This window comes from Burkholderia metallica, from assembly GCF_001718555.1.
Taxonomy (GTDB): Bacteria; Pseudomonadota; Gammaproteobacteria; order Burkholderiales; family Burkholderiaceae; genus Burkholderia; species Burkholderia metallica.
In genome coordinates this window covers 1883701-1940408 of sequence record NZ_CP013403.1, presented here as the reverse complement: position 1 = coordinate 1940408, position 56708 = coordinate 1883701, and the positions used below count along the sequence as shown (strand labels likewise).

The following is a 56708-nucleotide window of genomic DNA, read 5'->3' as shown; positions in this document are numbered from 1 at the left end:
AGATACGGTTATCGGGCACGAGTAACGTCATTGGAATGACGCCGGGGATGGTAGTGAGAATTACCAATGAGGTGGTGCCGGAGGCGCCGCACGGGATGGTGATCACGAAGCTCGTCACGACCGGTAGCCGCAGCCAGTCGGTGGTCAACACCTTCGAAGCGATTCCTGCGCATCAGACCTATCGGCCGGAATATGTTCCCGAAGCGCACTGGCGGTGGATCACCGGCATGCTGATCGGCGTGGTCGAGTCCGGCGACGACGAGCCGTACGCGTGGATGGACGAGTATGGTCGCTATCGCGTCAGGCTCCTGTTCACCCGGCACAGCGGAAAACGAGGCACGAACAGCATGCCGTTGCGCTTGTTGCGTACGTCCGCGTCGTATCGCGGTGGCTTGCACGTCCCTTTGCTGCCGCGGTCCGAAGTACGCGTCGTCGCGACTCAAGGAAATTGCGATCGCCTGCTTATCGCCGGGGCGCTGCATGACTATGCGCATCGGGACCTCGTGCATGGCAAGGAGGGCTGGTACAGCCGAGCCGTGTTCCGCTCCCCGCTGCTTGGCAACAAGCTTCGCTTCGAGGATCTGAAAGACCGCGAAGGCATCCGTCTGGCGACGGTGTTCGGGCAGTCGTCGCTCAACATGGGTTGCCTTGTCGACAGTGAGAAGAACAAGCGCGGCGAGGGCTTCGAACTGACCACGCAGGACTGGGGCACCGTGCGTGCGCCGAAGGGGCTGTTCGTCTCGGCAGATGCAGCGGGCGGGGCCGGGAAGCCGCACCTCGATATGCCCGCCGCTGTCGCGCAACTCAAGGCCGCATTGCAGCGTGTAACGGAACTTGCGGCTGCGGCGACGCAGGTCAAGGCCGATCCTGCGGACCGCGCGATGCAGGCGGCGCTGATGGACAGTCTGAATCAGCTTCGCGACGCGGGGCTGCTTGCTAGTGCCCCCGGTGGCATGGCATTCGTGACGCCGAAATCGGTGCAGCACTCGGCGGGCGAGAACGTGATCGTCACCGCGGGGCAGGATCTGGACGTGAGTGTCGTCAGGCGGTTGCGCATGGTGGCGGGGGACCTGATCTCGCTGTGCGCGCTCAAGCTCGGTATCAAGATTTTTTCGAAAGGGAAGATCGAGTTGCAGGCACAACGCGCTTCGATGGATCTCTTCTCCGACGAGCAATTGCACGTGTCGAGCGCCAGCGCGAATGTGCTCGTGAGCGCCAAGACCAGGGCGATGGTGGCCAGTGGCGGTGCGTCGATGACCATCGAGAACGGCAATGTCGTATTCAACTGTCAGGGTGAGTTTCGTATCAGGGCCGCCTCGTTCACGTTCGAAGGGCCGCGCAATACGTCCATCAGCTTGCCGCAACTGCCGGTGAGCGACTACTCGCCCAGCGCGAGATACAGCCACACACGGTAACGATCATGATTATCAGCCCGCCATTTCTGCCCAAGGCCGGTCTCGCGGCCCCGACCGGGACGAACCCCGATCCGATGATGGACGCTGTAGACAAGCTCGAATGTGATCACGGCGTCTATCCGATCGCCCACGATCGGCGCTGGCATTGTGGCGTGCATCTTCAACCCGATACGAAGGGCAAGGTGCACGCGATTGCCGACGGGGAAGTCGTTGCTTATCGCGTCTGCCAGCATGCCGTTGACAGCGGCAAGAGCCATACGGGATTTGTGTTGCTCAAGCATACGACCGAGACGGGGGAAGGCCGTACGCTGACCTTCTATTCGCTTTATATGCATCTGTTGCCGCTGGTGGAATATGTGAAGCACAGTGCGGACAAAGAGGCGCTGCCGGAATTCCTGCGCATGCCGACTGGCCCGGTAAGCAAGGGGCAGGTGACGCCGGCGCTCCCGGGGGAGGGCAAGAAGGTCCGTCGCAAGGAGGTACTGGGGTGGCGCGGCCAATATGAGGATATGCCGCATTTGCACTTCGAAATCTTCATGTTGCCGGAAGATTTCGACGCGTATTTCGGGAGCACGCAACTGGGTAACAGCGCACCCACTCCGCTCAATGGTACGGACTGGTGGGGGCACGCATATTTTGTCATTCCGGCAGGCAGCAACTTTCGCCGTTTGCCTGAGAAGGCCGATGCTCGAAACAAGTTGCACGGGATTGAATTCAGGCCGGGTCAAGAGGGGGCGAGCTCGTTGCCGTTGCTTGTCGAAACTTACTTCAGTCTCGGCTCGAAATACACCACGGTATGGAGCGTTGCGCAAGACGGTACGTGCACGTTGCTCACGCCGCAACCCGTCGAGGAAAAGGACTACGAATACGACCTGTACAAGCGTGCGACGGCGCTTTATTCATCATGTCCAAGCGACGGCTACGAACTGCTGCGTTTCGGCCGCATCCTGTCTCCGTCTCAAACATTGGCGGCCGACGCGCGCGCTACGTGGATGCGGGTCAATTGGGCAGCAGACAAGGCTGGCTACATCGATATTAATGATCCACGTATCCAAAAGTTTTCCGATGCGGACTTTCTGCCATTTATGGGCTGGAAAAAAATCATTGAGGGCAATACGCCGTTCGACAGTGACGGAATGTGCGATGTGGATGCGCTGAAGGAAATACTGAACGATGCCGCCCCACATGAGGTAGCAGCGGTGACAGGCGAAACGCCGGAAATTCACAGGGCGAGAGTGCTGTCGGCCTACGTAAAGAGCGACACCCAGGTGCGGCAGCGGTTGCGCGGGCTTGTCTGCTACGCACCAAGCGAATGGGACAGTGCAAACAACGAGGAGCGCTATGCGCGGTTGCTTGACGAGGGCGGTTTCTATTACGGAAATGATAAGGGATACAACGATTTCATGAAGTATCTGAAGGAAGTTCAGTTTTGGGACAAAACGGGGCTTCCGGCGGGGCAGAAGCTTTGGTTTTTTCATCCGCTAGAGTTTATTCGACACTTCAGGAAATGTGGATGGATTGATAAGAATGAATTCAAAAATATTTATGCGGATAGTCGCTACGCTCGAAATCAGCGACCAACGCCGAGTCAATTGCGTGATATTTACTTGGGATCGTTAAATAAAGCGGTGAGAAAATATGGATTGACATCACCAACCCGCCTGGCGCATTTTCTTGGTCAAGGTGCCATTGAGAGCGAATGCTTGGCATCTATGCAGGAAACAAGCATGCTCGGCGAAATTAAGAGTGGTAGTTTCTACGGAAAAGTTATCAATCCGATGTCAAAAATATCGGAGTCGACATTGGGGCATTGGTACGGTCAGAGTTCCGGTGAGGACGACGCTTGGTACCGATCGGAAAAATATAACAGCCATGGTGCGCGCATCACAAGCTCGTACGACTGGCGGAATGGTAATTGTGATCGTGATGACTCGCAGAAGTTCCGAGGGCGAGGCTTCAAGCAATTGACCGGGCGAAGCAATTATGCAAATTACTGGGTATTTAGGGGGTGGATTTCGCGCTCCTCCTTCACTGAATCGTGGTGGACCGATCCGGAATTTCGCGCGCGTAATCGCGGTGGTATGAAGAAGATTCCTGCGGTAATCGACGCTCCGCATGATGTTGCTCTCCCTGATAATAGTATGGACAGCGGCGGTTTTTACATGAGATTCGAGCGACCGGAAGTGGCCAGGAATATCGATCGCGATTCCCTGGGCGTGGCCATTTCAGAAGTCGAACGAAAAAATGAGCGGGTAATATCTCGTGATGTTACGTATGCCATTAACGGTGGTTATACAGAGTGGGAGCGGCGTCTGGCATTCACGCGCGTTGTTAAGGATGCGATTTTTTAATGGTGCGGTAATGTGCGAATTCCGACGTAGTTTGTCTGTCTTGATATGTTTTTTTGTTGCAGGGAATGTATATGCAGATGATGCCTATGAGGTAGTCGGGTATTCACTAAAAATAGGTGATTCAAAAATATGCTCACTTGACATTCAGCCGCGCTACGCGATTGAGAGTTTTGATAAATCGGCAGTCATGCTTTCCGAGGTGACTTACGTTGATAAGCGTCAGTTGGATCATTGTCGAGTCGGAGAGATGGTTCGCGTTCTTTCGATTCCGTCAGGTGTTGGTGTGCTATCGGATATAAACGTGTCGAAAGGAATTTATGTCGCACTTGATTTTGTGAGTGTGCGGCCATTTTTATATTTGGCTACTGTTTCTCGTGTTGGTACTTCGAAAAATCTTGTTTCCGTTAAAGGTGCATATGTTGTTGGTAGGAAAATCGGTGAACTGAGGAAGGAGGCTTTTAACAGTAGTGGAGATGCAGGGGGCTCGATCATTTCTCCTGATGGACGCTATGTGGCACCAACTGGCGCAATGGATTGCTCACAAACATCCTACCCAGGGGTATGGGACATAAAAAATAATCGACGTGTTGTCGCGGAGGATGTTGCATGTGCAGAACTATTTAAAAAATAAAGGCAGTCTGCTGCTTCTGTAGCTTCACGTTGCGAGCCTGGCGCCAAATATAGTTGCTGCGTTGTTGATGATTATTGAGAGCGCCGGAGTCCATGCGGCTGGAAAGGGTGGAACCTGATATCGCTTAGTCGGAGGATCCGAGAAATACGTGATAAGCACGCCAGCAAGGATGGCATATCTCCAAAAAAGTCGTTGATGCATCAGCTATTTCATGGGAAAGCATGTTGAGGCGTCGAGAAAAATTAATAATTGATATTTTGATGTTATTTAATATCGATCAGGGTGAAAATTTTGAATTTTCATGGATATCAGAGGATGTTATTGGATTGAACTTTCAAGGGTCAGTTGTTATGGATAGTCAACGTGCTTTTGCGTTCAGTATCTCACTAGTGTTGCTTTTTCTGCTTTATGTACCAGGATCTTATGCGGCCGATGTTCCGGTTTTCATTCGGGATGCAATAAATGCGCGAACCGATGAAAATCATAAATTGCAGTTGCCAATCATCGATGCTGGTCCTGTGATGCAAGGAGTTTACATCTACTTCGTTGCGAACAAATCTAATGTGCCGGGCTACGATGAAAGCAATCGGCCCTACATGCTTGATGCTCATTTGATATTTCTTGATGAAAATCACATTTGGCATGATGTGTTATTTGATCGTTATGTGAAGGATGACGGGATCCCGGAAATTTCAGCTGTATTTTTCGTGAATGCGGATCGTGATCAGGAAAATAAGGCAGTTGTTGTTTTGGTGCGGACACCTCTTAATCATTACGATTATGGTGGGGAATATTACGATGGCTATGTCTACAGGTTGACCGGTGATCGTCGAGCGGGAGTCGTCTTTGCTGGTCTGCAAAGTGACGCCAGTGCGCCATTCTCAGATCAATGTGAGTGTAGTTTTCGTGATGGACGATCAACGCATGCACGTTATAAGGATGCTGAATCTATTCGAAAGGTGCTTGAGAGGAAATATTCGCCTTCCGCGCTGCGAAGTAAGTGATTATTGTGAGTAAGGTTGATCTGCGCAAATTTCGCTGATGATCACGATTATTGACATCGATTTTTGACCATATCCGGTTTCATGGTCGACACTGGATGGCTGCTGATTGGCGAAAACAAGGATTCAATAATGTCTGGTGCGATCTCAATGATGAGGTGGTGCCGAATGTTGACTGCAAGCCCGTAATGTGAGGGATCATGAGGCGAATCACTTTACTTGGATTGTATGTTTTTAGTTTTATAGCCTTTGTGGGTTCGGCGAGCGGCAAGGAGACAGAACGATTGCTGAGGGAAGATTGTCATTTGTCGTTCGTGATTCCCCATGGTTTTGCATATGTCGATGTAGGTCACGTCATCACATTCGGGAAAGATGAGTGCTACATACCGTTCTTATATACGGGGAAGCTGCGGATTAAGCGAACTAATCCTATGCCACGTACGCCGCGACGACTGGCGCGCTTTGACAGATTTTGCCCTGACTGTCGAGGCAATTTCGGTGGCGGATAGTCTCGCGCAAGTTGAGTCGGCGTACGGGGCGGCTCAAAACGGCCTATTTAGGATGGGTTCGAAGGAGCATATTCAGCTATCAGGGGGTGAGCTCTATATCATAAGCTACACGGAAATAAACCCAGCCGGATCAATTGCGGGATATCAAAATCAACAGCAGGTTTTCGTTGCCGGTAATGGTGCTCGTTCAATTGTTTTTCGTTTGTACTATGGCGATCGAACGTTGAAGGTTGGGAGGGAGAGAGGGCGGGCTCTCAAGTATTTATTCTCGGAATTCAGATTTTTTTGATCGCTTTCATAAGATGTGAGTGGCTCGATGGTATGGATTTTTGGTGAATTGTGGTGGGCTGATTGATGTGGATAAATTGAAAATGGATTTATATTGTGATTAATTTTATCGGCGTGTGGCGATTTGCGAATCTGGCTACCGTTCCCAGTGATGTTGATTCGTAAATATCGTGTCAGTGAGTGACTTGGGTGTGACGGGCAGACGGTGAGTTACGGAGGCGTATTTTTTTGGGTGGTGTCCGGTCCAATATCGAAGCCACCTTATCAAGATGGAAATGCAAGTTTGGCAACTGACTTTGAGTCGATTATGAAATCTCCCATCCGAAAAGGCGACAAACTCGAACACGGCGGCGAAGTCACCAGTGGCTCACCATGGACGACATTCATGGGCATGCCGCTTGCCCGCAAGGGTGACGAGGCCACGTGCACTCTGCATGGCCCAACCATTATCGACGAAGGCGCTGACAAGTTTCCCGATCGCGACAACAAACCATTCGCGCTGGACGGCCATCGCTGCGCATGCGGTTGTCGGCTGATCGCATCGCTACCGAACGTCCACTTCGAATAATGCCCGTCGACCTCTCTCAGGCGGGGCCCCCGAGCGCATATCCGAGCCGCCCGCGCTTCTGGCCGTGGTGGTTCTGCATCTGGCTGATCTGCGCGGTGTTCGGAGCGTCGATCGCCCTGCTGACCTGGCCAAAGGGTGAGCGGGCGGCCGGCCCGTGGTTCTGGTTCTGCGTCATCGGTATCCCGAACGGTTTTTTCGGCTTTCTGTTCGCGATCGATCGCGCTCGCTACGAGGCTATGTGGTATCGCGCATACCACCGCAACCTTCATCGCGACCGATGGCTGGCGGGGCGCATCCGTGTCGCGCAGCAGCCGCTTCGGGTGCTGGGTGTCGGCTATTGCTTGCCCTTGAACGACCAGAAGCTTGCACAGGCGATCGATGTGGGGGTGCGTTTGCCGCGACAGCAGCAGCCCCGTGTGGGCGCGGGTGTCGTTGAGCATTGCCGCTTTGACGACCCGTTGGAAATGTCCGACGAAGCCGACGAAGCCGACGAGATCGACGTGGCCGACCCGACAGAGGAAAGCGATGCCGTAGCGGATACGCCTCCAAAGCGCCCCGTTACCCAGCTGGCACTCAGGATCGCCGAAGCGCTCGAACCGCTTTCCACGAGCCTCCACGCGCTTACGCATTACGAAACCACCCACTGGCCGAAAGTGCGCGTTCTGGCCGAGCCCGGCGAAGAAGCGTTTCGCGAGCAGGAGGTGCGCGACGCGCTGCAATGGGTTGGTCTGCCGCCTCTCACCGTGCGGTCCACACCCGCTTCGCACGGATTGCTGTTGGCGGATGCGTGGCTGGATACCCGCGACGCATGCCCGCTGCTCGTGATCGCAACGGCGTGGCACGAAGAACGGCCTCCAGCCGGCAGCACGGAGGGATGTGTCGCGACGCTGCTCGATACCGGCTTTTACGCACTACCCGAAGGCGTGCCCGTAATGGCGACGCTGCACCGACCTGTCGAAGGCAACGCCGACGAAGTCGAATACGGTTTCGCGAATGCGGTGATCTGGGGCAGGTCGGACGTCGCTGCCGTGACGCGTGCCTGGGTCACGCGTGCCGTCAAGCGTTGCAATCGGGGGCTGCGTATCGCGAACCTGGAGGCGCTTGCGAACAGCGACGCCCAATGTGACCTCGCCTACATCGTGGGCGATTTTGGTAGTGCGAGCGGCTGGCTGTCAGTCGCAGCCGCTATCGAATGTGGTGCTTCGGATGCGCCACAACTGATCATCGATGGCGTGCAGTCCGCCGTCATTCATGTGCTTCCCGGTCCGAGCGGGAAGGATGCCTCGTTGCCTGGACACGCTCAGCATGACCGACCCGAAACTGACCTTGCGATCGCTTGACACGGCCACCGCGGTGGCGTCTGCGCCGTCCGGACGCCTTGCACTTTGGGGTGTGGTTGTCGCGGCGCTGATCGCCGCGGCGTTCGCGATTGGCCTCGTCTGGGGGCGTGGCGACCTGTTCGGTCTCGCGCCCGGTGCGGCGCGTATGCAAGTGGTGATCGTCATCCTCATCGCGCTGATTGTTTTCGTCGCCATACATCTCAGCTTGTTTTTCATCGGTGCATACACGATTGCCGGGCAGACGTTTCGCAAGGATATCGGTGATGCGACGAAGGCGCAGAAGGCATCGAAATACGACACCCGTCTGAAACGCGTGGCCGAGGAACTACGCGCGTCGCAGGGCCGGTTCTGGCGATACCGTTCACCGTGGCTGATGGTGAGCGGCGCGGATACGTTGATCGAACAGGTCGCGCCGGGCCTGAAGCGCGCGGGCGCGATGCCCGTCGGCAACGCGATTCTCGTGCACGCGGCACCGGACGGCGTCGAGGCCGGGGCGTGGCGCCGACAAATCCGTAAGCTGCGACGCAGGCGGCCGGTCGACGGCATCGTGCAAGTTACGCATGGGGACGAGCGCGATACCGAACTGCCGCGCGCACTCGCCGCGCTTGTGACCGACATCGGCTACGCCGCGCCCGTCACGTTCCTGCACGCGGTGCCCACGCAGGGCGATCGACCCGAAACGTTCGAGGCGATCGGTGCATTTCCGGGGCTGGCGTACAAGAGTGAGCAGCCGGCGTCGGCATTACGCGATCAGCTTGCCGAGATCGAGTGCGGGACGGCGGATGCGGGCGTTCGCCTGTGTACAGCGCCCACGCGTATCGCCTGTCTGGCCGAAATTTCGCAATACATCGGGAAGCGGCACGACGATATCGTCGCCGGCTGGCAAGCGCTCCTTGCTTCACCCTGGCTGCGCACACCGCTGGCGGGCGTGATGTTCGCACCCGTATTTGCGACAACGGCAGCAATGCCGATGCCGGTGCCGGTCGCCGCCGACGGAAGTGCTGCAGTTCCGAACCTCCCGATCGAGTTCCCGCCGCAACCGGCCGCTCTGCTGCCAGCATGGCACGCTATCGCCGATCGGAAGCACATTGGCCGGCGGGTGGGGCTCTACTGGCCGAACGCGCTGGCGATGTGCTTGATCGTTGCGGCCATGGTGTGGTGCGCATGGATGTCCGCGTCGTTCATCGGCAACCAGCGGCTCATGCGCGACGCGCGGGCAGCAGCGAGCGCGGCGGTCGATGCGCGGCCGCAGACGGCCGCCGCGTGGCGCGCGCAACTCGCGCTACAACAGTTGATGGAGACGCTCGAATACCGGCAGCAGCATGGCGTACCGTGGTACCTGCGGGCGGGGTTGTCGCGCAACGACGCTATCCTCGACGGTCTCTGGCAACCGTACCGGGTCGCGGCGACCCGCAACCTGCAGACGCCTGTCGTGCAAACGATCGGCAAGTTGCTGCAGGCCGCGGATCAGACGCGCGCCGACAGCCTTCAATCGCAGGACACGCGGGGCAGTACCTACAACGCGCTCAAAACCTACCTGATGCTAGGCGATCCGTCGCGGGCCGATCCGGCGTTTCTGAAGCGCTTGCTCGTAGCCCTCTGGCCGCGCCCGGTGGAGATGCCGCTGGGTGAGCGTGACGATACCGGCCGACGGCTCTCAGGGTTTTACGCCGATCACCTGAAAGCGCATCCCGAATGGCGAACAGCGACGGACGAAAGTGTCGTGACAGCGACGCGCAACATGCTGGTCACGCAGATTGGACTCGCGTCGGCAGACGACACGGTGTACCAACGCATCCTCGACGACGTCAGGAACAAATACGCCGATGCGTCGCTCGAAACGCTCCTGAATGGCGCCGATGCGCGTGGGATGTTCATCGCGTCGCATACGGTGCCGGGGATTTATACGCGCGCTGCGTGGGATGGCATGATTGCCGCGGCGATCGACAAGGCTTCCGGCGAGCGCCAGCTCGGCGGCGATTGGGTGCTGACGGGCAAGCAGCCGCAGCAGACGATCGGCAACGCGGTCGCGCACGGTGCGATCCGGACCAGGACGATCGCGGACGAGAAACGCGCGGGTGACGAGTTGAAGCAGCGATTGACGGCACGCTATTTTGGCGAGTACACGGCCGCATGGCAGCGCATGCTCAACAGTCTGCAGTGGCAACCGATGTCCAATCTCAGTGGCGCGGTAGAACAGCTTTCCCGTCTGGCGGATGCGCAGACTTCGCCATTGATCGCGTTGATGCAATCCGTTCAGTATCAGGCGCAGGCGGGGCGCCCGTCGCAGGCACTGGCCGATACGCTGGTGAGAAAGGCACAAAATCTGATCGGGACGGACGAGGACGCGTCAATCGTCGTTCACCCGCTCGACAAGCCGTTTGGTCCACTGCTGGTGCTGATGGGCGACACGAACGCGTCGCCTGCCGCTGCAAATGAGAAGGGCGCGTCACCGGCCAGCATCGCGCTGAACGGCGTGAGCCTGTCGCGTTACCTGACGGCGGTCACGACGATGCGGCTGAAGCTGCAACAGATCTCGAACAGTCCTGACGCATCGGCAATGGCGCGCACGCTCGCACAGGCAGTGTTCCAGGGAAAATTGTCGGAATTGTCGCAGGCGCGCGATGACGCGGCACTCACGGCTGCGAGCCTGGGTACGGCGTGGGCGGGGTTTGGCAATGCGATGTTTGCGCAGCCGCTCGACGCGGCATGGCAGACGATCCTGCAACCGGCCGCAGCGAGCCTGAATGACGCATGGCGAGTCAGTGTTGCAGCGCCGTTCAACGCGGCGATGAGTGGCCGCTATCCGTTCTTCGACACGCAGGCCGATGCGTCCTTCGCGGAACTTGGACGCTATGTGCGACCCGATACAGGCTTGATCTCGCGTTTTGTCACGACACAGCTTGCCGGTGTAATGAAACCCGAGGGCGACCATTGGGTGCCTGACGAGCTGGCACCGCAGGCGCTGCAGTTCGACCCGGCATTCCTGAGTGCCGTCAGGCAGTTGTCGGCGGTTGGCGCGCAACTTTACCTGCAAGGCGATGCGAGGACGAAATTCGAAGTGATGGCGCTGCCGACGCCGCAAGTGACGCGCTCGGAACTGTCGGTCGACGGCAAGCAGATCGTCTATTTCAATCAGCAGGCGCGCTGGACGCCGTTGGCGTGGCCCGGCAATGGCTTGAACGGTCATGCGGGGCTCACGTGGCAGACGCTCGACGCGGGCTTGCGCCAGGCATTCGATGAGACGGGAGACTGGGCGTTCCTGCGGCTGATGAGCAAGGCCGACATCAAGCAGCTCGACAGTACGCGCTATCGGCTCACGTGGAATGCCGGGAACGATATGTCGCTGTCGTACGTGTTGCGTACGCAGATCGGTGCCGGGCCGGTCGACCTGCTGAAACTACGCGGGTTCCGCATGCCGGATCGAATTTTCATTGTCCGCAAGGCGGCCGTCGCTTCGAAGATGTCGCCCTTGCCTCCGCTGCCACCGGAGCTCCAGCCATGAGTGAAGACAAACACGAACCGACGATGCCTGAAAAGGGCGGTTTCGATGCGGACGACGATCCATACCTGCGTTACTTCGACGCGGAGATGCGTTACCTGCGCGAAGCGGGGAAGGAATTTGCGAAATCCCGGCCACAAGTCGCCCGCCGTTTGGGAATGTCGATGCCCGGCGCGCGCCACGACAGTGTCGAGCAGACCTATGAGGGTTTCGCGCTCCTCGCGAGCCGGCTGCGCATGAAGCTCGACGACGCGTTGCCGGAAATCACCGACCCACTGGTCGATCATCTGTGGCCACATGCAGGTCGCACGATTCCGTCGCTGGCCATCCTCGAGTGCATGCCGCGCGCAGGCGAGGCGCGGATTCTCGATACGTTGCCGTCTGGGTTGCAGGTACGATCGACACCGGTCGGACCGGACGGGACGGTCTGTGTTTATCGAACCACGCAGGCGATACGTCTGCTGCCGCTCAGCGTGCGCGAGGCGGGCACGCACATGCGCGAAGACGGTCGTACGGTGATCCGACTCGCATTTGACCTTCTGCATCGCGAGCAGCGGTTGCGGGACGATCTGTCGCGTATCCGGCTATACCTGCATGGAGACCGACCGACTGCATCGGCGCTGTACGGCGCTTTCACGCGCCAGATTGAGTCGATCGGCGTGCGCATGCCGCGCATACTCGACGGCCAATTGCAACCACGGCCGGAAATGACTGTCGAGGCGGCCGGCTTTGGCGCGCCGGCGCGACTTTGGCCGATCGATCTCGATGCGCGCGACGCCGATCTCGACCGTGAGCAGACGATGCTCGAGTATTTCGCGTTTCCCGAGAAGTTTCACTTCGTCGACTTGTGCGGTTTCGACACGGCAAGTGTGCCGCCGGGCGAAACGCGCGTTGAATTCGAAATCGTGATCCGGGATCGGATACCGGGTGACGTGACGTTCTGCGCGGACAACATCCGGCTATTTTGTACGCCGGTGATCAATCTGTTCGAACTGGACGCGCAGGCAATCCGACCGAACGTACACGAGCGCCACTATCCGGTGTGTGCCCCGGCGTCGGCGGGCGAGCGCGTCGAGCCCTACGATGTACTGTCGGTCGTGGCCAACGATCCGCGCACCGCCAGACAATACACCTACCAGTCGATCAAGGAATTCAGGCACCGAGGCGGGATGATGCGATACGAGTCGCCTGATCGGCACTACCACGCGTCGGTTCGGCAGGGCGTGACGGGCCGGCGCGAGATGGTCGTGACGTTAGGCGGGCATCTCTGGGACGAACCCGGCAGCTTGCCGGATGCGTACGTAACGGTTCGGGTGTTGGCAAACAACGGGCGCTTGCCGCGCATGGCGCTGCGTGAATCGATGATCGCCACGCCTGCTTCGAATTTCAACGGTGTCGAACGCGTGCGCAATCTGACGGCCCCGACGATGCCGCTGTATCCCCCGCGCGGCGGCGACTATCACTGGCGGGTGATTTCTCACTTCAACGGTGCGGGCGCAACCGAGCTGAACATGATGGACGCGAACGTGCTGCGCGGCGCACTGTCGTTGTACGACTGGACGCGACAGGACGATAACCGGCGACGTATCGAGGCAATTCATTACGTTTGGCTCGACGAGGAAACGGAACTGGCAGGTGCGCGTGTCGACCGCATCGTGAATGTGAACGTGGGTATCGAGCCCGCGGGCTTCGCCGGACCGGGTGACGTCGCGTTGTTCGGGGACGTACTCAGCCGCTTCGTAGGCCGCTACGCAAGTGTCCATTTTGCGGTGCGACTCGTTCTGTATGAAGGCGTGGGCGGTCCGATCCGGCGCTATCCCCGCACGATCAAAACGGGAGGCTGGTTGTGACGCTGCGAGCAAATCGGATGATGCGAAGTGTCCGACGGGCGAGTGCTGTTGCGATGACGGCAGCATCGTTGTCCGGCTGTGGCACGTGGCAAGCGGTGAAGGCGACGACCACCGACATGACGCGAGCGATTTTCGTCGCGAAGATCAAGCAGATGAATCTCGTTATTGAAAGTCGCTCCGCACTTAACGAGAACGAGCAAGGGCAGTCGCTGCCGGTTGTGATGCGCGTCTACCAGTTAAAGGATGCGAAGGTTTTCGAGAAGGCAGCTTACGTCCAGTTGCTCGACGACGACAAAGCGTTATTGAGTGCCGATCTGCTCGGCCGGCAGGAGGCGACGCTTGCGCCCGACGCGACGGTGAGGCTGTCTGCGCCAATGGCGGATGACGCACAAATCGTTGGGATCGCCGGGTTCTTTCGAAATCAGGACGGTGCCGAGTGGCAACTGACAATTCCGAAGTCGCAGTGGAAAAAGACGGATCCAGTCAAGCTGGTCGTGACGGGCAACCGGATGGAGCTGGTGCCCTGAACGAGATATTGCGAAGACTGCTGGAGCAACGCATCAAGTTGTTGATTCAGTCGGCATGTTCCACGGCGTCGAGCGCTGAAGTTCATACCTGAATGGAGATGAGCCGTCATCTGGGCAAATCGCGCTGACGCGTGTCTGGCCCGATTCCGCCCGAAATGAGATCCCCGATCTTTTCCATCCGCTGCCACACCAGCTTCGGTAACTGATTCGTCACGCCGATCACGAGCGCTTCGTAGAGCGCGGGCACGTTGAGCTGCAATATCGCGAACGGCTGCCCCTTGATCCGCAGCACGATCCCGGCAAACTCGCCGATCGGCGAGTGTCACTCTTCCATGATCAGCCACCCGCACGTACCGAGCCGGTACGCAGCCTGCGCAAACCGGAAGCAGAAGCCTAAGTACGCACGAACGACGCGGCTCGCGAGACGGATCGCATCACCACGCCCTGAAGCGGTCTCCCGGTCCGAATGCCGGGCCTTCACGCCGCTTCAGCAGGGCGGGCCGCGTCGATGTACGCGGCCAGCACCATCGCGGCGGCGTTGCCCGGCGTCGAACCGAGCAATTGCGGTGCATAGACGCTGTCGCCGATCTCGATCGGCTGCCCAGACAGCGCGCACACGCCGCGCTTGCGCGTGGTGAACAGCCGCCACTTCTGATACCCGTAGTGCCCGGTGCATGCGTCGCGCCACGAAATCATCACGGTGTCGGCCGTGGGCCGTTCGAGTACGCTGATGGTCGGCTTGCTCGTCGCGTCCCACGACGGCAGCCGGTCGCGCGTGATGCTGCGCCGCCGCGGCATGCTCCAGGAGACGGACGGCATGTCGAAGCTGCCGATCGCGGCGACGGTGACGAGCCAGGGCGCTATACGATTGTTCATGTCAGTTTTCCTCGAAACGTTACGCGACACCGCGACGCGCGGCATCACGACAGGCGGATGCGCGGCTGCACGCAGCCGTTGATCCGTTCGGCGATCCACAGCAGGGTCGCCTTGGAGAAGCCGTGCAGCGCCTGCTGGTGCCGCCGGTAGAGCATCAGGTGGCTGAACTGCGCGAAACGCCCCTGGATGAAGCCGCCGCGAAAGAACCCGAACTGCCCGAGCGTGCCGAACGCGTCGTAGTCGCTGATCGACACGAGCGCGCCGAAATCGTGGAACGCGAACGGCGGAATCGGCTGGCCGTCGAGCCACGCGGGCAGGTGCTTCGCGAGATGCTCGGCCTGCTGCGTCGCGACCTGCGCGGTAGGCGGCAGCGGCCGTTCGTGGCCGTCGGGCAGCAGGCTCGCGCAATCGCCGATCGCGAACACGTGCTCGTCGCCGGTTGCCTGCAGCGTCGGCCCGACGACGATCTGGTTCGCGCGATTCGTGTCGAGCCCGTCGAGCGCCTGCATGAAATCGGGCGCCTTCACGCCGGCCGCCCAGACCATCAGGTCCGCTTCCGCGAATGAACCGTCGCCATAGTGAAAGCCGTTCGCGTCGGCCGATGTGACGCGGGTCGACGTCAGCACGTGAAAGCCGATCTGTTCGAGCCGGCGCTGCGCGGAAGCGGAAATCCGCGGCGGAAACGCGGCGAGGATGCGCGGGCCGCTTTCGAGCAGCGTGAGCTGCAGCCGTTCGCGCACCGTCTCGTCGCCATACGCCTGCGCCACTTCCAGCAGGCGGCTCAGCTCCGCCGCGAGTTCGACGCCGGTCGCGCCCGCGCCGACGATCGCGACGCGGAACGGCTCGTCGCGCGCGATGCTGCGAAACACGCGCATCCGCAACGCTTCGTTGAAGGTCTCGGCCTGCTGCTGGCTGTCGATGAAATAGCAGTGCTCGCGCACGCCCGGCACGCCGAAATCGTTGGCCTGGCTGCCGAGCGCCAGGATCAGCACGTCGTATTCGAGTTCGCGGGCTTCGAGCACGAGTTTGCCGTCCTGCGAGCGGATTTCGCCGAGCTGCACGCGGCGGCGGGCGCGATCGAGCCCTTTCAGTTCGCCGGGCTGGTACGTGTAGCCGTGATCGCGTGCATGGGCGAGGAAGATCACCTGCTGCTGCTGCACGTCGCGCGTGCCGGCCGCGATCGTGTGCAGCATCGGCTTCCAGATGTGGGTCGGACTGCGGTCGACGACGGTGACCTGTGCGCGCCCGGACCGGCCGAGACGCTCACCCAGGCGGGTCGCGAGCTGCAATCCGGCGATCCCGCCGCCGACGATGACGATGCGTGTAGGGGTTGTCATGGATAAATCATCACGTGATGAATAAGGTATGATCCTAGCGCTTCCCGGCTTCGCGTGTCAACGGAGCAGGGCAGGTCCCCCGGTTTCGGCGGCGTGCAAGCGGGGCCGGTACACGGGCATTCGAATCATTTAAGGAGAGCAGGGAAACGTGGCTGAAGTCACTGAGCGCGCGACGGTCAAGCGTATGCGCGGGCGGCCGCTGGCCGGGGCGTCCGTCGGTCCGGACGTGATATTGCGGGCTGCGCGCAAAATGTTTGCGAAACGTGGCTACGACGCGACGAGCGTGCGCGAAATCGCGCGGGAGCTGGGCATCGACGCGGCGCTGATCGCGCACCATTTCGGCACGAAAGAAACGTTGTGGCTGGCCGTCGTCGAGCAGATCGCCGAGCTGGCCGAGCCGATGTTCGACGCGCTGCGTGCGTTGCGCACGTCGTCGCTGCCGCATCGCGATCGCGTACGCCGCGCGATCGAGCTGTGTGTCGCCCACGAGTTCGACGAGCCCGACCTGGGCATGTTCTTCTCGACGGCGGCGACCGAAGTGGGCGGGCGGCTCGACCGGCTGCAGGAGCGGCTCGTGCGTCCGTATTACGACATGATGTTCCCGCTGCTGTCGGAGGCGGTCGACGCCGGCGCGATCCGCCCGGTCGAACCGACGGTGCTGTTCTTCATGATCGCGAGCGCGATCGGTACGACGGTGTCGTACAGCCACACGATGCTGGCGTACACGTCGCTGCCCACGCGGCAGGACGCATTCCGGCAGGCCGTGGCGGACATCGCGTTCAACATTGTCGGCGGCTGAGCGCCGCGCGCGCTCACGCCGCGGGTGTCAGCCCCAGTTCGCGCACCGCGCTTCGCGCGGTCTCGCGCAGCGCATCGACGAGCGGCGACGGCGTCCGGTACGCGATCGCGAGCACGTACGCGAGCGGGCTGCCCGCATCCTTCAGTTCGCAGAACGTAATACCTTGCGGCTGCATCGGCACGAACAGGCGCGGCATCAGCGCGACGCCGATGCCGCCCGCGACGAGCCCGGCCGTCGTCTGCATCTGGCGCGGCTGCTGGACCACGCGCGGCGCGAAGCCGGCCTGCGCGCACGCGGTCACGATCAGCGCATGCATGCCGGGCCCGTGGTGCGCGGCGAACATGACCCACGGTTCGTCCGCCAGTTCGGCGAGAGCGATGCGCTTGCGGTGGGCGAGCCGGTGACCGTCGGGCAGCGCGGCGACCATCCGGTCGCGCAGCAGCGGCTCGACGCGCACGTCGCCCGCATCGGCAACCGGCAGCACGACGAGACCGACGTCCGTGCGGTCCTGGCGCAGCGCGAGCACCTGCTCGGCGGTCGTGCCTTCCTCGAGCTGGAAATCGACGTCCGGATGGCGTTCCTGGAATGCGCGGAGGATCAGCGGCAGCAGCGCGTTGACCGTGCTGTCGACGAAGCGCAGCCGCAGCGTGCCGCCGAGGCCGGCGCCCGCGCGACGGGCCACGGCCACCGCGCGCTCGGCCTGTTCGAGCGCGCGCCGCGCTTCGAGCAGGAACGCGTCGCCGGCCGGTGTGAGTACCGAGCCGCGATTGTCGCGCTCGAGCAGCGCGACGCCCAGTTCGTCCTCGAGCTTGCGGATCGCCGCGCTGAGCGGCGGCTGCGCCATGTGCAGCCGCTCGGCCGCGCGCCGGAAGCTGAGCGTCTCGGCGACCGCGATGAATTGCCTGAACTGGCGCAGATCGATCATGCGATACCTTCCACGTATCAGTAGGTCATCGAATTCGTATTTTACCTATCACCGTGCGTTGCTCAGAATGGTCCTGTCATCAATGATCGAGATTCGGGAGGGCAGGTCATGGCGGGAAACGAGCAACCACGGACGGCGATCGTCACGGGCGGGTCGAGCGGGATCGGTTTTGCGATCGCGCGCCGGCTGGTGGAGGACGGCTATCGCGTCGCGATCGTCGGGCGCGACGCGGCGCGGCTGCAAGCGGCCGTCGCGCGTCTGGGCGCTGCGGCGATCGGGCACGCGGCCGACCTGAGCGTGCGGCGCGATGCGCAAGCGGCGGTCGCCGCGATCGTCGCGCGATGGCCCAGCATCGACGTGCTGGTCAACAATGCGGGGCTGACCGGCCGCGTCGGCGCGGATACGGAGGCGGGCGAGGCCGAGGCCGTGTGGGACGCGGTCATCGACGCGAACCTGAAAAGCCTGTTCGTGACGACGATGGCCGTGCTGCCGCATCTGGCCGGGCGCGCCGCGCGGATCGTCAACATCGGCTCGATCGCGGCGCGCGCCGGCAGCCTGCTGCCGGGCGGCCTCGCGTACGCGGCGGCGAAGGCCGGCGTCGAAGGGTTCACGGTCGCGCTCGCGCGCGAACTCGGGCCGCGCGGCGTAACGGTCAATACGGTTGCGCCCGGCTACATCGCCGAGACGCGCTTCTTCGGGGAAGGCGGCGTCGCGCCGGCCATCGCGGCGACGATCCGCGAGCAAACGCCGGCCGGCCGCGCCGGCCATCCGGACGACATCGCGGACGCGGTCGCGTGGCTCGCCGGCCCGCGTGCGTCGTTCGTCACCGGCGCGACGATCGCGGTGAACGGCGGCTGGCGCGTTGGATGACGTCAGCCACACGGCCGGCCGCGGCGTTGCGCGCCACGCCCGGCCCGCCGGTCATTCGACGTCCGTGGGCGGCTTGTCGCCGAGCCAGCGCCGCGCGCCGGGCCCGTTGCGGCCCGCGCGGTCTTCCGGGTTCGTCAGCTTGCAGCGCTTCAGCGACAGACAGCCGCAGCCGATGCATTCGTCGAGATTGATGTAGAGCCGCTGCAGTTCCTCGATCCGGCTCGCGACGCGCTGCTTCCAGCCGCGCGACAGCCGCTGCCAGTCCTTGTTGGTCGGCGCGGTGTCTTCGGGGAGGCTGACGAGCTGCTCGGCGATCTCGTCGAGCGAATAGCCGATCTTCTGCGCGAACACGATGAACGCGATCAGCCGCAGCACCGCGCGCGAATAGTGGCGGTGGCTCGAACCGTTGCGGTGCGACTTGATGAGCCCGCGCGTCTCGTAGAACCGCAGCGTCGACGCCGGCACGCCGCTGCGCGCGGCCACTTCGCGGATCGACAGCAGCGGCCATTGCGGCACGTCCTGGATACCCATGATGCTCCTCCGGGAAAGCTTGACTTGAAGTTAACTTCAACTTTTATGCTACGCGGCAGTTTAACCCTCGCGAGGCATCATGCTCTCCTTATCCCTACGCAGGACGTCGCCTTTGGGTGCGGCCTGTGCACTGCTGCTGGCGTTGTCGGGCTGTCACGACGGCAAAGGCGCATCGTCGGCTCAATCCCCTCCCGAAGTCGGCGTCGCCACCGTCGCGCCGCGCACGATCCGCGTCGCGGACGAATTCAACGGCCGCGTCGAAGCCGTCGATGCAGTCGAACTGCGACCGCGCGTGAGCGGTTATCTGCAGCGCGTCGCGTACAAGGAGGGCGACCTGGTCGCGCAGGGCACGCTGTTGTTCGAAATCGATCCGCGCCCGTACCGGATCGCGCTCGATCGCGCGAATGCGCAGTTGCAGCGGGCCCGCGCGGCCGCGAGCCTCGCGAACGTGCAGCTCAAGCGCGTGCAGACGCTGATCGATGCGCATGCGACGTCGCAGGAGGAGCTCGACAACGCACGCGCCACCGCCGAGCAGGCGCGCGCGGACCTGCAGGCGGCCGATGCGGCCGTCGCCGACGCGAAGCTCAATCTCGGTTTCACCGAAGTGCGCGCGCCGATCTCGGGCCGGGTCGGCCGCGCGGTCGCCACCGTCGGCAACCTGGCGCGCGCGGACGACACGCTGCTGACGACCGTCGTGTCGCAGGACCCCGTCTACGTGTACTTCGACTGCGACGAACAGAGCTACCTGCGCTACAACGCGCGGCGCGCCGATCCGAAGCATCGTGCGATCGGCGCCGATCCGGTGCGCGTGGGCCTCGCGAACGAAACCGGCTTCCCGCACGCGGGCACCGTCGATTTCCTCGACAACCGGCTCGACCCGCAAACGGGCACGATCCGCGCGCGCGTGCGGCTGCCGAATGCGGACCATACGTTTACGCCGGGGCTGTATGCGCGCGTGCAACTCGTCAGCGGCCGCGACCAGGATGCGCTGCTCGTCGACGACAAGGCCGTGCTCACCGACCAGGACCGCAAGTACGTGTACGTGATCGGGCCCGGCGACAAGGCGCTGCGCCGCGACGTGACGATCGGCCGCGGGCTGGACGGCGAGCGGATCATCGAGAAGGGGATTCAGGCGGGCGACCGCGTGGTCGTCGACGGCGTGCAGCGGATCTACTATCCGGGCGCGCAGGTGAAGCCGAAGGCACTGCCCGCGCACGCCGACGCCGGGGCCGGCAACGACGCGGGCACCGCGGCTGGCAACGCTTCGGGCGCCGCACGGGGCAGCGCCCCGCAGGCCGTGGCCGACGCCGGCGCGCCGGCCGCGCAGTAACGGGAGACAGGCGATGGATTTCTCCCGATTCTTCATCGACCGGCCGATCTTCGCGGTCGTGCTGTCGATCGTCATCTTCGCGATCGGCCTGATCTCGATTCCGATGCTGCCGGCCGGCGAATATCCGGAAGTCGTGCCGCCGAGCGTCGTCGTTCGGGCGACGTATCCGGGCGCGAACCCGAAGGAAATCGCCGAATCGGTCGCCGAACCGCTGGAAGAGGCGATCAACGGCGTCGAAGGCATCATGTACATGAAGTCGGTCGCGGGTTCCGACGGCAGCCTGCAGGTCGTCGTCACGTTCCTGCAGGGCGTCGATCCCGACACGGCCGCCGTGCGCGTGCAGAACCGCGTGAGCCAGGCGCTGTCGCGTCTGCCCGACGAGGTGCGCCAGTACGGCGTGACCACGCAGAAGCAGTCGCCGACGCCGCTGATGTACGTGAGCCTGTACTCGCCCGACAACAGTCGCGATTCGCTGTACCTGCGCAACTATCTGACGCTGCACGTGAAGGACGAGCTGTCGCGGCTCGCCGGTATCGGCGACGTCGGCGTGTACGGCTCCGGCGACTATGCGATGCGGCTGTGGCTCGACCCGAACCGGCTCGCGTCGCGCGGGCTGACCGCGAGCGACGTGATCGCCGCGGTGCGCGAGCAGAACGTGCAGGTGTCGGCCGGCCAGCTCGGCGCGGAACCGTCGCCGAAGAAAAACGACTTCCTGCTGTCGATCAACGTGCGCGGCCGGCTGCGCACGGTGCAGGAGTTCGGCGACATCGTGCTGCGCAACGGCGACGACGGCCAGGTCGTGAAGCTGTCCGACGTCGCGCGCATCGAGCTCGGCGCGGGCGACTACACGCTGCGCTCGTATTTCAACGACAGGCAGTCGGCCGTGGTCGGCATCTTCCTGTCGCCCGGCGCGAACGCGCTCGAAGTCGCGAAGGCCGTGTATGCGAAGTTCGACGAACTGTCGAAGCGCTTTCCGCCCGGCGTCGCGTACCGGCCCGTGTGGGACCCGACGGTGTTCGTGCGCGAATCGATCCGCTCGGTGCAGCACACGCTGATCGAAGCCGTCGTGCTGGTCGTGCTCGTCGTGATCCTGTTCCTGCAGACCTGGCGCGCGTCGATCATCCCGCTCGTCGCGGTGCCCGTCTCGGTGGTCGGCACGTTCGCGTGGCTCTATCTGCTCGGCTATTCGATCAACACGCTGACGTTGTTCGGGCTCGTGCTCGCGATCGGGATCGTCGTCGACGATGCGATCGTGGTCGTCGAGAACGTCGAGCGCAACATCGCGCAGGGCCTGAGCCCGCGCGACGCCGCGCACCAGGCGATGCGCGAGGTGTCGGGGCCGATCGTCGCGATCGCGCTCGTGCTGTGCGCGGTGTTCGTGCCGATGGCCTTCATGTCCGGCGTCACCGGCCAGTTCTACCGGCAGTTCGCGGTGACGATCGCGATTTCGACGGTGATCTCCGCGATCAACTCGCTGACGCTGTCGCCCGCGCTCGCCGCGAAGCTGCTGCGCCCGCACGACGCGCCGAAGGACGCGCTCACGCGCGGGCTCGACCGCGCGTTCGGCTGGCTGTTCCGTCCGTTCAACCGCTTCTTCGAGCGCAGTTCCGACCGCTATCACGGCGTCGTCTCGCGCACGCTGAAGCGGCGCGGCGTGGTGTTCGCGGTCTACGCGGCGCTGCTCGGGGCGACCGTGTTGCTGCTCAACGCGGTGCCGGGCGGCTTCATCCCCGTGCAGGACAAGCTGTACCTGTTCGCGGGCGCGAAGCTGCCGGAAGGCGCGTCGCTCGCGCGCACGAGCGAGGTGACCGAGCAGATGACGAAGATCGCGCTCGGCACCGACGGGGTGGAGATGGTGCCGGCGTTCGCGGGGCTGAACGCGCTGCAGGGCGTGAACACGCCGAACATCACGAACTCGTACGTGATCCTGAAGCCGTTCGACCAGCGTCACCGCAGCGCCGCGCAGATCAACGCGGACCTGAACGCGCGTTTCGCGGCGATCGGCGGCGGCATCACCTATGCGCTGATGCCGCCGCCGATCCAGGGCCTCGGCAACGGCTCCGGCTACGCGCTGTATCTGGAGGATCGCGGCGGGCTCGGCTACGGCGCATTGCAGAACGCGCTCACAGCGTTCCAGGCGGCGGTCGCGAAGACGCCCGGGATGAGCTATCCCGTCAGCTCGTACCAGGCGAACATTCCGCAGCTCGAGGTGAAGGTCGACCGGTTGAAGGCGAAGGCGCAGGGCGTCGCGCTGACCGATCTGTTCAATACGCTGCAGGTATATCTCGGCTCGATGTACGTGAACGACTTCAATGCGTTCGGCCGCGTGTACCGCGTGATGGCGCAGGCCGATGCCGGCCACCGTCAGACGGCTGCCGACATCGCGAACCTGCGCACGCGCAACGCGAAGGGCGAGATGGTGCCGATCGGTTCGATGGTGACCGTGACGCCCGCGTACGGGCCCGACCCGGTGGTTCGCTACAACGGCTATCCGGCCGCGAGCCTGATCGGTGACGCCGATCCGAAGGTGATGTCGTCGTCGCAGGCGATCGAGAAGCTGCAGCAGATCGCGAAGGCGGTGCTGCCGCCGGGCATCACGCTCGAATGGACCGACCTCAGCTACCAGCAGGTCACGCAGAGCAACGCGGCGATCGTCGTGTTCCCGCTCGCGGTGATGCTCGTGTTCCTCGTGCTCGCATCGCTGTACGAGAGCTGGACGTTGCCGCTCGCGGTGATCCTGATCGTGCCCGTGTGCATCTGCGCCGCGCTGTTCGGCGTGTGGCTGTCGGGCGGCGACAACAACGTGTTCGTGCAGGTCGGTCTCGTCGTGCTGATGGGCCTGGCGTGCAAGAACGCGATCCTGATCGTCGAGTTCGCGCGCGAACTCGAAATCCAGGGCAAGGGCGTGATCGAAGCCGCGCTCGAAGCGTGCAGGCTGCGCCTGCGGCCGATCGTGATGACGTCGGTCGCGTTCATCGCGGGCTCGGTGCCGTTGCTGATCGGCGGCGGCGCGGGCAGCGAAGTGCGCGCGGCCACCGGCATCACCGTGTTCGCGGGGATGCTCGGCGTCACGCTGTTCGGGCTGTTCCTGACGCCCGTGTTCTACGTGGCGATCCGCAAGCTCGCGGGCGGCACGCCGGCCGTGTGGGGCGAACACCACGGCACCCTCGAAGGAGAAAGCCGATGAGCGCCGCTTTCCGTCTTGCCGCGCTCGCGACGTCGGTGACGCTCGCCGCGTGCGCGGTCGGCCCCGATTTCAACCGGCCCGACACGGCCACGGCCGCGCGGTTCGCGCGCGATGCGCATCCGTCGGCGGCGCGCGATGCGTCGCCGTCCGCTACGACGCCGCAGACGCCGCCCGACGCGTCTGCCACTGCCGATGCCGCGTTCTGGCGCGGCTTCGGCGATCCGGTGCTGACGCAGCTGATCGACACGGCGCTCGCGGCGAACCAGGACCTGCAGGTCGCGGTGTCGCGCTACGACGCAGCGAATGCGCTGCTGTCGCAGGCGACGTTCGACCGCTATCCGACGATCACCGCGAGCGGGCAGATCGGCCATCAGCTGATGAGCAAGGACCAGGCGTTCGGCGCGCCGCGCAGCCAGCGCGATACGCCGACGTCGAGCGTCGGGATCAATGCGGCGTGGGAGCTCGACCTGTTCGGCCGGGTGCGCCGTTCGATCGAGTCGCAGCGTGCGGAGACGGCCGCCAGCGCGGCGGACGTGCGCGCGATGCGCGTCGCGATCGCCGCCGAGGTGGCGAGCACGTACGTCGATCTGCGCGGCTCGCAGGAGCGGCTGCGGATCGCACGCGAGAACGCCGACAACCAGAGGCAGACGCTCGCGCTGATCAACGCGCGGGTCGGCGCGGGGCGCGGCTCCGAACTCGATGCGGCGCGCTCGCGCGCGCAGTACGAAGCGACGACGTCGCGGATCGCCGTGTACGAAGCGGCGATCGGTGTCGACGAGCACCGGCTCGCGGTGCTGACCGGGCAGACGCCCGATGCGCTGATCGGCCGCTTCGATCTGCCGAACGCGGCCGCGGCGACGGGCGCGCCGGTGCCGCTGCCCGCGCTTTCCGCCGACATCGATCCCGGCACGCCAGGCGACCTGCTGCGACGCCGGCCCGACGTCGCGGCCGCCGAGGCGCGGCTGCACGCCGCGACCGCGCGCGTCGGCGTCGCGACGGCCGACCTGTTCCCGCGCTTCACGCTGTCGGGGCTGCTCGGCAGCGCGACGAGCAGCTACGGGTTCTTCCGCTCCGGCAGCGACACGAATCTGATCGCGCTCGGCGTCGACTGGTCGTTCCTCGACGTCGGCCGAGTGCGTGCGCGGATCGCCGCGAGCGACGCGCAGGCGGCCGGCCAGCTCGCGCAGTACCGGCAAACGGTGCTCGGGGCGCTGGAGGAAACGGAGAACGCGCTGCTGCGCGCGGCCCGCACGCGTGACGAGACCGGCCATCTCGTGCGCGCCGCGACCGACAGCGCGCGTGCCGCGCAACTGGCGCAGGCGCGGTTTGCGGCGGGCGCGATCGACTACTACGAAGTGCTCGACGCGCAACGCACGCTGCTGCAGGCGCAGGATGCGGCGGCCGACGGGCGGATGCGCAGCGCGGCGTCGACGGTCGCGCTGTACAAGGCGCTGGCGGGCGGCTGGCCGTCGGGTACGGGGCAGGGCCCGCAGCAACAGGGTCCGATCGCGCAGTCGGGACGGTAGCGCGGGGCGACGGTCGTGGCGCCGCATCGTGCGGCGCAATGCCCGCCGATCCGCAGGCTGTGGGTTGCAAATGCAATCGCATGGAAGCAATTTCCATCGAGGTAGAATTTGATTGCATCTGCAATTCAACGAGAGGAACGACCTGACATGAGCGCACCCGAACCCGATCTGTGGTTCTCGTTCGTCCGCGCGCACCGGACGATGGTTCGCGAGATCGAGCGCCGCCTCGCGGCGGCCGGCCTGCCGGCCTATGCGTGGTACGACGCGTTGTGGGGGCTCGAAAGCGGGCCCGACGGCACGCGCCGGATGCACGAACTGGCCGACGTGCTCGCGATCGAGCGCTACAACCTCACGCGGCTCGTCGACCGGCTCGAACAGGAGGGGCTCGTCACGCGCGCCCGTTCGGCGGACGATGGCCGCGCCGCGTATGCGAGCATCACCGACAAGGGGCGCACGCTGCGCAAGAAGATGTGGAAGGTGTACCAGTCGACGGTCGCGGAGCTCTTCCTCGATCAGTTCACCGGCAAGGAGCAGGCGGCGATGGCCGCCGCGCTCGACCGTGCGGCCGCCGCGGCGCGCGACGCCGCAGCCGACGCCAGATAGCGGATAGCGGATAGCGGCGGCCGGCAAGCGACCGTCAGCCGCTTGCATCACGGCGAATCGCCTGCGCGGCCCGGTCGGCCGGCATCCGACCGTCGTCGGTCAGTACGCGCAGCGCGATCGCGGCGATCCGGCCTGTCCCGGCGCGCGCATGCCGGAGCCCGGGTCGGCAGGTCCGTCGAGCGGCGACACCGCGCGGCCGCGCGACGCGAGCCGCGGCATGATCGGCCTTTCGAGGCAGGCCGCCGAGGCGCGGCGGGTGTCGAGCGTCCGCATGGGCGGACCGGGTCGCCCAGTCTGCATGTCCCTTCTTCGAGTGCTGGCATGTCGCGGGGTGTGACGGTTCCGATATAGGATTGCAATTGCAACGATTGCAGTTGCAACTTCAATCCGAAGACAAGGACCGACATGATCCCCACGTACCCCTTCACGTTCTATACGGCCGACACGCCGAACGGGCACAAGATCGCCATTTATCTGGAAGAGGCCGGGCTCGCGCACGAGCGCGTGCACGTGAACCTGTCCGCCGGCGAGCAGCGCAGCCCGGCGTATCTCGCGATCAACCCGAACGGCAAGATTCCGGCCATCGTCGATCACGACGCCGGGCTGACCGTATTCGAATCCGGCGCGATCCTCGGCTATCTCGCCGAAAAGACGGGCTTTCTGCAGCCCGACACGCTCGCCGAGCGCACGGCGGTGCAGCAATGGCTGCATTTCCAGATCGGCGGGATCGGGCCGATGCTCGGCCAGCTCTGGTGGTTCCTGCATGCATCGAAGACGGTCAATGCGGAGGCGATCGAGCGCTACCGGAACGAGGCACGGCGTCTCTATGGGGTGGTGAACGGCCGGTTGGCGGAGTCGCCGTTTCTCGCGTCGTCGCGGTACTCGATCGCCGACATCGCCGCGTTTCCGTGGCTGCGCACGGCGACCGAGCTCGATCTCGACCTCGCCGGCTACCCGCACGTCGCGCGCTGGCTCGCCGCCATCGAGGAGCGGCCTGCCGTCCAGCGGGGCCTGATCGCATGCCGTGCGCCGGCGGCGCAGCGCGCGGGCTGAACTCGCATCGCCCGCGCCGCACGGACGGCGCGGGCGCCGGCCGTCCGCCTGCCGGGAAACATCGTTCTCCTTCGTCGTAAACGTCTCGAATGCGTGATATTTGCGCCGCGCGATCCGGTTTAGAGTGGCCGCGAATCGATGACGATGTGTCGTATGGCCGCAGCCCCAGGCCGTACAGATGCACAGAAAAGCTGGAGACAAAATGAGTGAAGGCAGGATTACGCAGGTCGAGTCGTTCGGTTTCGAGCGCATTCCCGATGCATCGCGCTATGCGCGGCCGATCGATCTGTTCCGGTTGCTGTTCGGTGGCTGCAATACGTTTTCCACATCGGTGCTCGGCAGCTTTCCCGTGCTGGTCGGGCTGTCGTTCAAGGCCGGTGTCTGCGCGATCGTGCTCGGCGTGCTCGCCGGCACCTGCATCCTCGCGCCGATGAGCCTGTTCGGCCCGCGCAACGGCACGAGCGACCCCGTGTCGTCCGGCGCGCATTTCGGCATCCACGGCCGGATCGTCGGCTCGTTCCTCGCGCTGCTCACGTCGATCGCGTTCTTTTCGCTCGCGGTATGGAGCTCGGGCGATGCGCTTGTCGGCGGCGCGCACGACATGGTCGGCGTGCCGGTCAACGGGCTCACGCTCGGCGCGGCGTACATGGTGTTCGCGGTGCTCGTGCTGATCGTCTGCATCTACGGCTTTCGCTTCATGCTGTGGGTCAACAAGATCGCCGTGTGGGCCGCGAGCCTGCTGTTCGTCGCGGGCCTGTTCGCATTCGCCGGGCTGTTCGACATGCACTACGCCGGCACGGTGCAGCCGGGCAGCGCGGGCTTCTGGGCGGCGTTCGTCGGCGCGGTGCTGGTGGCGCTGAGCAACCCGGTGTCGTTCGCGTCGACGCTCGGCGACTGGGCCCGCTACATCCCGCAGCACACGCCGAAGCATCGCGTGATGGGCGCCGTGTTCGCCGCGCAGCTCGCGACCTTCGTGCCGTTCTTCTTCGGTCTCGCGACCGCGACGATCATCGCGACGAAGGCGCCCGCATTCATCGCGTCGAACGACTACGTGGGCGGCCTGCTCGCGATCTCGCCGCGCTGGTTCCTGTTGCCGATGTGCCTGATCGCGATCATCGGCGGGATGTCGACCGGCACCACCGCGCTATACGGCACCGGCCTCGACGTGTCGAGCATGTTCCCGCGCCTGCTGAACCGCGTGCGGGCGACGCTGCTGATCGGCACGATCGCGATCGCGTTCATCTTCGTCGGCCGCTTCTGGTTCAACCTCGTCGAAAGCGTCGCGACGTTCTCGACGCTGATCGATACGTTCAGCTGCCCGTGGATGGCGATCATGGTGATCGGCTACGTGACGCGGCGCGGCTACTATCTCGCCGACGACCTGCAGGTGTTCAACCGCGGCCTGCGCGGCGGCCACTACTGGTTCACACACGGCTGGAACGTGCGCGCGATGGGGGCGTGGCTGCCGGCCGCGTTCGTCGGGCTCGCGTTCGTGAACCTGCCGGGCCAGTTCGTCGGGCCGCTCGGCAATCTCGCGGGCGGGCTCGACCTGAGCGTGCCGGTATCGCTGGTGGGCGGCGGGCTGCTGTATTTCGTGCTGCTGACGCTGTATCCGGAACCGGACGGCGTGTACGGCCCGCACGGGCGGCGCTTCGTGCGCGGCGGCGGGCGGACGGCGCGCGGTGTCGGCGCTCCGGCGATCCAGCCGAAGGGGTAAGCGCGGCGCGTAGCGTGTCGCTGTGCGAATGACGATGCCGCCGCGCGGGAGAACTGTCGGCGGCATCGTCGTTTCCGGGCGGGTGATTGCGTGAATTGCACGCATTGCGTGAAGGGCGTGAAGGGCGAGACGGTACGTTTCTCGCGCCGCGTCGCACACGAAAACAAAAGCAAAAAAGAAAACGCCCGCCGGATCGGCGGGCGCGCGTCGGCGTGCAGCGGTGTCAGTGGAACGAACTGCCGGCGAGCATCCCGCCGTCGACGATGAATTCCGACCCGGTGCAATACGCGGATTCGTCGGACGCGAGGAACAGCACGAGGCTGGCCACTTCCTCGGGTTTGCCGATGCGCGCGATCGGCAGGCCGCTGTAGATCGACGACGGATCGAAATCCGCGAACTCGGGCGGGCGCGCCATCACGGTATCGATGCCGCCGGGGTGCACCGAGTTCACGCGAATCCCGTAGCGGCCGAATTCGAGCGCGGCGGCTTTCGTCATCCCGCGCACCGCGAACTTGCTCGACACGTACGCGCTGCCGCCCGCGACGCCTTCCATCCCCGCCGTCGACGACACGTTGACGATCGAGCCGCCGCCCGCCGCCTTCAGCGCGCCGAGCGCCGACTTCATGCCGAGCCAGCAGCCGACCTGGTTCACGTCGATCACCTTGCGATAGTCGTCGAGCGAACACGCTTCGATCGGCACCAGCTTCAGGATCGCCGCGTTGTTCACGAGGATGTCGAGCCGGCCGAAATGCGCGAGCGTCGCGTCGACGGCGGCCTGCCAGTCGGCCTCGCTCGTCACGTCGAGATGCTGGAAGCGCGCGGCGTCGCCGAGGTCGGCCGCGACGCGGCGGCCGGCGTCGTCGAGCACGTCGGCGATCACTACGCGTGCGCCTTCGGCGACGAACCGGCGCGCTTCCGCTTCGCCCTGGCCGCGGGCGCCGCCCGTGATCAGCGCTACCTTGCCTTCAAGTCGTTTCATGCTGCCTGCTCCTGTGAGTGAGGGGAAACGCGGGGCCGCTCACGCGGAAGCCCCCGCCGCGTCGATGATGCGAAGCGGGTCGGCGCCGTCCCATGCACGGGCTTCGGCGATGCCGTGCGCGATCATGTCGCGCATGCCGGCGCCTTCGATCACTTCGACACGCACGCCGGGATCGTCGGCGTCGTCGAGATACGCGACGCGGGTGGCCGCGTTGCGTGCGTCGAACACGACCCGCAGCCCGCGGGACGTGAGCCGCGCGAGCGCGGCATCGAGATCGTCGACGACCCACGCGACGTGATGCAGCCCGACGAGCGGCTGACCGTGCGCATCGCGATAGGGCGAAGGCATGTCGTTCGTCACGTGGATCAGTTCGATCTGCAGATCGCCGCGATACGCGAGCCCGACGTCCATCGTGACCGTCACCGGGTTGCCGAGATGATGGCCGTCGACGCGCACGTTGCGGAAGACGGTCCACGGGCCGACGTCGTGGCGTTCGCGCCAGCGCGCGATGCTGCGGTCGAGATCGGCGACCACGTAGCCGATCTGGTCGATGGGGCCGAGGACAGGGTCGTTCATGACGTCTCCGTGGCGCACGCGCATCTGCGTGCCGCGCGATGAATGACGGCCATGATCGCAACAAAGCGCGGGCGGCGTGCCATCCAAACGGACGAGTGCGTGCGCTTCGTTCCAGCGATGCAGGTGTGGAAAGCGGGAAGGAGAGGGCCCCGCCGGGCGGTCCGCGCGCTACCGCGCGTTCGGCCCCTTGACCGTCAGCCGGCACACGGCACGCAAGTGCGAGCAGGTTCGGGTCGCGCTCGCGTCCGCGCCGGCGGGCAATCGGCGCGGGCGGCGGCCAGGGTATCGGCCGCGCCGATAGTCAGCATCGCGGGCGGCGGCCTACCGCGGCGGCCAGCCGGTCGTTACGCTCGGGCGATCATCCACTCTGTCCGGAAGGTCGCCATGTCCCGGCTCGACTACACGTTGCTCGGCCCCTGCCTGCTCGCGATCGCGATCGACGCGATGGGTTTCGGGCTCGCCTATCCGATGATGTCCGCGATCTTCAGCGATCCGCACGCGGGCATCCTGCCGGCCGATGCCGGTGCGCACGCGCGCAATTTCTACCTCGGTCTCGGCTACGGAATCTATCCGTTCGCTGTTCGACTACGGCACACCGTTCGTGCTGGTCGCCGCGCTGTCGTTGATCTGCGCGTGCTGGACCTGGGTGTCGTACCGCGACTCGGCCGCGCCGCGCGGCGGCACGCGCATCGATCTGCTGCTGCCGCTGCGGATCATCGGCGAGGCCGCGCGCCAGCGCAACGTCGCGTTCCTGTCGGTCGTGTTCTTTCTGATGCAGGTCGGCTACGGGCTCTACCTGCAGACCATCATGCTGTTGCTGCAGACGAAATTCGGCTATACGAGCGCGCGGCTCGGGCTGTTCAGCGGCGTGATCGGCGTTTGCTTCGTGTTCGGGCTGCTGGTCGTCGTGCGGCTGATGCTGCGCGTGTGGCGTGTGATCGATATCGCGAAGACGGGCCTGCTCGTCGCCGGGCTGGGCCAGATCCTGTCCGCGCTGTTTCCGCACGAGCCGGTGCTGTGGGCGCTCGCGACCGTCGTCGGTTGCTTCGACATGGTGGCGTACACGACGATGTATACGGCTTTTTCCGATGCCGTCAGCGAGGACCGGCAGGGCTGGGCGCTCGGCGTCGCGGGTTCGGTGATGGCCGTTGCGTGGGTCGTCACGGGCGCGCTGACGAACCTGCTGCCCGCGCTCGGCGAGACCGGCCTGCTGATGATCGGCGGCGCGGCGTTCCTGCTCGGCTTCGTGATGATGACGGCATACGGCCGCACGCGGCCGGGTGCGCCGGCGGCTGCGCTGTCCTAGGCGGTCGCACGCGTTGGCCCGATCCTGTCGGACGTTGTCCCGCGCACCGCCGTCGCGTCGCGCCGCGCTGTCGGACACGTTCGGCGACGTGCTGACGACCGCGCAGGGGCCGGCGCTGCCCGTCGCCTGACGGCCGCGCGGTGCGTGCGTCAGTCGGCCCACCCCGGCGCGGCGTAGACGACTTCGCCGCGAAAGCACGTCTCGATCGCGCGGGTCTGCGCGAACGTCTCGACCGGGTGCGCGAACGGATTGCGGTCGAGGATCGCGAAGCTCGCGTCCTTGCCCGCTTCGAGCGAACCCGTGCAGTCGTCGAAGCGCAGCGCATACGCGGTGTTCACCGTATAGGCTTCGAGCATCGTGAGCAGGTCGAGGCGTTCGTGCGGATTCCACGGCGGGCTGTCGGGCTGGTCGATCAGCAGGTGCGTGACGCCCGTCTGGATGATCTGCATCGGGTCCATCGTGCTGACCGACCAGTCGGAGCCGGCTGCGAGCATCGCGCCCGCGTTGCGCAGGCTGCGGAACGGGTAGTTGCGCGCGGTGCGCTCGGCGCCGAGCAGGTCTCGATAGAGCTGTTGCTGCTCCTCGCGAGCGGCCGTCCACAGCGTCTGCACGCTGGCGATCGCGCCCAGCCGGTTGAAGCGGCTCATGTCGGCCGGATCGACGAGCTGCAGGTGCGCGAGCTGCGCGCGCCGGTCGCGCATGCCGTTGCGGATCTGCACGTATTCGAGCGCGTCGAGCGTCATGCGCACCGCGCGGTCGGCGAGCGTGTGGAAATGCAGGTCGAAGCCGGCCGTATCGGCGAGCAGGCAGATCTCGTTCAGCGCGTCCTGGCTCCACAGCGCGAGGCCGCAATCGTCGGTGCCCGCGTACGGCTCGAGCAGCGCGGCGGTTTTCGATTCGGGTACGCCGTCGACGAAGATCTTCACCGTATGCAGGCGCAGGTTGTCGCAAGCGTACTCGCGACGCCACCGGGCGAAGCGCTCGATCTGTTCGCGCGGATCGCGGCGCGGATTCGCATAGAGGCCCGCGCTCATGTACACCTTCAGCGTGCCCGAGCGCTGCGCGTCGGCATAAGCCTTGAGTTCGGCTTCCTCGACACGTGCGTCGAACCAGCCGGTGATGCCGTAGCCGTGCGCCATCCTGTGCGCCTTCGCGAGCGACTTCGGGTAGCCGGCCGGGCTCAGTTGCGGAATGAGCGGGCAGACGCGGTAGAACGCTGCTTCGTGCACGACGCCGTCGGGTGCGCCGGACGCATCGCGTCCGTACACGCCGCCGGCCGGGTCGGGCGTGTCGGCGCGGATGCCGGCCGCTTCGAGCCCCTTCGTGTTGAGGCAGCCGCTGTGCACGTCGAAACCGACCACGAGCAGCGGCCGGTCGGGGACGATCCGGTCGAGCAGTTCGCGGGTCGGATACGCGCCGAACGCGGCCAGGTTCGCGCCGCCGAGATAGACCCACGGTTCGTTCGGCGTCGCGTCGGCGCACGCGCGGATGCGCTGCAGGATCGCATCGGGATCGTTGATGCCGGACAGGTCGAAGTCGCCGAGGATCTGGTGGCCTTCGAGCGGGTGCACGTGGCCGTCGATGAGGCCCGGCAGCATCAGCCTGCCGGCCAGGTCGACGATGCGCGTCGCGGGGCCGGCCAGCGGACGGATCTCGTCGTCGCGGCCGACGGCGGCGATCTTGCCGTCCCGGGTGGCGAGCGCCTGGGCGAAGCGGCGCTGCGCGTCGCCGGTGTAAAGCAGGCCGTTCAGATAGATGGTGTCGGCGTGTTGCATGTGTCTCCTCCGGATGGGGCGGTACGACGGGCGCACGTGTCCGGCGGGCGGCCCGTGTGGGTCGTCCGGTCGTGTGAACCCGGTTGGTTGGAACGGGGTGAGGGGCGGCTAGGTGCCGGTGCTGCGCGGCAGCCGCGACGATGCGCGATGGCGAAGGCCGGCTGCGGCCGGAGCGTCATGCCGATCGCGCCGCCGGGGCTGACCTGGCGGATCGATGGTCGACGCGCGCGCGGCCGTGCGGGCCGGCGTCCATGCGGTATTCGGCATTCCGTGTCTCCTGGCGTCCGACGCTTTCCTGTCGTCGGGTGAGTCAGATACTAGGAGTGGGGCGGCCGGCTGTCTGTCATCGTTTTGAGGACAACGCGCGACAAAGGCAGTGGGGGCGTACGGCGAGGTGGGGGCGCCGCCTAGTGACCGTGATCTTGCGGCGCTTCGTCTTCGGTCACGCACCACGCGAACAGCCCGGCCCGGTTCGCCACGCCGAGTTTTGCGAGCGCACGCCCGAGATAGGTGCGCACGCTGCTCGGCTTGAGCGCGAGCGTGTCGGCGATCTGCGGGATGGGCCGACCTTGCAGTACCGCGCGGCACACGAGCCGTTCGCGCTGCGACAGCGCCGCGCCGCTGGCCGACAAGCGCTGTTCGAACCGTTGCAGCAGCGCGCCGTCGTCCGAGCGCGGCGTCAGGCGCGCGAGCCGCGCATGCTGGATCAGCAGCGGCAGCACGAAATCGCCGAGCTGCCGCAGCAGCGCCAGCTCGGCCAGCGTATAGGACGGCTGGCCGCGCCGGCGGAACAGCGAAAACGCGTAGACGTAGTCGCGCTCGCTGCCGAGCAGCGTACAGTCTTCGCCGAGGTCGCCGAGCGCGAACTGGCGGCCGTATTCGGTCGCCGTGTCGACTTCTTCATTGCACGAGAACACGAGCTGCGAATCGGTGGCGCGTTCGATATGCGGGAGCAGCGTGTCGGTGCGCCACTCGCCCTGCGTATACAGATCGAGCGCGTGGCGCGTGCCGTCGGGATCGTCGCCGCCCGCGAAGAACAGCACGTCGACGCTGTCGACCGATTGCGACGGCGCATCGCGGCGGTAGCGCGTCGCGACGCTGTAATGGGACTGCGGATCGACGGTTTCGCGCAGCCACGCCCAAAGCCGGGCGGGAAACTGCGGACTGCCGAGGCTGGCGACCAGGTCGCCGGCGTTGCTGAGGGAAATATGGGCGGGGCTCATCGTTGACACCGTCTTCGCGAACGGCCGCCCGTGCCGGCCGTGCTTCGCGTGCGACGGTGCGCCGGCGGCGAGGCGCTCGGCGGTGCGGTCATGCGGGACGGAGGCCGGCGCGGCGGCGAAGCCCGATTGTAGGGGACTTCGCCGCCGCGGGGCATTCGCACTTGCCCGGCAGGCGGCCGATCGTTCGTCGACGGGCGGCGCGTATCGTCGCGCACCGCATGGCGGCCTCGCGCGTCAGAACATCGTGTTTGCGTTCGCGGACGTTTCGGGCACCGGCTGGATCACGTCCCAGTGTTCGACGATCTTGCCGTTCTTCACGCGGAAGATGTCGACGACGGCTTCGCCGCGGTCGCCGGGGCGCTCGGTTGCATGCACGTGCAGATAGACGAGATCGCCGTCGGTTGCGCTGCGCACGATGCGCGCGCGCGATGCCGGGTTCTTCTGGAACGCGCCGACGAAATACGACACGAATGGCTGCTTGCCGTCCGGCACCTGCGGATTGTGCTGTTTGTAGTCGTCCGCGACGACGGCGGCGGCCTCGAGCGCTTCGTGCTTGTTGAAGAAGCGGTCGTAGAACGTCAGCACGAGCTGGCGGTTGGCTTCCTCGGCGGCCAGGTCGCGCGTGGTCGGGCCGGCGGCCAGCGCGGCCGTCGACGCGGCCAGCAGGACGAGCGCGGCAACGGCGCTAACGGGAGAGCGGAGCGATGACATGCAGCGGGTTCCTTGTCTGACGAAGCGTGGGTGGGCGCGCGATGCGCGATGGCGGATCGCGCCGTGAGTGTCGTCACGATACGGACAGCGCGAGGCCGCGCGGTGTCGTCATGCTTCGTTGAACTGGCGAATCCGCGCGGCTGTCGGGTCGAGCGAATGGTACAGTTGCCGCGAACCCGTCACAAGAAGTCAGCGCGGTGTGAACAGGTCACACCGCGCTGACCGTGCATTGCCGTTGAAAGAGAATCCAGTCATGCCGTTCCCGTCCGCAGATGAACCCGTCGAACTCGATCAGCCGTGCCCGATCCGCGATGTGCTCGACCGCATCGGCGACCAGTGGAGCCTGCTGGTGCTCGAAGCGCTGGCAGGCGGAACGATGCGCTTCAACGAACTCGGCCGCGCGATCGGCGACGTATCGAATCAGATGCTGTCGCGTACGCTGAAGCGGCTCGAACAGGACGGCTTCGTCAGTCGTGCGCTGTTCGCCGAAGTGCCGCCGCGCGTCGAATATGCGCTGACCGACCTCGGACGTTCGTTCCTGACGCCGATGCACGCGATGATCCGGTGGGCCGACGAACATCATCGCGCGATCTGCGCGGCGCGACGTCGTGCCCGGGCGCTGGAGAGCGATGGGCGCTAGGCAGCGCGCAGGCGTGCTGTGCTGTCGATGGGTGTCGTGTTGCCGCGCGAATGCGATGCGATGCGACGGGACGGGGGGGCAACTGCATGAGCATCGTTATCGCATGAATGCGTTGTCCGAATGATTGCGCGCGTGTGAGCGCGGTAGCCGATGCTCACGTTCCGTTCGTCCCGAATGTGACGACGTATTGTGGCGCGAAGCTCAAGGGGCACGCGCCGGGGTGACCGAATTGCGGTCTTCCACCGCAACGTGCGCGTCAGGTGCGGGATGATCCGGACGTGACGGGAAGGCATGCGGTTTATCGGCGAGCATGCCGACGGTTGATGTTGCGTGACCAATGCCTCCGAAGGAGTACGAGCGCGGGCATCGGAGCGGGGGGAGACAGGATTCGCGGGAGCGCCCGCCGGGCATCGCGATCCCGGGGCCGAACGGCGCGGGTTCGCCCGCGCCGCCCGGTTCCGGGCCTGCCATCGGCCGGGTGGCGGGTGCCTGCCTATCGCCACGTACCGTCGACGTAGATCCACACCCGTCCCTGGCGTCGCCAGTAGCCGGGCACCCACCGGCGCCCCGGGCGCCGCGCGACCCAGCGACCGGGCACCCATATATAGCGGCCACCCTGCCAGCGCCAGTAGCCGTCCGTCCATATATAGCCGTGCGGCCGGGGCGGCGGCGGACGGCGGTCGTGCCGGGCGGCCGGCGGCCCGAAGCCCGGACGGTCCGCATAGGGTGGTCGGCCGGGCGGGCGGTTCGGGCCGGGCGGCCGATACCCGGGCGGCGCGGGCTGGGCCGAGGCGGCCCGCAGCCAGCCGGTGCCGGCGAGGGCGACGGTCAGTCCGATGGCGCGCAACAACGAGCGTCGATTCATGGCGTGTCCTGTTCTGTATGCGAGGCTGCCTTACATTAGCCTGCCGGTTCGCCAGTCGGGTTACGCGAGCGGTTAAGGCTGTTACCGCGTGTCACGGCAGGCGAGCGGGCCGCCGAGGGGCGGAGACCGGCCTCCCTGTTTCAGCGACCGGCGGCGATGCATGGCTCGCGGCGCGCGGGTCGCATGCTGTTTATCGGCCGTCGGACGCGGTTTAGCCGCTCGGCGCCCGAATTTGGGACTAAACTAGGTAAAAGTTGCCGACTCTTGGGGTGCCGATTCGAATCCGTTTGTTGTTTCTATGCAACCGTCAAGACGATGACATGAAAGAATGGTGCGATGAGAGGGTCCAAAAAGACCCCGTCAAGAAGTCAAAAACAAACGTTAAAACAAATACTTATAACACTTCCCCATTTTCATTATTTCTAGTTCTGGAAAAGCTTATTTCTTTATTTGCGGATCGCTCCCCTAGGGTACACCCCTAAACTCACGGTTCCCAAACGGGCAACTATCCGGGCGCCGCCAGCAGGACCGATGGCGCTCCCAGGCGGTTGCAGACCGTTTATGAACAAGGTCGCGAGACCTGCCTCTTTTTATAGAAGGGAGCTCCACGAATGAACAAGACTCTGATCGTTGCAGCAGCTGCAGCATCGTTCGCTACCGTCGCTCACGCGCAAAGCAGCGTCACGCTGTACGGCGTGCTGGACGCAGGCATCACCTACACGAGCAACGTCCAACCGGCACTGGGCCAAGCTGGCAAGTCGCGCTGGGCGATGGGTTCGGGCATTGACCAGAGCCGTTTCGGCCTGCGTGGCTCGGAAGACCTGGGTGGCGGCCTGAAGGCAATCTTCACGTTGGAAAGCGGCTTCGGCATCGGTGACGGCAAGCTGGGCAACAACGGCGGCATGTTCAACCGCCAAGCTTTCGTCGGCCTGTCGAGCCAGTACGGCACGGTCACGCTGGGTAAGCAATATGACGCAACGCAAGACTTCCTGGCGCCGCTGACGGCAACGGGCTCGTGGGGCGGCACGTACTTCGCGCACCCGCTGAACCTGGACCGCCTGAGCACGACCGGCGACGTCGCATCGAACAACACGATCAAGTACACGAGCGCTAACTACGCTGGCCTGCAATTCGGCGGTACGTACTCGTTCTCGAACAACACGAACTTCGGCAACAACCGTGCATACAGCGCGGGCGTGGCATACCAGTTCCAAGGCCTGAAGCTCGCAGGTGCATACTCGCAAGCTAACCTGGGTGACGGTACGAACGGTAGCGGCGCAACGTCGTCGGCAATCGGTGGTCTGGCTAGCCAAGGCCGTGTCCGCACGTACGGTGCTGCTGCTGGCTACGCATTCGGCCCGGCACAAGTCGGCGCTGCATGGACGCAAGCGCGTCTGGACAACAATGCAGTCGGTGTTGGCACGCTGCGCACTGACAACTACGAAGTCAACGCAAAGTACAACCTGACGCCGGCTCTCGGCCTGGGTGCTGCTTACACGTACACGAACGCGAAGATCAACAACGGCAGCACGCACTGGAACCAGTTCGGTCTGCAAGCTGACTACGCACTGTCGAAGCGCACGGACGTCTACGCACAAGCTGTGTACCAGCGTGCAGCGAAGAACGGCATCGGCGCATCGATCTACAACGGCAACAGCTTCAACGACAACCTGCCGAGCTCGTCGATCAACCAAACCGCAGCAACGGTTGGTCTGCGTCACCGCTTCTAAGCGTGACGGCGGGGTAACCCGCATCGCAGCATCGAAAAAGGCGCCTTCGGGCGCCTTTTTTTTCGCCTGCGGAATGCGAGGCCGGCGATTCGTCGCGTCCGGATGCAAAAAAGCGAGGCCGGTGCCTCGCTTTCTTCTTGGTGCGGCGCTACGGTGCGGTGCCGCCGGCAGGCGGCTCAGCGCGTGTATTCGCCGTTCGCTTCCGGCTGGAACACGATCGCGGCGACCTTCATCAGCTTTTCGGCGCCGCTCGGCTGCATCACCTTGACCATCTGGCCGCGCTGAGTGCCCAACAGGGCCATGCCGACGGGCGAGAACACGTTCAGGCGGCCCAGTTCGAGATTGGCGGCATCCGGATAAACGATCGTCCAGGTTGCCTGTTCCTGGGTCGCTTCGTCGAGCAGCGTGATCTGCGAATTCATCGTGACGACGTTCGCCTTGATCGCATCGGGCTGGACGATGTCGGCGCGTTCGAGCAGCGTATCGAGCACCGTCTGGAAGCGCGGGTTGTGTTCGGCGTGCTTCTCGAGGCGAGCAACGTCGAGTTCGGTCAACTGGTAAAGGCGTTGTTTCATGGAAGTTCTCCAAATGATCGGCAAGGGGCAGGCGTGGCGTGCCTTTGAGGATCGCCCGGAGCCTGTCTGACCTGGCTCCGGGAGGAGACCGAGCCGTCAGATCAGGCGCCGGGCAGGGGCGAGCGGCGCCTGGGCCGTGCGTCGAGCGAGGGGATGCGCCGGCTGGCCGGCGCGCGCACGCACGCCGGCCGGGCCGGACAGCGAAACCGAGAGGGGCGTGAGCGCGTACATGGATGGAATATCGACTGGCGAATAAAACCTTACGATTCTACAACACAACCTTGGGAATATGTGATTTGGCTGTCGGCGTTTCGTCAGCGATTGTTGTGCTGGCGGTGCAAGTGGCAGCGACATCATCCAGAAAAGGCGCCCGATTTTTGTCAAAATCGCAACGCTGTATGTTCAAACTAAGGGTTTCCCCTTGGGGTGGCGCGAACTACACTGCATTCAATCGCTTCAGACATTCCTGCCGAGGCGACGCCATAAGAGAACATATTCCGGAGGTCAATCATGAAGTCGATCATCTACGCAGCCATCGCCGCATCCGTCCTTGCCGCCCCGATCGCATCGTTTGCGCAGTCCGAGCAAGGGCTCACGCGCGACCAGGTCAAGTCCGAACTCGTGCAGCTCGAACAGAACGGCTACAAGCCGCTGGCGAGCGATTCGCAGTATCCGGACAACGTCCAGGCTGCCGAACGACGCATCCAGCCGAACCAGCCGATGCTCGCGCAGGCCGATACGAGCGGCTACGGTGCCGTGGCGACGGGTGCCGGCCAGGCCGGCCGCCGCATGACGCGCGAAGCACCGAATCCCGTGAACTCGGTCTACTTCGGCAACTGAACGTCCCCGGGTCTGCCCGAGCGCACCGCTTGAACGACGAGACGCGCGCCAGTCGCGCGCGTCATACGCCCGCAGGAGCAGAACCTCCGTCGTCGCATTCCGGCGACTTTCCGCCCAGACGCTCGCGCGTTTGGGCCTTTTTTGCTGGGGCCGGTCAGGCGGACGTGACCGCGGGCGTGCCGTGGATATAGTGTTCGAGCTGACTGATCGTGAACTGCTGATCGGCGATCACGCTCTTGACGAGGTCGCCGATCGAGATGAGGCCGACCAGCTTGCCGCCATCGAGGACGGGCAGGTGGCGCATCCGGTGTTCGGTCATCAGCGCCATGCACTCGTCGGTGGATTGCGACGGTTCGACGTAGCGTACCTTCGCCGTCATGATTTCCTCGACGCGGGTGGCCTTCGACGAGCGATCCTGCAGGACGACCTTGCGCGCGTAGTCGCGCTCGGTGACGATGCCTGCGATGTCGTCGCCGTCCACGACCAGCAGCGCGCCGATGCCTTTTTCCGCCATCAGCTTGATGGCGTCGTAGACGAAATCGGTCTTCTTGACGGTGTAGATGGTGCGGCCCGAATCCGGCTTGGCCTTGAGAAGCTGCGCGACAGTCGTGCTCATTCGCTTTCTCCGTGTGCAGTTCGATACTGGGCAGGCAGGGCGCGATGCGTGTCACCCGACGAGCCCAGTATAGCCGCGCAGGCGGCGGCAGTCGCGTGACGATTCCAGATTAGCGGTAAACTCCCGTCACGCACTATCCACACAATTCCTACATTCCAGAACGTTTCGATTGAATTCATGATGTCTTCGCGTCCCCAATCGCCCACGCCGGGCAATGGCCAGGCCGACGAGTGCGTGACGCTCGTCGCCACCGCGTCGCTGCCCACGCGCTACGGTACGTTCACGTCTTACGCTTTTCGCGTATCGGGCAGCGATGCCGAACATCTTGCGCTCGTGATGGGCGACGTCGCCGGCGAGCAGTCCGTGCTGACGCGGCTGCATTCCGAATGCCTGACCGGAGACGTGTTCGGCTCCTACCGCTGCGACTGCGGCGAGCAGCTCGATCTTGCATTGCGCTACATCGCGGCCGAAGACCGCGGCGTGCTGCTGTATCTGCGCGGCCATGAAGGGCGCGGGATCGGCCTGAGCAACAAGATCCGCGCGTACGCGCTGCAGGAGCAGGGGCGCGACACCGTCGAGGCGAACCTCGATCTCGGCCTGCCCGATGATGCCCGCGAATACGACTCGGCCGCTGCGATTCTTCGCATCCTCGGCGTGACGTCGGTGCGGCTGATGAGCAACAATCCGGCGAAGTTCGACACGCTCGCGAAGCACGGCATTCCGGTGTGTGAGCGCGTGGCGCTCGCGGTGCCCGTGCGCGAGGAAAACGAGCGTTATATCCGTACGAAGCAGACGAAATTTGGGCATTACTTCGAGGAAAACGAGTAACTGCCGCGGGCGCGTCGGCGCCCGTTTTCCGTTATCGGTTCAAGGGATCGTCGCCGGCAGCAGCGACGATCTCGATTTCCCCTCCATCCGTTCCGCCTTCGGGTTCGTGACGCAGCTCGCGTCTCGCCACCTGAACGGTCCGTCTCCCCCATGCCCACCCCCTCGAAGCTCGAAACCGAACGTCTGACGCTGCGCCGTTGGCGGCCGGCGGATGCGGGCGCGCTGTCGGCGATGCATGCCGATCCGGATGTGACCGCGTGGCTCGCGCGCGGTCCGATGTCCGTTGACGAGGCGAGCGACGTCATCGCCCGTTTCGATACGCATTTCGATGCCCACGGTTTCGGCCCATGGGCGGTCGAGCGCCGTGCCGACGCGACGGTAATCGGGGTGTGCGGACTGTCGAGCGAAGTACGTGCGACTCACCCGATGGCACCGTGCGTCGAGATCATGTGGCGGCTGGCGCGCCACGCATGGGGGCAAGGCTATGTTGCCGAAGCAGCCGCCGCCGCGTTGGCCGACGGGTTCGACCGGCTCGGGCTCGGCGAGATCTTTGCGTGGACGGCCGACATCAACCTTCGATCGCAACATGTGATGGAGCGGCTCGGCATGCAGCGTCAGCCGGCGCGCGATTTCGACCATCCTGCGTTGTCGGAAGGGCACGCGCTGCGCCGGCACGTCGTGTATGTGGCCCGCGCCGCCGGCACGACCGGCGTGTAACAGTTCGCACGAATTTGCGCGTCAGCGCCACGTACCGTTCTGCAGCACGATCCGGTAGCCGTCGGCATCCTCGAAAGTCTGGCCGGATATTTCCCAATACGGATTGAACGACGTGACGGGCATGAATCCATGCGCGGTGGCGCGCGCGCAGGCGGCTTCCCATTCCGGCCGATCGGGCAGGTAGAACACGATCAGGTCTTCCGGTGTCGGCGACGGCGCGATCGGATGGTCGGGGCAGTGCGTGAATTCGAAGTGATAATCGAGGCCGTCGCGTCCGAGCATCACGCCCGAAAAGCCGTCGTGATCTTCAAAGCGCGCAAGGACGGACAAGTCGAGGGCGTCGCGATACATGCGCTCGGTTCGGGCGAGGTTGCTGACCGGGCGGGCAATGCGCAGATGGGCGTGCAAGATGGCCTCGGGGTGAGTGGCGGGCCGGTCAATGATAAGCCGGCCGGTCCGGATTGCGCGATGCGAACGGATCGCGTCGCGGCGCATGCTCGTCGTATCGAACGACAGAGGCGCATTTCGGCCAAACGAACCAAACGTCGAATCTCGTATCGCGAAAGAAAAACATGACACTACCGATCAAATGCGCGCACCCCGTTGCGGCAGAGGCTTGTTCGAACACCTGTCGAAGTCAGGCCTTCATCTCGGCTTGTCGACCGACGGGCAGAGGTGCCCATCCCAAACGGGAGGCCGCGAATGGGTAAGCCCGATCTGCGTCGGCCGGTTGCCGGCCCTTATCGTCAGTCGCGATGGGCGGCCGTGCTCGAAGTTGTCTTTGGATGGGTGGCCAAGGGGACGATGGTGTCGCTCGGACTCGGCGTGGCCGCATTGGCGGTATTGACGGGCGACGTGAGTGCGCTGACGGACCTGCCGACAACGAAAAAGGGCTGGCTGTATTTGCTGCTGGCTGTGGTCGTGGCGGTCGCGCTGATATTCGCGGTGCATCACTACTAGTTGCGGCCGGCGGGCTAGGCGGGGCGAAAGAGGATGTGTCCCCGTAATTTGCGCAGACAAGAAAAAAGCCCGCTTCATTGAGCGGGCTGAATCCATGTTTGGAGACATGGAGGAGACAGACGTAAATTTAAGGGAAAACCCGAGGCATGGCAAGCCCTAGTTGCATCGATACAACCATCTGTTGCGCTGCGTTCACATGCCGCCGGCGCGCGCGTGTGCCGCAAACGCGCTGAACCGCTCCTGCGCGACCGGCAACGCGTACTTGTCGCGCATTTCCGTCTCGATCCACGCGCAGGCCTCGCGCGCGCAGTCGGTCAGCGCGTGCCGCGTGGCGTGCCCGTCGATGTCGTACACGAAGCGCACGCCGACTTCATCGTCGGCGACCTGTCGCTCGAGCTGGTTGAGCTGCAGTTGCGGCCCGTGCTGCTGCGACAGCGCGCGCAATTCGTCGAAGTGATATTCGAGCCAGTCGGCAAAGAACAGCGCGTCGCTGTGGCACGGCAGCCGGAAGGCCGCGCTGCGCGACGGGCGCGGCGCGGCTTCGCCGGTCGATGCGTGCGGTTCACCGTCGGTGGCGATGGACGTTTCGACGGGCGCAAGCGGGTGCCGAAGCCGGCGGTACGGTTCGCGATCGCGCAACGCATGCCACAGCAATTCGTCGCTGGCGGCACCGGACGGCTGCATCGTCAGATCATGCCGGCCTTCGCCGACCGGGGCGACGTCGCGGATCACGAGGCGCAGCGAGCAGAGCGGCTCGTCCGCGACCAGCAGTGTCGCAGCACGCGGCAGCCCGCAGACGAGCGGCGCGGCGCCGGCGGCCCGGAACACGAGGCCGCGACGGTCGAGCCGCACGAGCGGCAGCGGCCGGGGAAACGACGGGTAGGCGACCGCGATGCGGGCGCCGTTGGCGCTCGTCAATCCGGGCATCATCGCGCGAAAGACCTGGGACTGGTCCACGTTGATTCTCCTTCGTTACGATGCCGCCCGGGCAGAAACGCGTGTTCCGGCTCAGGCGGCGATGGCTTGCCGGGCAGCGTGCCCCGGCGCGATTCCTAGTGCAGCAAACGTTTGCGGATCGATGTCGATCCAGCACGCGACCACCAGACGTCCGTCCACCTGCTTCGGCGGGCCTGCGCGGTGCGCGTGGATGCCGATCCGGCGGAACAGCCGCTCCATGCTCGCGAACGTCACGCCGATCAGCTGCCGCGCGCCGAGCTGCGCCGCGCATTCGACGACGGCTGCGAGCATCGGGCGCACGGCCCATTCGGCGTTGCCCGGGCCGCCTTCGTCGTCGGTTGCCGCGAACCGGGACAGCTCCCAGACGGCAGCCGACTGCGGCAGCGGCATGTCTTCGGCGATCAGATCGGCGAACAGCGACTTCAGCAGATACGGGCGCGTCGTCGGCAGCAGGCGCGCACATCCGCACATGTCGCCGCCGGCGTTTCGCGCGAACACGTACACGGTATCGTCGCGATCGAACTGATCGCGCTCGAAACTTTCGTTTGCCGACGGGAGTGCCCAACCCAGCTGCTCGACGAACACGCGGCGCCGGTAGCGCCCGAGATCCGCCGCAAGTTCGTGTGGCAACCGCCCTTCCTCGTGAACGAAGGTCCGCATGGTGTCCTCGGATCTGTGCTTTTGTATGCACGCATTACATCGCGGGGCACGAGGGGGCTGTAACTGGTAACTCTTACAGGGTGACGCGGGAATGACGCCGATCAGGACGTGGTAACGGTTTCTTGATCAACGGGATTGAAAACCGTGGCGCTTTTGCTTATAAAGAGCCCCAGCATCACGGAAATCGTCAGAGGAATGCGCGCCAGTTGTCACTGGAGCGTCGGACCGGCATGATAGGCGTCGTTGTGCCCGAGCAGGGCCGCCGCGACCGCAGCCGGCCAGTCGATGCACGCAAGCCGCGCGGCGAGCGCGGCGGCCGTGCGGAACATGCCGATGTCGGTGCCCGTGGCGTCGACGGCCATCACGTTGCTGCGGACGTCGCCGCCCGCGATCACGAACGTGCCCGTCGCGCGTTCGAGATACCAGTCCCAGCCGATCGTCACGTAAGCGACGCCGGCACTGGCCGGGCGATGCCATTCGGTATAGCCGGCGAGCCGGGCGTCGATCGCGCTGTCGCGCAGTTCCGCGAGCAGCGATGCGTCGAGGCCGCTCGCGACATGGTCGAGCGCAAGCACGGCCAGCGTGCCTTCTGACAGGCGTACGTAGCCGTCCGGGGACGGGCCGGAGACCGGGTGCAGCAAAGGTGAAGTCATGCGCGGAATGTATCAGCCTCGAACGGGTGCTGGAACCTGACAAGTATGACAGCGTGACGTTGTCGGAGAATGAATGGAACTGCGCTGGCAGGATGCCTATCAACAATTCAGCGCCGCGGAAGACGAGCAGCAGCTCTTCCAGCGGATCGCTGCCTATTCCAAGCGGCTCGGATTCGAATACTGCTGTTACGGCATTCGCGTTCCGCTGCCCGTCTCGAAGCCGGCGGTCGCGATCTTCAATACCTATCCGGACGGTTGGATGGCGCACTACCAGGCGCAGAACTACATCGACATCGACTCGACGGTTCGCGACGGCGCGCTCAGCACCAACATGATCGTCTGGCCGGACGTCGACCGGATCGAGCCGTGCCCGCTGTGGCAGGACGCGCGTGATTTCGGGCTGTCGGTGGGGGTCGCGCAGTCGAGCTGGGCCGCGCGCGGGGCGTTCGGTCTGCTGAGCATCGCACGCCATGCCGATCCGCTGACGCCGGCAGAAATCAACATGCTGACGCTTCAGACGAACTGGCTCGCGAACCTGTCGCACTCGCTGATGAGCCGCTTCATGGTGCCGAAGCTGTCGCCGGCGGCGGGCGTCACGCTGACCGCGCGCGAGCGCGAGGTGCTGTGCTGGACCGCCGAGGGCAAGACCGCCTGCGAAATCGGCCAGATCCTCAGCATCTCGGAACGGACGGTCAACTTCCACGTCAACAACATCCTCGAGAAACTGGGCGCGACGAACAAGGTCCAGGCGGTCGTCAAGGCCATCTCGGCCGGACTGATCGAGACGCCCTGACCCGCAGACGGGCGGCCCGCAGTGCGACACGCGGCGGCCGCCCGGGCGCTCACTCCATCATCGGCTCCGCTTCCTTCGCGGTCCAGCTCACGCTGGAAATGCTCTTCTCCATGCTCATCCGGCTGGCGATCTGCTCGAGCTTCTGCTGATCCTTCGGATGCAGCTTCAGCGTCGCCGTGACCTTCAGCCGGTCCGGCTGGTCGGGCACGTCCTCGCTCGTCAGGCTCTGGAACGACAGCGGCTTCGCATACATCGCGTTCGACAGCAGCGTGCGGATGTGCACTTCGTCGGCGGCCAGGCAGATCACGGTGATCTGGTATTCGCGCACGAGGTCGGCATTCGATACCGGCGTCGCGTTGATCGTCTGGCTGACACCGCGCAGCACCGTGTTGGTGAGCAGCACGACGCCCGTGCCGGCGAGCGCGGGCACGTAATGGCCGGAGCCGGCCAGCACGCCGACGGCGGCCGAGCACCACAGCGTCGCGGCGGTGTTGATGCCCTGGATCGAGCCCTTGTCGCGCATGATCACGCCGCCGCCGAGAAAGCCGACGCCCGACACGACGTACGCGGCGATCTGCGTGACGCCCGCGACGCCGTTGCCGGTCAGCACGCCGAGCGTGACGAACAGGCATGCGCCGCTCGCGACGAGCGTGATGGTGCGCAGGCCGGCCGTGCGCTGGCGCATCTGGCGCTCGAGGCCGATGGCGACGCCGCAGGCGAACGCGGTGAAAAGACGGAGTGCGAAATCGAAAGTCATGGGTGTCCTGCCGTGAAGGCGCGCGTGCCGTTTCGCGCGGCCGCGGCGCGATGCCGAAGACGACGCGAAGATAGCCGTCATCGCGCGGTACTGTACCGCGCGTATGCGTCATTCAGTGTGAAACGGGAGGCGAGCGGCTCGCGGAACGCGAGCCGGGCAGGAGAACTGCGTCGGACAGGCGTTCAGGCGGCAAGCGGCGCACGCAACGGAGTGCTGCAACTGTCCACGATGGTTCCTGAAGGAAGAATGGGCGGCATTCTAGTGGGCGGCGAGCGCATGCGTCAACCGCCTCGCGGCGGTCGCGCTACTGCGTCGAGCCGATCGTCCCCGTCGCCAGCGCGAGCGCGGCAGCGGCCGACAGCGCACCGGCATAGCTGTCGACCTCCGCGTTGCGGGCGGCGAGCAGCTGGCTTTGCGCGATCGTCGCATCGGTGACCGAACCGACGCCGTTGCGGTACGCGGTCAGCGCCGCGTCGTAGCTCGTCTGCGCGGCATCGACGAGCGCCTTCGCGGCATCGTGCGATGCGAGGCTCGTCTGCACCGCGTTCTGCGCGGCGACGACCTGGCGGACGGCTTCCTCCTTGGTCCGCGTGAGTCGCGCGGAGGCGCTTTGCGCATCGTTGCGCGCCTGCATCAACACGGCCGAGCGCAGGCCGCCGTCGTACAGCGGAATCGTCACGCCGAGAAACACGCCGCCGCCGTAGCGGCTGCCGTTCAGGTTGACGGTCGGCGCCTGGTCGCCGATCGCCGGCAGCGCGGAGATGGACGTGCCGCCGCTCGCGTACGACGTCGACGCGGACAGGAAGATCTTCGGCATGAACGCGGCTTCCGCGGCCTTGATCTTCGCGCGGTTGGCTTTTTCGAGCGCGAACGCGCCCTGGAGGTCGGGGCGGCGCGCGATCGCGTCCGCCACGATCGCGTCGACCGACGCGCCGAGCGCGGGCGGCAGCGGCCGCTTCGGCGGCGCGGCGATGGTCGGCTTCGACAGCGGCGAAATGCCGAGCGCGGACACGAGGGCGAGGTAGCTGTCGCTCTCCGCGCCGCTCGCCTGCACGAGCGCGAGGTTGGCCTGCGCGCGATTCTGCGTCGCCTGCGCGAGCTCGACGACCGTGCCGACACCATGCTTGAGCCGCGCGCGGGAGGCCGCGAGGATCGCGTCCGCGTTCGCGAGGCCCTGCTGCGCGCTGAGCGCGCGTGAGCGTGCCGCGTCGTAGCGGTAGTACGCGACGGTCACGTCGTGGATCACCTGCTGATGCACGGCCGTGAACGCGACGTTCGACGCGATCGACGCCTGTTCGGCCGCTTCGACGCGCGCCGCGCGGCCGCCGAAATCGAACAGCAGCCATTGCAGCGACAGTGCCGAGATGGTGCCGTGCACGGTGGAGTCGCTCGACGATTCGCCGAGGATCGACGACGTCGAGCCGTGGTTTGCCTGGTAGCCGCCCATCGCCGTCGCGGACAACCTCGGCAGATAGGCGGCCTTGGCCAGCCCGACCGCGAGCGCCGCGTTGCGGGCGTCGTTCCATGCGATGCGGGTCAGCGGGTTCGCCGATTCGGCGAGATCGATCAGCTCCGGCAGCGTGTACGCGTGTGCGGCATCGAGGGCGGCCGGCGGCGAGACCGACGCCAGCGCGGGCGACGCGGGCAGCGTGTAGTCGTGCGGACCTTGCGCGGACGCGTGCGGCGGGCCCGGCACGATGTCGCCTGCAGCCGACGTTTGCGGCTGCCACGGGCGATCGGGCGCCTCCGGCGCCAGATCGATCGACGACGTCGCGCAACCGGCCAGCGCGACGGCGGTCGCGAGGGCGGCGGCGGCGATCGACGCGGCCGGCGGTTCAGGTACGCGCATGGGGGGCAGGCTCCTTCGGTGTGGCTTGACGGGCGGCGTCGGCGATGCGCGCGAGCCGCGTGTCGATCAGGTTCAGCAGTGCGTCGCGCGCAGGGTCGGCGGGCGTGCCGCCCGGCGGCGGGGCCGATGGCGCGGCGGATTGCGCCGGGGCGGTTGTGTCGTCGCGCGGTTCGGTCACGCGGGCGAGTTGCGCGTCGAGCGCCGCGTCGCCGGGCTTGCGTTCGGCGAGCAGGAACAGCGGGCCTTCGAGCGCGCCGAGTTCCGCGAGCGCGCGCCGTCGCGTGGCGAGCCACGTGGCAGCCGGGCGCACCCACGACGGTTCGTAGTGGACCAGCCCGAGCTCCTGCGCGAGCGCGCCGTGACGGGCGAACGCTTCAGCGGCGAGCGCGCGTCGTTCGGCCGGCTGCGCGACTTGCACGAGGCGCCGCCACTGGTCGATCAGCGCCGCGAGACCGACGTCGATCTGCTTGCCGATGCTGACGGGCCAGATGCGCGTGAACACGAGATACACGACGACGTTGCCGAGCAGGATGCCGATCGTGCGATCGCGCGCGATCGTCAGGTCGAAGCCGGGGCCGGCGCCCTGGATCACGCACAGGAAAAACGCGAATGCGATCTGGAAGCCGGCGTACGCGATGCGCGGCGAGCCGAACGCGACCCACGCGGCGAGCCATGCCCCGGCGAACACGAGCGCCATCAGGTCGCCGACCGACGACAGCGACGGCACGACGAATACGAGTGCCGCCGTGCCGAGCAGCGCGCCGACGATGCAGCCGAAGATCCGCAGCGTGAGCTTCTCGACCGTTTCGGCCGTCGAGCCGAGCGACACGATGTAGCAGGTGACGACGCAGGTATGGATGCCCGACCAGTCGAGCTGCGAATACAGCAGGTAGCAGAAGATCGCCGCGGCGGTCGTCTTCAGCGCGTAGCGGATGTGGTCGGGGTTGGTGCGCGCGTCGGGCAGGAAGAAGCCGCCGCGCGGTGCGGGCGAGGGGACGGGGGCGTTTGACGAAGCCGTCGAAGCCGTCGAAGCGACATCGGTCGTGGCGGCCGGCTCCGCGAAACGCGTGATCGCCGCCTGAAGATCCGTCGCGGCGACACGCGCGAGCGGCGGCAGCGTTTCGATCGGCGGCAGCGCGAGCGTCACGTCGACCGGGTAGCCGCCCTGGTCGAGAATGTCGGCCATCTCGTCGAGCGTCGCCGCGATCGGGGCGGCGTATGCGTCGGGCAATCGGGCGCCCGGTTCGCGATCGGCCAGCGCGACGCCGACCAGCAGCGCGGTGCTCGACGCCACGGCCTGCCGCAACGCCACGAAGTCGGCGGCGGACGACGAGCCTTCGAGTTTCGACAGCTTGAGCCATGTGAGCAACTGCTTGTCGCCTTCGTGCAGGCTGGCGTCGAACGCGTCGCGCGCCGCCTCGTCGCCGCGCAGCCGCTGCGCGGCGAGCCGCAGGCGCTTCGCGAGCTGCGCGTGCGCGAGCTTGCGCGGCGACGGCGCGATCAGCAGGTTGACGACGATCGCGACGCCGACCGGAATCGCGATCGTCAGCCAGATGTACAGCAGCGCGCGCGTCGCGGCTTCGCCGAACGGCGCGAGGCCGAGCTGGTCGAGCCCGAAGCCGACGATCATCGCGAGGATCGCGCCGACCGGGCGCAGCTTGCTGGCCGACGTCAGGTAGAGAAGGCCGACCGACAGCACGGCCATGCATGCGACCCGCAGAATCGAATAGTCGATGCTGAAGATCGCGATGCCGAGCACGAGCCCGATCACGATCGTGACGATCAGCAGCAGCGCGGCCGCGAGCACGACGCTCGTCACGCGGTCGGCACGGATCATGAAGAACACCACGTATGCGGACAGCGCGGCTTCGGGCGTGCCGTAGGCGGCCGTCACGAACGCGGTCAGCGCGCAGATCAGCGCGACCCGCACGGCAATCGACGTGCGTCCCGGAAACGGCGCGAGCAGTCGCAGGACTTCGCGCAGGCCCGGCGCGCGAACCTCAGCGGCAGGCAGTGCCATGCCGGACCTCGACGATCGCGCTGGCGCCGACGCGCACGAGCCGGGCGTCGGGTTCGTCGAGCTTCACGCGCACGGGGAAGCGCTGCGCGACGTGCACCCAGTTCACCGAGTTCTGCACGATCGGCAGCGAGCGCGGCAGGTTGATGCGGGCGCTGTCGGCGATGCCCGCGCCGATACCGACGACCTTGCCCGTCAGCGGGCGGCTGCGGTCGATCATCGAATAGACGGTCGCGCAGTCGCCGACCTCGATGCGGCTCAGCGACGTCTCGCGGAAGTTGCCGACGGCGAACCATTCGCGCGCGTCGATCAGCGTGAAGATCGACTGGTTCGGCGCCAGCGTTTCGCCGGCGAGTACGGTCAGGCCCGTGACGAGGCCGTCGTGCGGCGCGCGCACGACGGTGTCTTCGAGCGCATGCTGCGCGCGGGCCAGCGCGGCCTCGCGCGCGTGCAGCGTCGCGATCGCGTCGGCTTCGTCGCCGATCGTCTGCGCGGACGCGCGCTGCTGTTCCTGGGCCTGCGCGAGCGACACGGCCGCGTCGCGCTGGCGGACCTTCGCCTGGTCGAACTGCTGCGCGCTGACGTAGCCCTGCGCGGCGAGCGGGGCGAGGCGGTTCACGTCGCGCGTCGCGAGGTCGTGGTTCTGCGTCGCGCGCTTGACCTGCTCGGCGGCAACCGTCGCGTTCGAGCGCTCGCCGATCAGCGAACGGCGGCGCGTGTCGAGCGATGCGCGCGCGAGCTCGAGGTCGGCCTGCGCCTGCGCAACCGTCAGCCGGTACGGCACCGGATCGATCACGTACAGCAGGTCGCCCTTCGCGACGCGCTGGTTTTCATGCACGGCGAGCTGCACGATGCGGCCGCCGACCGGCGACGCGACGTGCACGACGTCCGCATCGATCGACGCGTCGTCGGTGGACGGGTAGGCCGTCGTGCGGTGGTACGCGTACGCGAGCGCCGCGATGCCGAGCGCGACGATCGCCAGCGCGATCACGCGGCCTTTGACGGACGGGCGGGCGGTTCCGGCGGCCTTCATGCGAACGGCCCCGTGCCGGTGAGCCACACGATCACGGCGACCACGAGCCCGATCGCGGTGCAGACGGCAAGCTGGTAGGGTACCGTGGCGGCCCAGCCGGTCGCGACGAACACGCGGTGCGCGACGATCGCGCCGACGACGCCGACGATCGCACTGACGAGCCAAAGCGGGAAATACGCGCCGAACAGGACGTACGACGGTGCGCCGCGCGATGCGCAGCCCGCGAGCGGCAGGGCGGGCGCAAGGACGGCGGCGACGCGCAAGGGCGCGCGCGGCATTGTTTTTCTCATGGTGTGACGAGCTCGACGTTGGGGGTGGATGCCGGGCGCGGCGCAATGCGGATCGTCGCCGCGACGACGATTCCGAGATACGGAGCCGATAATAAAGCAGCGCGATGCGGACCGCCAGCCGCCCGTTTCGCGCATCGTGGGCGCGTTGCCGGTTGGGGGCGCGTCCGCACGCCCGGCATCGTGGTTCGACCGCCGAAGCCGGATCGTCGCGATTCTGCCAGTGCCGGCTCGCGTAGGGTTGCTAACGGACTGTAAAGAATCGTCAGACGAACGCAGGATGACTCGATTTGCCGTGTCGGCGGCGCGGAATCGTTGCGGAAGCGGCAGATTGCCGTTCGAACGGGCGGGAATCGGGGGGGAAGCGTTGATCGCGCCTACTGCGGGCAGACCGATGAAGTCGCGATCGAAGCCGCTTTGGTTGGCCACAATGAAGGTGGTGCGATCAAGCCCGCGTCGGTCGTCCGACGAAACCGCGGTCCAAACCGCTCCGGGCATCTCGACGAAACCCCGAGCAAGCGTTGCGATGCACGGTGTCGAAGCCCGACCGGCGAACGGTCGTCACAGCTGCGATCTGTGTACCATCCATAAGTATGGCGCGCCGCGCGGCACGAAGCCTCACGACGGCCTCGTCCGCCGCGCGGCGCGGAACGCGGTAACGCGGTATCGCAACGAAGGTGAACGTTCCATGCGAAGTTTCTTTGTCCGGTTCATTGCAATCGGCGTGCTGTTCCATCTGTACGTCGGGATGCGGATCATTCCCGACGCATTCGCGTCGCCGGTCGCGCGCACGATCGCCGCGCTCGTGCTGGCGAGCTTCGTCGTGCTGATTCCGGTCGGCATGTTCTCGCGCCGCTTCGACGAAGGCTGGGCGGCGACGCTGGTCGGCTGGGCCGGCGCGCTCGTGATGGGCTTCTTCTCGTCGCTGCTCCTGCTCACGCTGTTCCGCGAGTTCGTGTTGCTCGGTGTATTGACCTGGCGGCATCTCGGGCACGACGGCGCATGGCCCGGCGCGGCGACCGACACGGCGCTCGGCGTGCTGGCCGGCGCGGTGTTCGTCACGGCGGTCGGGTTCGTCGGTGCGCGCCGCACGGCGGCGGTCAAGCGCGTGTCGATTCCGGTTGCGGGGCTACCGGCCGGGCTCGACGGGCTGACGATCGTGCAACTGTCCGACATCCATGTCGGGCCGACGATCAAGCGGCCCTATGTCGAACGGATCGTGCGTGCGGTCAATGCGCTCGACGCCGACCTCGTCGTCGTGACGGGCGACGTGGTCGACGGCTCGGTCAAGCGCCTGCGCGAGCACACCGCGCCGCTCGGCCGCATGCAGTCGCGACATGGCAGTTTCCTGGTGACGGGCAACCACGAGTATTACGCCGGCGCGCATGCGTGGATCGACGAGTTCCGGCGGATCGGGCTGACGGTGCTGCTCAACGAGCACGTGCTGATCGAGCATGACGGTGCGCGCGCGGTGCTCGCGGGCGTCACCGATTTCACCGCGGGCGGGTTCGATCCCGCCCATCGCAGCGACCCTGCGCAGGCGCTGGCCGGGGCGCCGCGCGACGTCGGCACGAAGATCCTGCTCGCGCACCAGCCGCGCAGTGCGGAAGCGGCGAGCCGTGCGGGGTTCACCGTGCAGTTGTCGGGGCATACGCACGGCGGTCAGTTCCTGCCGTGGCCGCCGTTCGTGCGGCTGCAGCAGCCGGTGATCGGCGGGCTGACCCGCATCGGCGATCTGTGGCTTTATACGAGCCGCGGCACCGGGTACTGGGGGCCGCCGAACCGTTTCGGCGTGCCGTCCGAGATCACGCTGATCCGGCTGACGCGCGGCCGGTAGTGCGCCTTCCCCCTTTCGGAAAAATCATTCGTGGAGCCGATGCAAGACCGGCGTAGGCGGGCACGGGCGCCGGCCGTCACGCGATGCGCGCGATGTCGTCGAAGTCGAAGCGCGGGCTGCGGGGGAACAGGTCGGCCGGCTGGCTGGCGGAAGAGAGCGGCGCCGTTCGGCAGGGTGCGCTGCGACACGCCGCGATGATCGCGTGACGGGCGAACGCGCATCGCGTGAGGCACCATGCGGGACGCGGCGGTTACCTTCCATCCGCGAATGACAGCGCATGGCGGTGCGCGATGCCGTTGGCTAGTATGCAGGCATGCACCGCTCGCTGCGTTCATCGCGTTCCTTTCGACATGTCGACCCCCGATCTCTTCGCTGACACGCCGGCCCCCGAAGTGGACTGGTACCCGGACTGGCTCGCGCCGCCAGATGCCGATCGCGCGCTGGCCGCGCTGATCGTCGAGGTCGCGTGGAAGCAGGATACGATCCGCACGCCGCGCGGCCGCATTCCGTTGCCGCGGCTCACCGCGTGGCAGGGCGAGCCGGATGCCGTCTACGTGTATTCGGGCATCCGCAACGTGCCGGCGCCGTGGACGCCGGCCGTGTTGGACCTGAAGCGCGCGGTCGAGGCGACGTGCGGCGCAAGTTTCAACAGCGTGCTGCTCAATCGCTACCGCAACGGGCAGGACAGCCTCGGCTGGCACGCGGACAACGAGCCCGAGCTCGGCGACGCGCCGGTGATCGCGTCGGTGAGCCTCGGCGCGATGCGCGTGTTCGATCTTCGTCATCGCGCGACCGGCGTCACGCATGCGTATCGTCTCGTGCACGGCAGCCTGCTCGTGATGCGCGGGCGCACGCAGGCCGAATGGCAGCATCGTGTGCCGAAAGCGCCGGGCGTGCAGGGCGAGCGCGTGAACCTGACGTTCCGGCGCGTGGTGCTGGCCGATGTCGGGCGGTCACAGCCCTGATCGACGGGGACTTCGGAAGATTCGTGCCCCGTTTTCGCGATTCACGGGCGACCGATGCAGGCAAGCGTTCGCGTGTGCGGCACGTTGCCGCACGAGCGCCGCGCCGTGTACGCCAAAACGGCGCTGAGGCCCGTGGCATATGGGTTTCAGGCAAACTCGATCGACCGCCTGGTTTTGATAGATGAGTGAAACCTCTGATGGTGCGTCGCAACAATCATTGACTAGACTCACGATTGGCAGAATCGCGTCGAGTCCCGGCGCGATCTTTTCGACATGCTCCGAGCGTCGCCGATGCGACGCGCAAGGGGCAGGAGCACAACGCGTGACCGTATTCGACCCTTCCTTCGAACCCTCGCTGCACGTCTTTGAACAAGACGGCGGATGGCAATGGGCGCTGACGGTGAAGCGGGCGACCGGCGTCGGCGTGAAAGTCGTCGCGTTCAGCCGGGAAGGCTTTCGCGGCGAAGCCGAGGCTTATGCAGCCGGCCAGCTTGCCCGCGCCGAGTATGACGCCGCCGTGACGGCCTGACGCCGTCGCGTCGCGCCGTCGCGTCGATTTCGCCCGAGGATCGTCTTCATCATTTGCCGCCCGGTGTCGGGCGGTTTTCCGATCGTTTTCCGTTTTTCCGTGCGCTCCACGCGGTTGCCCCGTGCGCTTCGCGCAACAGCGCTCGCGGCGCGTCTGTCCATTTGCGTCACCTGCGCCAAATGGTCCGTTCCATTCGACACGTGCGGGCCATGCGCCGCGCTTCACGTTCCTGCATGGCGTCGCGCCTTCCATCGCTGCTATCCTCTCGACCGTGAATGACTGACTCTCCACGGCGTCGCGATGCGAGCGGGTATGAACCCGCGTGCGCACTGAGGTAGCATGACTGACTATCCACGACGATCCGTGACCTGTTTCGTGACTGATTTCCTACCGTCCATGTCCACATGGCCAAGACAACGATGAGCGGCGCACCCGACCGCGCGGCGCCCGCCGACGACGAATCGTCCGGCGGCGCGTCGTCCTACCTGGTGCCGGGCCTCGAACGCGGGCTGCGGATTCTCGCCGAATTCTCCGCGCGCGAGCCCGTGCTCGGCGCGCCCGAGTTGTCGAAGCGCATCGGCATTCCGCGCACGACCACGTTCCGCCTGCTGCAGACGCTCGAAGCGCTCGGCTTCCTCGAGCGCGTGAACGGCGACCGCTATTTCCGGCTGGGTGTCGGCGTGCTGCGGCTCGGCTTCGAATACCTGAATTCGCTCGAACTGACCGATCTCGGCGCGCCCGTGCTCGAACGGTTGCGCGATGCCACCGGCTTTTCGACGCATCTGCTGATCCGCGACCAGCGCGACGTCGTGTTCGTCGCGAAAGCGCAGAGCAACGCGTCGATGTTCGGCTCGGTGAAGGTGCACGTCGGCACGCGCCTGCCCGCGCATGCGACCGTGCACGGCCACGTGCTGATGGGCGACCTGACGCGCGACGCGCTGCGCCAGCTCTATCCGGAAAAGCGCCTCGAGCAGTTCACCGAGCGCACGCCGGGCACCGTCGACGAACTGTACGAACGCGTGCGCCATTACGCGCGGCTCGGCTATGCGGTCAGCGAGGCGGCGTTCGAGAGCGGCATCTCCGCCGTGACGGCGCCGGTGCGCGATCATTCGGGCTCGATCGTCGCGGCGATCACCGCGACGGTGCCGCGCTCGGAGATCGGCGAGGCCGGCGAGAAGGAGCGGCTCGTCGAAGCCGTGTGCGGCGCGGCGGTCGACCTGTCGCAGCGGCTGAACTATCGTCCGCTCGAAAGCGACCCGACGTTCGCGCACGCGCGCCACAAGGTCGCGATGTT

The 56708-nt window shown here is 65.4% G+C and carries 50 protein-coding genes and 1 pseudogene (2 of these 51 only partly in view); 29 read left to right on the top strand and 22 right to left on the bottom strand.

Going from position 1 to position 56708, the window contains the following annotated elements; translation table 11 throughout:
* The 9 genes from WJ16_RS28280 to tssJ form a co-directional block, all read left to right on the top strand.
* Positions 1 to 1415, top strand: the 3' portion of a protein-coding gene (locus tag WJ16_RS28280; protein WP_069260309.1) for a type VI secretion system Vgr family protein. It extends 937 nt beyond the left edge of the window; only the last 1415 of its 2352 coding nucleotides appear in the window; its start codon lies off the left edge, out of view; the stop codon is at positions 1413 to 1415.
* A gap of 5 nt (positions 1416 to 1420) precedes the next feature.
* Positions 1421 to 3766 carry a M23 family metallopeptidase gene (locus WJ16_RS35100; RefSeq protein ID WP_157126873.1) on the top strand — a complete coding sequence of 782 codons (2346 nt, stop codon included), beginning with the start codon at positions 1421 to 1423 and terminating at the stop codon, positions 3764 to 3766.
* 10 nt (positions 3767 to 3776) lie between these two features.
* Complete coding sequence (locus WJ16_RS35095) at positions 3777 to 4397, top strand: hypothetical protein (RefSeq protein ID WP_157126872.1); 621 nt, start codon at positions 3777 to 3779, stop codon at positions 4395 to 4397.
* Between the two features lie 221 nt (positions 4398 to 4618).
* Positions 4619 to 5401 carry a hypothetical protein gene (locus tag WJ16_RS33910; protein ID WP_236858342.1) on the top strand — a complete coding sequence of 261 codons (783 nt, stop codon included), beginning with the start codon at positions 4619 to 4621 and terminating at the stop codon, positions 5399 to 5401.
* A 1101-nt stretch (positions 5402 to 6502) separates the two neighbouring features.
* Positions 6503 to 6763 (top strand): PAAR domain-containing protein, encoded by a 261-nt coding sequence (locus WJ16_RS33905; protein ID WP_076606054.1) that lies wholly within the window; start codon positions 6503 to 6505, stop codon positions 6761 to 6763.
* Positions 6763 to 8103 carry a hypothetical protein gene (locus WJ16_RS28270; RefSeq protein WP_069260307.1) on the top strand — a complete coding sequence of 447 codons (1341 nt, stop codon included), beginning with the start codon at positions 6763 to 6765 and terminating at the stop codon, positions 8101 to 8103. Before WJ16_RS33905 ends, WJ16_RS28270 begins: the two co-directional genes overlap by 1 nt.
* Positions 8069 to 11608: an ImcF-related family protein gene (locus tag WJ16_RS28265; RefSeq protein WP_069260306.1), complete on the top strand. Its 3540-nt coding sequence runs from the start codon at positions 8069 to 8071 to the stop codon at positions 11606 to 11608. The genes WJ16_RS28270 and WJ16_RS28265 overlap by 35 nt, the downstream gene beginning before the upstream one ends.
* Positions 11605 to 13455, top strand: a complete 1851-nt coding sequence (gene tssF / locus WJ16_RS28260) for a type VI secretion system baseplate subunit TssF (protein ID WP_076606018.1) — start codon at positions 11605 to 11607, stop codon at positions 13453 to 13455. Before WJ16_RS28265 ends, tssF begins: the two co-directional genes overlap by 4 nt.
* 53 nt (positions 13456 to 13508) lie before the next feature.
* Complete coding sequence (gene tssJ, locus WJ16_RS28255; RefSeq protein WP_236858341.1) at positions 13509 to 13982, top strand: type VI secretion system lipoprotein TssJ; 474 nt, start codon at positions 13509 to 13511, stop codon at positions 13980 to 13982.
* Positions 13983 to 14088: 106 nt separating this feature from the next.
* Here tssJ and WJ16_RS28250 read toward each other — a convergent pair whose 3' ends face one another.
* The 3 genes from WJ16_RS28250 to WJ16_RS28240 all read right to left on the bottom strand — a co-directional run bounded on the left by WJ16_RS28250 (position 14089) and on the right by WJ16_RS28240 (position 16195).
* Complete coding sequence (locus WJ16_RS28250; protein WP_069260304.1) at positions 14089 to 14274, bottom strand: hypothetical protein; 186 nt, start codon at positions 14272 to 14274, stop codon at positions 14089 to 14091.
* 185 nt (positions 14275 to 14459) lie between these two features.
* Positions 14460 to 14858, bottom strand: coding sequence for a DUF3331 domain-containing protein (locus tag WJ16_RS28245; protein WP_069260303.1), 399 nt, complete (start codon positions 14856 to 14858; stop codon positions 14460 to 14462).
* A 44-nt stretch (positions 14859 to 14902) separates the two neighbouring features.
* Positions 14903 to 16195 (bottom strand): NAD(P)/FAD-dependent oxidoreductase, encoded by a 1293-nt coding sequence (locus WJ16_RS28240; protein WP_069260302.1) that lies wholly within the window; start codon positions 16193 to 16195, stop codon positions 14903 to 14905.
* Positions 16196 to 16343: 148 nt separating this feature from the next.
* Here WJ16_RS28240 and WJ16_RS28235 point away from each other — a divergent pair, with 148 nt between their 5' ends.
* Complete coding sequence (locus WJ16_RS28235; protein WP_069260301.1) at positions 16344 to 16994, top strand: TetR/AcrR family transcriptional regulator; 651 nt, start codon at positions 16344 to 16346, stop codon at positions 16992 to 16994.
* 13 nt (positions 16995 to 17007) lie between these two features.
* Here the strand turns inward: WJ16_RS28235 and WJ16_RS28230 are convergent, their stop codons facing one another.
* Entirely contained in the window at positions 17008 to 17919 is a 912-nt protein-coding gene (locus tag WJ16_RS28230; RefSeq protein WP_069260300.1) for a LysR family transcriptional regulator, read from the bottom strand.
* A gap of 108 nt (positions 17920 to 18027) precedes the next feature.
* Here WJ16_RS28230 and WJ16_RS28225 point away from each other — a divergent pair, with 108 nt between their 5' ends.
* Positions 18028 to 18789 carry an SDR family NAD(P)-dependent oxidoreductase gene (locus WJ16_RS28225; protein ID WP_069260299.1) on the top strand — a complete coding sequence of 254 codons (762 nt, stop codon included), beginning with the start codon at positions 18028 to 18030 and terminating at the stop codon, positions 18787 to 18789.
* 51 nt (positions 18790 to 18840) lie between these two features.
* Here the strand turns inward: WJ16_RS28225 and soxR are convergent, their stop codons facing one another.
* Positions 18841 to 19320 (bottom strand): redox-sensitive transcriptional activator SoxR, encoded by a 480-nt coding sequence (gene soxR / locus WJ16_RS28220; protein WP_069260298.1) that lies wholly within the window; start codon positions 19318 to 19320, stop codon positions 18841 to 18843.
* A 79-nt stretch (positions 19321 to 19399) separates the two neighbouring features.
* Here soxR and WJ16_RS28215 point away from each other — a divergent pair, with 79 nt between their 5' ends.
* The 6 genes from WJ16_RS28215 (at position 19400) to WJ16_RS28190 (ending at position 28736) form a co-directional block, all read left to right on the top strand.
* On the top strand, positions 19400 to 20650 hold the full coding sequence (locus tag WJ16_RS28215) for an efflux RND transporter periplasmic adaptor subunit (protein ID WP_069260297.1): 1251 nt from the start codon (positions 19400 to 19402) through the stop codon (positions 20648 to 20650).
* Between the two features lie 13 nt (positions 20651 to 20663).
* Positions 20664 to 23837: an efflux RND transporter permease subunit gene (locus tag WJ16_RS28210; protein ID WP_069260296.1), complete on the top strand. Its 3174-nt coding sequence runs from the start codon at positions 20664 to 20666 to the stop codon at positions 23835 to 23837.
* Entirely contained in the window at positions 23834 to 25363 is a 1530-nt protein-coding gene (locus WJ16_RS28205; protein ID WP_069260295.1) for an efflux transporter outer membrane subunit, read from the top strand. Before WJ16_RS28210 ends, WJ16_RS28205 begins: the two co-directional genes overlap by 4 nt.
* A gap of 147 nt (positions 25364 to 25510) precedes the next feature.
* On the top strand, positions 25511 to 25966 hold the full coding sequence (locus tag WJ16_RS28200) for a MarR family winged helix-turn-helix transcriptional regulator (protein WP_069260294.1): 456 nt from the start codon (positions 25511 to 25513) through the stop codon (positions 25964 to 25966).
* Between the two features lie 405 nt (positions 25967 to 26371).
* Positions 26372 to 27019, top strand: coding sequence for a glutathione S-transferase family protein (locus WJ16_RS28195; protein ID WP_069260293.1), 648 nt, complete (start codon positions 26372 to 26374; stop codon positions 27017 to 27019).
* A gap of 202 nt (positions 27020 to 27221) precedes the next feature.
* Positions 27222 to 28736 carry a purine-cytosine permease family protein gene (locus WJ16_RS28190; RefSeq protein ID WP_236858340.1) on the top strand — a complete coding sequence of 505 codons (1515 nt, stop codon included), beginning with the start codon at positions 27222 to 27224 and terminating at the stop codon, positions 28734 to 28736.
* Positions 28737 to 28959: 223 nt separating this feature from the next.
* On the opposite strand, the gene WJ16_RS28185 is transcribed toward WJ16_RS28190, so the two are convergent.
* Both WJ16_RS28185 and WJ16_RS28180 read right to left on the bottom strand, forming a co-directional pair.
* Positions 28960 to 29715 (bottom strand): glucose 1-dehydrogenase, encoded by a 756-nt coding sequence (locus tag WJ16_RS28185; protein ID WP_069260291.1) that lies wholly within the window; start codon positions 29713 to 29715, stop codon positions 28960 to 28962.
* A 39-nt stretch (positions 29716 to 29754) separates the two neighbouring features.
* Positions 29755 to 30291: a VOC family protein gene (locus tag WJ16_RS28180; protein WP_069261178.1), complete on the bottom strand. Its 537-nt coding sequence runs from the start codon at positions 30289 to 30291 to the stop codon at positions 29755 to 29757.
* A 384-nt stretch (positions 30292 to 30675) separates the two neighbouring features.
* Between WJ16_RS28180 and WJ16_RS28175 the strand changes: the two are divergent.
* Positions 30676 to 31597, top strand: a pseudogene (locus WJ16_RS28175) (MFS transporter).
* 149 nt (positions 31598 to 31746) lie between these two features.
* Here WJ16_RS28175 and WJ16_RS28170 read toward each other — a convergent pair.
* The 3 genes from WJ16_RS28170 to WJ16_RS28160 form a co-directional block, all read right to left on the bottom strand.
* Positions 31747 to 33372, bottom strand: a complete 1626-nt coding sequence (locus tag WJ16_RS28170; protein ID WP_069260290.1) for an amidohydrolase — start codon at positions 33370 to 33372, stop codon at positions 31747 to 31749.
* A gap of 407 nt (positions 33373 to 33779) precedes the next feature.
* Complete coding sequence (locus WJ16_RS28165; protein ID WP_069260289.1) at positions 33780 to 34595, bottom strand: helix-turn-helix transcriptional regulator; 816 nt, start codon at positions 34593 to 34595, stop codon at positions 33780 to 33782.
* A gap of 234 nt (positions 34596 to 34829) precedes the next feature.
* Positions 34830 to 35306 carry a nuclear transport factor 2 family protein gene (locus tag WJ16_RS28160; protein ID WP_069260288.1) on the bottom strand — a complete coding sequence of 159 codons (477 nt, stop codon included), beginning with the start codon at positions 35304 to 35306 and terminating at the stop codon, positions 34830 to 34832.
* A gap of 253 nt (positions 35307 to 35559) precedes the next feature.
* Here WJ16_RS28160 and WJ16_RS28155 point away from each other — a divergent pair, with 253 nt between their 5' ends.
* Positions 35560 to 35946: a winged helix-turn-helix transcriptional regulator gene (locus WJ16_RS28155; protein ID WP_069260287.1), complete on the top strand. Its 387-nt coding sequence runs from the start codon at positions 35560 to 35562 to the stop codon at positions 35944 to 35946.
* Between the two features lie 493 nt (positions 35947 to 36439).
* On the opposite strand, the gene WJ16_RS33895 is transcribed toward WJ16_RS28155, so the two are convergent.
* Complete coding sequence (locus WJ16_RS33895; protein WP_076606016.1) at positions 36440 to 36811, bottom strand: YXWGXW repeat-containing protein; 372 nt, start codon at positions 36809 to 36811, stop codon at positions 36440 to 36442.
* A gap of 611 nt (positions 36812 to 37422) precedes the next feature.
* Between WJ16_RS33895 and WJ16_RS28150 the strand changes: the two genes are divergently transcribed.
* Positions 37423 to 38541 carry a porin gene (locus tag WJ16_RS28150; RefSeq protein WP_069260286.1) on the top strand — a complete coding sequence of 373 codons (1119 nt, stop codon included), beginning with the start codon at positions 37423 to 37425 and terminating at the stop codon, positions 38539 to 38541.
* Between the two features lie 176 nt (positions 38542 to 38717).
* On the opposite strand, the gene WJ16_RS28145 is transcribed toward WJ16_RS28150, so the two are convergent.
* The gene (locus WJ16_RS28145) at positions 38718 to 39116 is read right to left on the bottom strand and encodes a GreA/GreB family elongation factor (RefSeq protein ID WP_069260285.1); all 399 of its coding nucleotides are present in this window, start codon (positions 39114 to 39116) and stop codon (positions 38718 to 38720) included.
* 510 nt (positions 39117 to 39626) lie between these two features.
* Between WJ16_RS28145 and WJ16_RS28140 the strand changes: the two genes are divergently transcribed.
* Positions 39627 to 39956, top strand: a complete 330-nt coding sequence (locus WJ16_RS28140) for a DUF4148 domain-containing protein (protein WP_069260284.1) — start codon at positions 39627 to 39629, stop codon at positions 39954 to 39956.
* A 154-nt stretch (positions 39957 to 40110) separates the two neighbouring features.
* Here WJ16_RS28140 and WJ16_RS28135 read toward each other — a convergent pair whose 3' ends face one another.
* Complete coding sequence (locus WJ16_RS28135) at positions 40111 to 40572, bottom strand: CBS domain-containing protein (RefSeq protein ID WP_069260283.1); 462 nt, start codon at positions 40570 to 40572, stop codon at positions 40111 to 40113.
* Between the two features lie 177 nt (positions 40573 to 40749).
* Here WJ16_RS28135 and ribA point away from each other — a divergent pair, with 177 nt between their 5' ends.
* The gene (gene ribA / locus WJ16_RS28130) at positions 40750 to 41400 is read left to right on the top strand and encodes a GTP cyclohydrolase II (RefSeq protein ID WP_069260282.1); all 651 of its coding nucleotides are present in this window, start codon (positions 40750 to 40752) and stop codon (positions 41398 to 41400) included.
* 150 nt (positions 41401 to 41550) lie between these two features.
* Positions 41551 to 42117: a GNAT family N-acetyltransferase gene (locus WJ16_RS28125; RefSeq protein ID WP_069260281.1), complete on the top strand. Its 567-nt coding sequence runs from the start codon at positions 41551 to 41553 to the stop codon at positions 42115 to 42117.
* A 21-nt stretch (positions 42118 to 42138) separates the two neighbouring features.
* On the opposite strand, the gene WJ16_RS28120 is transcribed toward WJ16_RS28125, so the two are convergent.
* The gene (locus WJ16_RS28120; RefSeq protein WP_021162343.1) at positions 42139 to 42525 is read right to left on the bottom strand and encodes a VOC family protein; all 387 of its coding nucleotides are present in this window, start codon (positions 42523 to 42525) and stop codon (positions 42139 to 42141) included.
* A gap of 294 nt (positions 42526 to 42819) precedes the next feature.
* Here WJ16_RS28120 and WJ16_RS28115 point away from each other — a divergent pair, with 294 nt between their 5' ends.
* Positions 42820 to 43077, top strand: coding sequence for a hypothetical protein (locus tag WJ16_RS28115; RefSeq protein ID WP_069260280.1), 258 nt, complete (start codon positions 42820 to 42822; stop codon positions 43075 to 43077).
* 192 nt (positions 43078 to 43269) lie between these two features.
* Here the strand turns inward: WJ16_RS28115 and WJ16_RS28110 are convergent, their stop codons facing one another.
* The 3 genes from WJ16_RS28110 to WJ16_RS28100 form a co-directional block, all read right to left on the bottom strand.
* Entirely contained in the window at positions 43270 to 44034 is a 765-nt protein-coding gene (locus tag WJ16_RS28110; RefSeq protein WP_069260279.1) for a hypothetical protein, read from the bottom strand.
* Positions 44035 to 44085: 51 nt separating this feature from the next.
* Positions 44086 to 44694: an acyl-homoserine-lactone synthase gene (locus tag WJ16_RS28105; protein ID WP_069260278.1), complete on the bottom strand. Its 609-nt coding sequence runs from the start codon at positions 44692 to 44694 to the stop codon at positions 44086 to 44088.
* Positions 44695 to 44903: 209 nt separating this feature from the next.
* Complete coding sequence (locus WJ16_RS28100) at positions 44904 to 45347, bottom strand: DUF4902 domain-containing protein (RefSeq protein ID WP_069260277.1); 444 nt, start codon at positions 45345 to 45347, stop codon at positions 44904 to 44906.
* 73 nt (positions 45348 to 45420) lie between these two features.
* Between WJ16_RS28100 and WJ16_RS28095 the strand changes: the two genes are divergently transcribed.
* Positions 45421 to 46140, top strand: coding sequence for an autoinducer binding domain-containing protein (locus tag WJ16_RS28095; RefSeq protein WP_069260276.1), 720 nt, complete (start codon positions 45421 to 45423; stop codon positions 46138 to 46140).
* Positions 46141 to 46189: 49 nt separating this feature from the next.
* Here the strand turns inward: WJ16_RS28095 and WJ16_RS28090 are convergent, their stop codons facing one another.
* The 5 genes from WJ16_RS28090 to WJ16_RS28070 all read right to left on the bottom strand — a co-directional run bounded on the left by WJ16_RS28090 (position 46190) and on the right by WJ16_RS28070 (position 52086).
* On the bottom strand, positions 46190 to 46897 hold the full coding sequence (locus WJ16_RS28090; RefSeq protein WP_069260275.1) for an MgtC/SapB family protein: 708 nt from the start codon (positions 46895 to 46897) through the stop codon (positions 46190 to 46192).
* Positions 46898 to 47201: 304 nt separating this feature from the next.
* Positions 47202 to 48746, bottom strand: a complete 1545-nt coding sequence (locus WJ16_RS28085; RefSeq protein ID WP_069260274.1) for a TolC family protein — start codon at positions 48744 to 48746, stop codon at positions 47202 to 47204.
* Positions 48733 to 50766 carry an FUSC family protein gene (locus WJ16_RS28080; RefSeq protein ID WP_069260273.1) on the bottom strand — a complete coding sequence of 678 codons (2034 nt, stop codon included), beginning with the start codon at positions 50764 to 50766 and terminating at the stop codon, positions 48733 to 48735. The genes WJ16_RS28085 and WJ16_RS28080 overlap by 14 nt, the downstream gene beginning before the upstream one ends.
* Positions 50747 to 51796, bottom strand: a complete 1050-nt coding sequence (gene mdtN, locus WJ16_RS28075) for a multidrug transporter subunit MdtN (protein ID WP_069260272.1) — start codon at positions 51794 to 51796, stop codon at positions 50747 to 50749. Before mdtN ends, WJ16_RS28080 begins: the two co-directional genes overlap by 20 nt.
* Positions 51793 to 52086: a hypothetical protein gene (locus WJ16_RS28070; protein ID WP_069260271.1), complete on the bottom strand. Its 294-nt coding sequence runs from the start codon at positions 52084 to 52086 to the stop codon at positions 51793 to 51795. The genes mdtN and WJ16_RS28070 overlap by 4 nt, the downstream gene beginning before the upstream one ends.
* Before the next feature lie 685 nt (positions 52087 to 52771).
* On the opposite strand from WJ16_RS28070, the gene WJ16_RS28065 reads away from it, so the two are divergent.
* The 4 genes from WJ16_RS28065 to WJ16_RS28050 all read left to right on the top strand — a co-directional run.
* On the top strand, positions 52772 to 53920 hold the full coding sequence (locus WJ16_RS28065; protein ID WP_069261177.1) for a metallophosphoesterase: 1149 nt from the start codon (positions 52772 to 52774) through the stop codon (positions 53918 to 53920).
* A 350-nt stretch (positions 53921 to 54270) separates the two neighbouring features.
* Positions 54271 to 54885 (top strand): alpha-ketoglutarate-dependent dioxygenase AlkB family protein, encoded by a 615-nt coding sequence (locus WJ16_RS28060; RefSeq protein WP_069260270.1) that lies wholly within the window; start codon positions 54271 to 54273, stop codon positions 54883 to 54885.
* Positions 54886 to 55207: 322 nt separating this feature from the next.
* Complete coding sequence (locus WJ16_RS28055; protein ID WP_059585120.1) at positions 55208 to 55414, top strand: hypothetical protein; 207 nt, start codon at positions 55208 to 55210, stop codon at positions 55412 to 55414.
* Positions 55415 to 55818: 404 nt separating this feature from the next.
* Positions 55819 to 56708 carry the 5' portion of an IclR family transcriptional regulator gene (locus tag WJ16_RS28050; protein WP_069260269.1) on the top strand. The gene runs 4 nt beyond the window's last position, so only the first 890 of its 894 coding nucleotides appear in the window; its start codon is at positions 55819 to 55821; its stop codon lies off the right edge, out of view.

What these genes read in the sequence shown, in the direction of transcription:
- WJ16_RS28245 (WP_069260303.1), bottom strand. Translation starts at nt 14,858, where the DNA reads ATGAACAATCGTATAGCGCCCTGGCTCGTCACCGTCGCCGCGATCGGC.
- WJ16_RS28150 (WP_069260286.1), top strand. Translation starts at nt 37,423, where the DNA reads ATGAACAAGACTCTGATCGTTGCAGCAGCTGCAGCATCGTTCGCTACC.
- WJ16_RS28210 (WP_069260296.1), top strand. Translation starts at nt 20,664, where the DNA reads ATGGATTTCTCCCGATTCTTCATCGACCGGCCGATCTTCGCGGTCGTG.
- WJ16_RS28185 (WP_069260291.1), bottom strand. Translation starts at nt 29,715, where the DNA reads ATGAAACGACTTGAAGGCAAGGTAGCGCTGATCACGGGCGGCGCCCGC.
- WJ16_RS28125 (WP_069260281.1), top strand. Translation starts at nt 41,551, where the DNA reads ATGCCCACCCCCTCGAAGCTCGAAACCGAACGTCTGACGCTGCGCCGT.
- WJ16_RS28225 (WP_069260299.1), top strand. Translation starts at nt 18,028, where the DNA reads ATGGCGGGAAACGAGCAACCACGGACGGCGATCGTCACGGGCGGGTCG.
- WJ16_RS28090 (WP_069260275.1), bottom strand. Translation starts at nt 46,897, where the DNA reads ATGACTTTCGATTTCGCACTCCGTCTTTTCACCGCGTTCGCCTGCGGC.
- WJ16_RS28105 (WP_069260278.1), bottom strand. Translation starts at nt 44,694, where the DNA reads ATGCGGACCTTCGTTCACGAGGAAGGGCGGTTGCCACACGAACTTGCG.
- mdtN (WP_069260272.1), bottom strand. Translation starts at nt 51,796, where the DNA reads ATGAAGGCCGCCGGAACCGCCCGCCCGTCCGTCAAAGGCCGCGTGATC.
- WJ16_RS28205 (WP_069260295.1), top strand. Translation starts at nt 23,834, where the DNA reads ATGAGCGCCGCTTTCCGTCTTGCCGCGCTCGCGACGTCGGTGACGCTC.
- WJ16_RS28065 (WP_069261177.1), top strand. Translation starts at nt 52,772, where the DNA reads ATGCGAAGTTTCTTTGTCCGGTTCATTGCAATCGGCGTGCTGTTCCAT.
- WJ16_RS28070 (WP_069260271.1), bottom strand. Translation starts at nt 52,086, where the DNA reads ATGAGAAAAACAATGCCGCGCGCGCCCTTGCGCGTCGCCGCCGTCCTT.
- WJ16_RS28115 (WP_069260280.1), top strand. Translation starts at nt 42,820, where the DNA reads ATGGGTAAGCCCGATCTGCGTCGGCCGGTTGCCGGCCCTTATCGTCAG.
- WJ16_RS28230 (WP_069260300.1), bottom strand. Translation starts at nt 17,919, where the DNA reads ATGATCGATCTGCGCCAGTTCAGGCAATTCATCGCGGTCGCCGAGACG.
- WJ16_RS33910 (WP_236858342.1), top strand. Translation starts at nt 4,619, where the DNA reads ATGTTGAGGCGTCGAGAAAAATTAATAATTGATATTTTGATGTTATTT.
- soxR (WP_069260298.1), bottom strand. Translation starts at nt 19,320, where the DNA reads ATGGGTATCCAGGACGTGCCGCAATGGCCGCTGCTGTCGATCCGCGAA.
- WJ16_RS28190 (WP_236858340.1), top strand. Translation starts at nt 27,222, where the DNA reads ATGAGTGAAGGCAGGATTACGCAGGTCGAGTCGTTCGGTTTCGAGCGC.
- tssF (WP_076606018.1), top strand. Translation starts at nt 11,605, where the DNA reads ATGAGTGAAGACAAACACGAACCGACGATGCCTGAAAAGGGCGGTTTC.
- WJ16_RS28195 (WP_069260293.1), top strand. Translation starts at nt 26,372, where the DNA reads ATGATCCCCACGTACCCCTTCACGTTCTATACGGCCGACACGCCGAAC.
- WJ16_RS28135 (WP_069260283.1), bottom strand. Translation starts at nt 40,572, where the DNA reads ATGAGCACGACTGTCGCGCAGCTTCTCAAGGCCAAGCCGGATTCGGGC.
- WJ16_RS28160 (WP_069260288.1), bottom strand. Translation starts at nt 35,306, where the DNA reads ATGTCATCGCTCCGCTCTCCCGTTAGCGCCGTTGCCGCGCTCGTCCTG.
- WJ16_RS28265 (WP_069260306.1), top strand. Translation starts at nt 8,069, where the DNA reads ATGACCGACCCGAAACTGACCTTGCGATCGCTTGACACGGCCACCGCG.
- WJ16_RS28155 (WP_069260287.1), top strand. Translation starts at nt 35,560, where the DNA reads ATGCCGTTCCCGTCCGCAGATGAACCCGTCGAACTCGATCAGCCGTGC.
- WJ16_RS35095 (WP_157126872.1), top strand. Translation starts at nt 3,777, where the DNA reads ATGTGCGAATTCCGACGTAGTTTGTCTGTCTTGATATGTTTTTTTGTT.
- WJ16_RS28180 (WP_069261178.1), bottom strand. Translation starts at nt 30,291, where the DNA reads ATGAACGACCCTGTCCTCGGCCCCATCGACCAGATCGGCTACGTGGTC.
- WJ16_RS33905 (WP_076606054.1), top strand. Translation starts at nt 6,503, where the DNA reads ATGAAATCTCCCATCCGAAAAGGCGACAAACTCGAACACGGCGGCGAA.
- WJ16_RS28240 (WP_069260302.1), bottom strand. Translation starts at nt 16,195, where the DNA reads ATGACAACCCCTACACGCATCGTCATCGTCGGCGGCGGGATCGCCGGA.
- WJ16_RS28100 (WP_069260277.1), bottom strand. Translation starts at nt 45,347, where the DNA reads ATGACTTCACCTTTGCTGCACCCGGTCTCCGGCCCGTCCCCGGACGGC.
- WJ16_RS28140 (WP_069260284.1), top strand. Translation starts at nt 39,627, where the DNA reads ATGAAGTCGATCATCTACGCAGCCATCGCCGCATCCGTCCTTGCCGCC.
- WJ16_RS28215 (WP_069260297.1), top strand. Translation starts at nt 19,400, where the DNA reads ATGCTCTCCTTATCCCTACGCAGGACGTCGCCTTTGGGTGCGGCCTGT.
- WJ16_RS28270 (WP_069260307.1), top strand. Translation starts at nt 6,763, where the DNA reads ATGCCCGTCGACCTCTCTCAGGCGGGGCCCCCGAGCGCATATCCGAGC.
- WJ16_RS28170 (WP_069260290.1), bottom strand. Translation starts at nt 33,372, where the DNA reads ATGCAACACGCCGACACCATCTATCTGAACGGCCTGCTTTACACCGGC.
- WJ16_RS28165 (WP_069260289.1), bottom strand. Translation starts at nt 34,595, where the DNA reads ATGAGCCCCGCCCATATTTCCCTCAGCAACGCCGGCGACCTGGTCGCC.
- tssJ (WP_236858341.1), top strand. Translation starts at nt 13,509, where the DNA reads ATGACGGCAGCATCGTTGTCCGGCTGTGGCACGTGGCAAGCGGTGAAG.
- WJ16_RS28085 (WP_069260274.1), bottom strand. Translation starts at nt 48,746, where the DNA reads ATGCGCGTACCTGAACCGCCGGCCGCGTCGATCGCCGCCGCCGCCCTC.
- WJ16_RS28200 (WP_069260294.1), top strand. Translation starts at nt 25,511, where the DNA reads ATGAGCGCACCCGAACCCGATCTGTGGTTCTCGTTCGTCCGCGCGCAC.
- WJ16_RS28095 (WP_069260276.1), top strand. Translation starts at nt 45,421, where the DNA reads ATGGAACTGCGCTGGCAGGATGCCTATCAACAATTCAGCGCCGCGGAA.
- WJ16_RS28060 (WP_069260270.1), top strand. Translation starts at nt 54,271, where the DNA reads ATGTCGACCCCCGATCTCTTCGCTGACACGCCGGCCCCCGAAGTGGAC.
- WJ16_RS28080 (WP_069260273.1), bottom strand. Translation starts at nt 50,766, where the DNA reads ATGGCACTGCCTGCCGCTGAGGTTCGCGCGCCGGGCCTGCGCGAAGTC.
- WJ16_RS33895 (WP_076606016.1), bottom strand. Translation starts at nt 36,811, where the DNA reads ATGAATCGACGCTCGTTGTTGCGCGCCATCGGACTGACCGTCGCCCTC.
- ribA (WP_069260282.1), top strand. Translation starts at nt 40,750, where the DNA reads ATGATGTCTTCGCGTCCCCAATCGCCCACGCCGGGCAATGGCCAGGCC.
- WJ16_RS35100 (WP_157126873.1), top strand. Translation starts at nt 1,421, where the DNA reads ATGATTATCAGCCCGCCATTTCTGCCCAAGGCCGGTCTCGCGGCCCCG.
- WJ16_RS28145 (WP_069260285.1), bottom strand. Translation starts at nt 39,116, where the DNA reads ATGAAACAACGCCTTTACCAGTTGACCGAACTCGACGTTGCTCGCCTC.